The organism is Vreelandella maris (genome assembly GCF_013371085.1).
Taxonomy (GTDB): Bacteria; Pseudomonadota; Gammaproteobacteria; order Pseudomonadales; family Halomonadaceae; genus Vreelandella; species Vreelandella maris.
The window spans coordinates 1-54,473 of sequence record NZ_JABWCV010000013.1; the positions used below are offsets into that span (position 1 = coordinate 1).

Sequence of the window (54,473 nt, forward strand, 5' to 3'; positions counted from 1 at the left end):
ATTCCTTATTCGCGCTAATGATGGATACGCCGTTGAATTGGCGCTGCAGGCGCTTAGCGTAGAGATGTCCATCCAGCCGCAGTATATAGATACCCTCGCCCTCAATCGCCGTCCTGGTGTGATCAATCAGCACCGTATCACCGCTGTGCAGTACCGGCTCCATGCTATCGCCATCAATGCGGATCGCTGAAAGGTGATCCGGCGTTAGCCCCTGCTTGCGCAGTGAGTAGCGCGTAAAGCTGATGTGCGTGAGCACGCGGCAGTTCTCGTTCCAAGCTCCATCACCCGCGCTGCACTGGGCGTCATAAAGCGGCACGAAGGCGTAATCGTCCATGCCCTTTACATCTAATGAATCAGTCTTCTCATCACCAAATGCAAGCCATTGCATGTCCTTACCAAGCGCATTGGCAATTAGTGCGAGGCGATCCAGAGTTGGATAAGTGTCTCCGCTCATATAACTGCGTATAGCACCTTCAGACAATCCGCATCGGCGCGAAAATACGCGTGCACTTTCACTTCCTAAAGAGTTTTTAAGCCTTAGAGGGAAGCGTCCGATTCCCTCAGCAGGAATCGGATGCTCGATATCATTGAGTTGGTCAGCATCCCTTTCTTCGTAACCCACTGTTTTACAACCTCATGCACAAAAAAAAGAGCGAATGGCGCAATAAAAAGAAACGGATGCTCATTTATCCGCTTGATATGCGTATTTATCCGCGCTATGTTTATGGGGAAAGACAGGTTAGACACCCCAAAAAACGCCACCGAGGTGACGCCATGAACCAACAAATTCCCGCCAACCCAATCCATCGCTGGGAGTGGCTGAAATACCAACTCCGTAGCCAGGGTTCTAGCTTGCGCAAGCTTAGCGATGAGCTTGGCGTCACTGACAACGCTGTACAGCTAGCGAAATACACGCCTTACCCCCGCATGGAACGCGCTATCGCCAAAAAGCTTGGTTTTACCCCACAAGCTATTTGGCCAGAGCGCTGGAACCATGACGGCACCCCATGTCGTGAGCGACCAAACCGTGCCGAAAAGCAAAATGACACTATTTGTGAACAGGATAGCGGTTCTAACGCTATCACGCACCGTCAAATGGTGCGGGAGGCTTAACCATGAAGCGCGTCAAAGATACCCAAACATTAGACATCTTTGAGGTGCCAGCGCCGGTCGTTCCCGCCCCAGGTAGCGGTAACTATGCCGCCCAGGTCAGCGAGCTGGTGGGCATCGTGCTAAAGGATTGCCCCGTTGACCGTTACGAAGTGGCCGCACAGATGAGTCGCTTCTCTGGTGATGATGTTTCCAAACATATGCTCGACGCCTGGAGTTCACCGGCACGCTGCGACCACAACATCCCTTTCTATCGCATTCCGTTGTTAGAAGAAGTCTGCCAGAGCCATGCCTTTACCGACTGGATCGTACACCTACGTGGTGGGCGCGTGGCCTATGGGCGTGAGGCACTTGCCGCTGAGTACGGCAAACGCCAGCAGATGATGGAAAAGCTCAAAAGCGACATGAAAGAGCTAAAGCGTTTGATGGGAGATGACCAATGAACTGGTACACCGCCAAAGAGTTGGCCGGGTTACCAGGGCTCCCCGGCACAGAACGCAATGTGCGTGAACATGCCAAACGTCACCGCTGGGAAGGCCAGCAGCGCCTAGGCAGCAAAGCGGTTGAATACGCCTTCGCCGTTCTACCCACTGAAACCCAAAACGCACTGTTATTGGCACAGGCAGATAACGCGGCGCCAACGCCAGTCAGCACCATAGCGCCGCAGCCAGAAGAACAGCGCCCAGGCCAGCAACAGCTAACCGATGCCCAGCGCCAAGTGATGACCGCCCGCGTGGCGTTCGTTCGAGAGATCGAACGCATGAGCAAGATGGTCAGCCAGCAGCGCGCTATCGAAACGTTAGTTGCTCATGCAAAAGAAGACGATCTAACGCCTTACCTAAAGCAGCGCGTCGTAATGGCCAACGACCGCAAGACAGAAACCCGCAACCTAAGCGAACGCACCTTAAAGCGCTGGATCGCTGACTTCCGCAAGCACGGCGAACGCGGCCTAGCGCCTAAGCGCCGCCAAGCGGATATGAGCATGCCCGCCTGGGCCGGTGATTTTCTCAAGCGCTACCAGAAGCCGCAGAAGCCGTCGGTAGAAGCCGCCTATCAGCTGCTGGTCGAGCAGACCCAACCGCCGCACCCCTCTATACACCAGGTGCGCCGCTGGCTTGCCAAGCTGTCACCGGAAGCGCGTGAGCGTGGCCGCATGGGCGCTCATGAGCTGAAGGCGCTCCAGCCCTTTAAGCGCCGCACCAGTGCGGAGCTATGGCCCAACGATGTGTGGGTCGCGGATGGCCACACCTTTGATGCCGAAGTGATCAACCCGCTGACCGGGCAAGCGTTCCGGCCAGAGGTCACGCTGATTATCGACTGGGCAACGCGCCGGATCGTTGGCTTTGCTTTGAACCTTGCCGAGTCGACCGTGGCCACGCTGGATGCCCTACGCGATGCCGTTAGCCGCGTAGGCATGTTCAACCTGTTTTATGTCGATAACGGTAGCGGTTTTGACAACGCCACTGTTTATGAAGTGGTCGACCGCCTGGGCGGCACCATTACCCACTCGCTGCCTTACAACTCACAGGCACGCGGCGTGATCGAGCGCGCCCACCAAAGCACCTTAGTAAAGCTGGCGAAAACCATGGACAGCTATATCGGTGCGGATATGGATAAAGAAGCGTCTACCAAGGCGCACAAATTAAGCCGCCGCGATATTAAAAAGGGCTTAAAGCCCGCGCTAATACCCACGTTTCAAGAGTTCTTTGATTCTTTAAACGAAGCGCTAAACGTCTACAACCATCGGCCCCATAAAGGCCTTTCCAAAGTACGCGATTTAGACACCGGCAGGCTGCGCAACCAAAGCCCCATGGAAGCCTGGAAAAGCGCTGAGGCCGAAGGCTTTGAAGCATTAACCGCACCTTCCGATGTCGTCGCCTCGCTAATGCGCCCGCAGGAAGTACGCAAAACCAACCGTGGCGAAGTGCGCATCAACGGCGGCCTCTACTTCCTGGATGCCCTGCGCGACCTACACGGCGAAGAGATCCGCGTCGCCTGGGACTACCGCGATACCGGCAGCGTCGGCGTTTACACCCTGGAAGGCGAACACCTAGGCGATGCCATCCTTGACGGCAACGCCACCCCCGCCATGCCTGCAACCATGATCCAGCGCGCCGCCGAGAAGCGCGAAAAAGGCCAGCTCAACCGCTTGGCACAAAAAGCCAAAACCATCACCGGCGGCGATGTCGAGATCCGCGCCATTACCCCCGCCGCCAGCTATTCAGACGAAAAGCAGGCAGCCGCAGGCCGCGCCTACGCCAAGCAACTGGCCGATCAAGGCACACGTTTTCAGATACCCCAAAACAAGGTCGAGCGTTATCGGCTTTGGCAAAAGCTGGATGCCCAGCTTCAGCAGAACGAAGACATGCCCGAACAGGCACGCCAGTGGCACGACAGCTACCAGCACCACAACGACTTCCGCGCCATCCAGCGCGTAATGGAAGCGGACGGGCTGTCACCCGCCCGCAACCGACGGGCCGTCTAGACCACGGCCCACGACACCCCAACCTTGGATAAGGAAACATTATGAGCGTCAACACCATTGTACCACTCACGAACGTCGGGCTTTTAGCCGCTGCCGTTGAAAGCGCCGCTAACCGCCCGCCGGAACTGCCTGGCTTGGTGGTCATGTACGGCCCCAGCGGCTACGGCAAAAGCTTGGCTGCCGCCTATGCCGCCAACCTACACCGCGCCTACTACGTCGAGTGCCGCGAAAGCTGGACAAAGAAAGCATTCGTGGTCGCCGTGCTGCGCGAGATGGGCATCATCCCCATGAAGACGCTGAGCGAGATGGTTGACCAGATCGCCGAGCAGCTCTCCCGCTCGGGGCGCCCGCTGATCATTGATGACGTCCAGTACGTGATCGACAAGGCAGCGGCCAACGTCCTCACCGATATCTATAACGCCAGCCAGGGCACGCTAATCCTGATCGGTGAAGAGCGCGTGCCCGCGTCAATGGCAAGGCTTGAGCGCCTGCATAACCGCGTACTGGAATGGGTACCTGCCCAAGCCGCCAGCCTGGATGATGTGCGCACTCTTGCTGACAAGAGCTACCCCGATATCGAAATTGACGACGACCTGCTGCAAGCCGTTAACGACCGCGTCAAAGGCTGCCTACGCCGCGTCGCCGTCAACCTCTACCAGATTCACAGCGAAGCCACTGCCAACGGCTGGACGATGGTCGGCATGCAGGAATGGGGCGAGCGTGAGATCCATACCGGCCAACCACCGGCGCGGAGGGGCTAAGGCATGGCAAAACGTCAACCTCAACTCAACGCCCAAGGGCCAAAAGCCGACCGCCAGGCCATGTGGGAAACTCTGCGCGCACTGCATACCGATGGCGAGCCCATCACGGTAGATGGAGTATGGGCTGGCATGACGGTCACCACGCCCAAAAGTCGAGTACGGGATTACCTTACTGGCTTGGAAAAAGCGGGCTACTTATTACGTGACCCTGGCCCTTTCAAAACGGCGCAAACCATCACCCTTACACTTACTCGCGATGTCGGTGTAGAAGCCCCGCGTGTCCGCAAGGATGGAACGACGCCGACAGGTGGCCTGGGCCGTGAACAGATCTGGCGCACCCTAAAGATCATTGGTGACTGCACCGCCCGCGAGCTGGCCGATGCCGCCAGTACGCCGCAAGTAGACATTGCCGAAGCGACCGCCAACGAATATCTGCGCTTTCTCGCGGCTGCCGATTATGTCTCCATCATTCGCCCAGGCTCGCCAGGCGTGTTGACTCGCTACCGGCTGGTATCAACACGTTGGACGGGGCCTCGTGCGCCCATGATCCAGCGCACAAAGCAGCTTTACGACCCCAACACTGGCGAAGTCGTCTACACGCGCGTGACAAAAACCGAAGGGGGTGAGCCATGAAAACGCCCTTGAAAAACAGCATTCGTCGTACCCGCACCGTCGACATCACCAACTGGGGCGAAGAGCCGCCCCGTTGGATATCGCTGCTTGCCGATGAAGTGCGTGCCACCAATCGCAAGATGGCGGGAGAGCGCATCGGTGTCTCGCGTAGCGCGGTCTCTTTGGCACTGGCGAACCGCTACCCGAGCCCCTCCACCGACAGCATCGAAAAGAAAGTGCTGCTGGCCCTGGATGGCCTCCAGTGCCCCGCCCAGCAACTCACAATCAGCGTTGAGCAGTGCCGCGACTACCGCGCACGCCCAGCGCCTACCCATAACCCCATGGCCATGCGCATGTGGCGCCACTGCCAAACATGCCCGCACAACCCCGACCGCCAGGGAGAAGATCAATGACGCTTAAAGCCACCTGCCCCGAGTGCGGCATGAGCGGCGACATGGCCGCGTTCGTAACCCAGGGCGAACACAACCAAGCGCTGGCCGCTGCGCTGGAAATGCCCGCCCTGTTGAGCAGCCGCATCGTGCGCTATCTCGGCATGTTCCGGCCTGCCAGCCGTGCTCTGGCCAGCGCCAAGAGCGCCCGCTTGCTGGGTGAGCTTAAAGAGACCATCACCAGCGGCGTGATCGAGCGCAAAGGCATCACACGGGAAGCGCCTTTAAGAGTGTGGGTCATGGCGTTGGATCAACTGCTGGAGCGACCACCCAGCAACCTACCGCTAAGCGGTCACGGCTATCTCTATGAAGTGGTGGCCAACTGTGCCGATCGGCACGCCGGTGACGTGGAAAAGCAGCGCGAAGAGGCAAAACGAAGCGGAGCCAAAGCGCCTGCAAATCGCCCGCCCTCCGCGGCTTTTCAAGAGCGCTCTACCGATGACGTACTAGCTGAGCATCGGCGTATGGCCGAGCGTCAAGCCAACGCGCCACGCACCCAAAAAGTCCCGAGCCAAACCGCCAAAGCGAATGAGCAAGCCAATGCCCCCAAGCGCCTATCGGATCTGCTGAAAGGTGCCGCCAACCAGGGAGACCAGCAATGAGAACCTACAGCGACGCCCACCTTGAGCACTACGCCGACCGCTTCATCGCCCTGCGTATGGCACGCCATGGCGTGAACCTAGCCCAGTACCTGATCAACCCGCATCAGTTCGAGCGCCTAGCGCTGGAACCTGAGCCACTGCTACCCGCGCAAGAAGCCGCCGTGCTGCGCATTTGGCAACGCTGGGATACCGGCCTGAATGAACAGACGGCTGCACCCACAGAGGCCGCGCCAGACCAAGAGCCTGCCGAGCTGCCGCCTGAATACGCCGTGTGGGAAGAATTGCTGCTGGGCTTGGGTAACAACAAAGCGATTCGCCAGCGCAACGGCGCATTTATCGAACCGCTGCACTACCACCGCCACAGCCGTGGCATGAATCGCGGCACCGCCGACTTTGAACGCAAGCAAGCCCGTAAAGGAGCCTAACCATGAACCCCCCAGCCACCACATCACAAGCTATTCCTGAAGGCTATCGGGTAGACGCTAAAGGCCGTCTGATTCCTGAGGAAAGCATCAAACCCATCGACCAAGCCCGCGATGAGCTAGCCATTGAACTGGTCACCAAGGCCAAAGAGTTGAACCGCCAACTGGCGCAGTTCAAAGCGGAAGCCTTTGGCGATATCGAAAGCTTTGTGCAGCTCTCCGCCGAAGAGTACGGCGTTCATGTCGGCGGCAAGAAAGGCAACGTGAGCCTTCTCAGCTTCGATGGACGCTACAAAATTCAGCGCCAGATCGCCGACAACATCACCTTTGACGAGCGGTTGGAAGCGGCGAAGGCACTGATTGATGACTGCCTAAAAGATTGGACAGACGGCGCCCGTTCAGAGGTGAAGGTAATCGTGCAAGACGCCTTCCGCACCGATAAGCAGGGCAACCTGCGCACCGGCGCGGTACTCGCCCTTCGCCGCCACCAGTTCGACGACCCTCGTTGGCTGAAAGCGATGGATGCAATCGCTGATGCCGTGCAAGTAACAGGCTCAAAAAGCTACGTGCGCATCTATGAGCGCATCGGTGAAACAGAGCGTTACCAGCCCATCAGCCTAAACATCGCGGAAGTTTGAAAAGCGAAACGCCCCCACATGGGGCGTCTGCTGGGCGTGGTGGCCCAGCACTGATGAGCAGCCAATGAGGTGAGCAATGGATAAGTGGAAAGAGATCAAAGAGCGCTTACAGCACTTGGGCGGTACTGTTGAGCTGCTGGCCGATGGCCACACGCTGTCGCTGGTCAAGGCGCATAACGGAAAGAAGATCTTCGTCCGCGTCTTCGTGGACGGCGTTGCGAAGGGTGAGTGGACAAAAACCGAGGACGGAAAGCCGGTGCATTCCGAGGGCCGATTCTGGCGGCCAATGAAGCGCGCGGCATACCCCAAAAAGGTGTATGCGAAAGCGAAGCGAGCATTTGGCAAGAAGGAAGCCGATCGCATGGTGACGCCTCGGGTGATCGGCGTTGTGCCGGATTTTGGTACCGAGGGCGCTGTGGTGGCTCACTTGAAAAAACACTTCCCCCACCTGGAGCTAAAAGCGGAAAGCGATGAGGTGGCGTCATGATCAGCAAAGGCAAGCTGGCCCAGATCCATATCGCTAAGGCCCAATTGGGCCTTAGCGATGAAGACTACCGAGCCATCCTCGCACGCACGGCAGGCGTGAGCAGTGCCAAAGAACTCACAAATCGTACCGTTGGCGGTGTAATGCATGAGTTCCGGCGGCTGGGGTTTGAGTCGAAGCCCACCAAGAAAGCGGGCCGTAAGACACCGCGCCCACCGCGTTCGCGACAGAACGTTATGGCAAAGATCGAAGCGATGCTGACCCATGCGCAACGCCCCTGGGCGTACGCCGACAGCATGGCAAAACGCATGTTCAGCGTTGAACGGGTGGACTGGCTGGACGATGACCAGCTACACCGCCTGATGACAGGTCTGATCATCGACGCCAAACGGCAAGGACGGTACCCCGATGAGCTCGCATAAGGCAGACAACCTAGATCTAGGCTTCGGCATCCCCGCCGATGCTCTGGACTACCTCGACCCTGAGATCCTTAAGAAGTGGCCACAAGGGTTAAGCGACATGCTCACCGTGGTCGAGAACGCACACGTCCGCGCCGGTGATGAGCCCAAGGTAGCCCGTAGCCGTGCTTTTGCTGCTGTGCGTGCGATCAGCTCGTTTGCGGGTGGCCGTAGCCTCTATGTACCCCAGGGCCGCCAGCTAGATCGCGCCCTGCGAGACCGTGAAATATGGGAGCGCCACACCGGCGACAACATCCCCCAACTGGTCGAAGACTACGACCTGACCGAAGCGCAGATTTATAGCATTCTCAGCGAGCAGCGCAAACTTGCACGAGCCCGGATGCAATCTGATCTATTCGACAACAGCGCAAACCGCTAAGCTGGCTTCAAATAATCAATCAGGCAATGACACTATGATTGAAGCACTCGCAAGTTTTGCATCCACCGTCCTCGTTGGCCTACTTAGCGCTTGGGTAGGCGTATTGTTTTCTTTAAAACGCTACCGGAGTGAGAAGTGGTGGGAGAAAAAAGTGGAGGCATATGAACGAATTATTAATGCCCTGCATGCCACAAAGAACTTCAATGATAAGCATTTTGATGCTGGCGTTGAAGGTGAAAAAATTAGCGATGTAGACGATCAGAAGCTGATGTCTGAAGCAGAAAAAGGTCACAACGAAATATTACGGACTATCGATATAGGATCTTTCTTACTTCCAGAATCAAGCGTTAATCGTCTTAAGCAGTTTGCTGCTGACGTAAACAAGATAAATTCCGAAGCAGAAAGCTGGGATGAATACCTTGATAGAGACTGGAAAGTTACAAAAGAATGCTTGGAAGACCTCAAAATACTAGCCAAACGCGACCTTAAAATCGATTGAGACATACTCAAAACTCCTAAACCGCTTGATTCCCGCCGCCTAGCTAATCCCCTCTAGCCTGAACCTCACTGCAACGTGCTTTCGCCACCCATGCAATGAGGCTTACTCCCATGCCCCACAACGATCTTTCCAACCACTTTCAGCGCCACGAGTTCGCGTGCAAATGCGGTTGCGGCTTCGATACCGTCGACCTTGAAACCCTAGTGCTGCTAGAAGACATCCGAACCCATTTTGACGTACCCGTCACCATCAACAGCGGCTGCCGATGTGAAGCCTACAACCGCCAGGTAGGCGGTGCCACTGCCAGCCAGCATGTCTTTGGCCGGGCGGCGGACATCCGCGTGCAGGGCATTGACCCTGGCGTGGTGGCCACTTATGTGGAAACCCAGCACCCAGACGCCAGCGTTGGGCGCTACAACACCTTCACCCATGTGGATACACGCACAAGCGGCCCTGCCCGCTGGGGTGGGTGAGCAATGAGCCTGAAAGGTCTACTCGGCAGTATCGACACCGAAGCGCTAAGAGGTGCTGTCTCCAAAGGTGCGCCGTTGCTTGGTTCGTTGATCGGCACCCCGGCCACCGGAGCCGCCATCGGCATGATTGCTAAAGCGCTAGGCACCGATGCCAACCCCGATGCGATTACCCAGATGCTGGAGCGCGATCCCGAAGCCACTGCCAAGCTTCAGCTGCTGGAAAACGAACACCAGCAAACGCTCTCCCGCATGGTGCTAGAAGCGGAAAGCGTGCGCCTAGCCGAAGTGAACAAAACCATGCGCGCCGAAGCCGCCAGCAACGATGCCTATGTACGCCGCTGGCGGCCTACGTATGGCTACCTGACCGCTGCCGCCTGGTTTATCCAAATGACTGGTTTCACCGTCATTCTGGGTGTGGTGGCGTTCCGCAACCCCAGCGAGTTGGCCGCCGTAGTGGGCGCGCTGGGTGTCGTACTGTCAGCGCTGCTCGGGTTATGGAGCATAGCCCTGGCCGTATTGGGCATTAACGTGCACAAGCGCAGCCAGGATAAACAAGTGGCGGCAGGCCAAGCGCCCAAAGCGGGTTTTATGGACGCTGTCGTCAAGCGCGTTGGCGGGTAACCAACTAAAGGGAACACGATGGAAATCATCAACTGGTCAGCCGCCAAGGTGTTGTTTGACGTGATGCAAGCACTGCTGACAGCCCTGATGGCGATATATGTCTACTGGCTCAACAAACACAGGGCGAGCCAAACCGCCATTAAAGGCACCCATGAGCGTATCGATGGCGTCGAGAAAAAGGTAGTGAACCTGGAGCACAAAATGGAGCGCCTACCCAATCACGAAGACCTAGCAAAGCTGCAAGAGCAGATGTCCAAAACCAATGTGCTATTGGCCGAGATCAGTGCCAGTCAAAAAGCCACGTCGGTGCAGGTCAACCGAATGAATGACTACCTGATGAATCAGCCGCGCGGGGGTCACTAATGAGCCAGAGCTTCCAAGACTTTGAAACAGAGGGCCGTCGCTTGGTCATCCTGCGTATTCTCTCACGCCGAAACCAGTTCACGACTAACGAATACAGCCTGAACGATGAGCTGAAAGGTTCGTATGCCCACCACATCAGCCGCGACAAGCTGCACGGCGATCTCGCATGGCTTGAAGAGCAAGGCCTAGTGATTACCCAGCAGCCGCGTGTGGGTTGGGTGGCCACCTTGACCTCCCGTGGTGCTGACTGTGCCGAAGGCCTCGCTAACGTACCAGGCGTCGCTAAACCGCGCCCAGGGCTTTAACCATGCCGCCTCGGAATAAAGTTTTCGACTTACCCCAAGAGGTACGCGAGCAACTAAACGAGCGGCTCGTTAGCAGCGGCTTTCAGGGCTACGAAGCGTTAGCGGGCTGGCTAAGCGAGCGCGGTTATAACGTTTCCAAAAGCTCAGTGCATCGCTATGGCCAGGACTTGCAAGAAGAGTTCGAGGAAGCCATGGGCGATGTGCGTAAAACCACCGAACTAGCCCGCGCCATGGCCAGTGAAGGCGAAGACGAAAGCGGCCACTTGATCGACGCCACCGCCCGGATCGTACAAGACCAACTGCTGCGTATCTCCATCGCCATGCGTAAAGCCGAGCACGAACCCGATGTGGCGGCAAAGCACCTCAGCAGCGTGACCAAAGCCCTGGCCGATATTGGCCGTGTCTCACTTAGCCAGAAAAAGTGGGCTAAAGAGTTGCGGGTAGAAGTCGCCAAAGAGGCAGCGGAGAAAGCCGAAACCAGCATGGCCACCCAAGGCATGAGCCGCGCAGCGATCGACGCCATCAAGCGCGATATTCTGGGGATTGCCTAATGACCGCCGCACTTTCTACAGCGCCCGCTACCGTGCTACCTGAATCCGTTCTGCTGCCGTATCAAAAGGCGTGGATCGAAGACACCTCAGATCTCAAGATCGCAGAGAAAAGCCGCCGTACCGGCCTGACCTGGGGCGAAGCCGCCGATGCCGTGCTAACGGCCAGCAGCGCCAAAGCTGCCGGTGGTACCAACCACTTCTATGTCGGCTCCAACAAGGACATGGCCATCGAGTTTATCGATGCCTGCGCCATGTGGGCCAAAGCGTTCAACCGTGCCGCATCGCATATCCAGGAAGAACTTTATCAAGATGAGGATAAAGATATCCTCACCTTCAATATCCACTTTGCCAGCGGCTTCAAGATCCAAGCGCTTAGCTCGCGCCCCAGCAACATGCGTGGCCGCCAGGGTAACGTCACGATTGACGAAGCCGCATTTCACGACCAGCTCGCCGAAGTACTGAAGGCGGCTTTGGCCCTTACCATGTGGGGCGCAAAGGTGCGCCTGATAAGCACCCACAACGGCGTGGAGAACGTTTTCAATGAGCTGATCCAAGACAGCCGAGCGAAAAAGAAACGCTACAGCGTTCACCGCATCACGCTGGATGACGCCTGCGAACAAGGGCTCTACCAGCGCATTTGCCAAGTGCGCGGTAAGATCTGGACGCCAGAGGCAGAGGAAGAATGGAAGGCCAACCTGCTCAAGGACACGGCCATGCGGGAAGACGCCCTAGAGGAATATTACTGCGTACCTAAAGCAGGCGGTGGTGCCTACCTCTCACGCGCCATGATCGAAGCGCGCATGGTCGATGCGCCAGTGATTCGTTTTGAAGGCAGCGCAGAGTTCAACGCAGTACCCGAGCACTACCGGGCACTGGAAATAAACGCCTGGTGTATTGAACACCTGCTGCCCTTGCTCGAAAAACTCGACAGTAAGCTGGCCCACTGCTTTGGCGAAGACTTTGGCCGCAGTGGGGATTTAACCGTCATCGCCCCCATGGCCATCACCCAGCAGCTCGTGCGCCAAGTGCCGTTTCTGGTCGAGCTGCGCAACGTGCCGTTCAAGCAGCAAGAGCAAGTGCTGTTCTTTATTGCTGATCGCCTGCCACGCCTGCAAGGCGGTGCCCTGGATGGTCGCGGCAACGGCCAGTACTTAGCCGAGCAAGCGGCAGAACGCTACGGCAGCATCGTCGAAGTGGTCATGCTTTCCCAAAGCTGGTACCTGAACAATATGCCGCCGTTCAAGGCCGCCTTTGAAGATGAGCTGATCAGCCTTCCCCGCGATAGCAACGTGGTCGATGACTTGCGCGCCCTGCAGGTGATCAAGGGCGTGCCCAAACTGCCCGATGCGAAAACCGGCGAAAGTAAAGACCGCCACGGCGACGCGGCTATCGCGCTGGCCATGGCGTACTACGCCAGCCTGATGGACGTGATCCCGATTGAATTCACCCCCGCGCCCCTGCCTGGTGTTTCCAACCAGGACATCGACGACATTGAACACGCCGGATTCGGCATAGGAGGCGGCGCATGGTAAGCCCCAAAGCACTTATCAAAAAACTGTTTGGCAATGAAAGCAGCCAGGCGCTGGAAGAAGAACAAACCCAAGACGCCCGCATTGGCCAGCTCAAGCGCGAGTTCGCCGAACACCCCACCAAGGGGCTAACGCCTGCAAAGCTTTACCAGATCCTTGAAGCCGCCGAGCAAGGCGACCTGAAGGCGCAGTCTGAACTCTTTGACGACATGGAGGAGAAGGATTCTCAGATCGGCGCGGATCTCGGCAAGCGCCGCCAGCTTGCCGCAGAGCTGGAGTGGCAGATCGTACCGCCCGACGGTGCAGATGCCCGTGAGAAGAAAGCCACCGAACAGGCCATTGAGGTATTTGGAGCCCTCGAAGTCGAAGACCTAATCTTGGATCTCGGCACCGGCATCGGCCACGGCTGGGCCAATCTTGAACTGCCGTGGCAGCGCGATGCCGCGATGCGCTACATAGAACAGCCCACTCTGCGCCCTCATAGCTGGTTCCGGCTCCACCCGGATGATCAGAACTGCATCACGCTGCGCGACATGAGCGCCACCGGTGCCGAGCTGTGGCCATTGGGATGGGTGCAACACCGCCACCGCGCTAAGTCCGGATATGTCGCCCGCATGGGCTTACACCGCATGTTGGCTTGGCCGTACCTGTTCCAGAACTACGCCCTGGGCGACCTAGCGCAGTTGCTGGAAATCTACGGCATGCCTGCCCGCATCGGTAAATATCCTAAAAACGCCACCGAAAAAGAGAAAGCCACGCTGCTGCGTGCTGTTGTGACCTTGGGCCAGAATGCCGCTGGCATCATTCCCGATGGCATGGCGATAGAGTTCATGGAAGCTGCTGGCAAAGGGTCATCATCGGACGTTTACAAAGTGATGATGGATTGGTGCGAACGCGCCAAAGCCAAGGCCATCCTGGGCGGCACGCTCACCAGTGGCACCGGCGAAGGCACCAACACAAACGCGCTGGGCAATGTTCACGAGCGCGGACAAACCAGCCTGATTCGCTCCGACGTACGCCAGTACGCAGGCAGCGTTCGTAAAAGCATCCTATGGCCTATGGCGGCGCTGAACTTCGGCATTGATAAGCCAAACCGTGCACCGCGCTTCTATCTGGACACCGGTGAAACCGAAGACCTCGAACGCCTATCGAAGTCATTGCCCACTTTCGTGGATATGGGCGCGAAGATCCCGCTGTGGTGGCTGCATGAGAAAAGCGGCATCCCCAAAGCCGCCGAAGGCGAAGATGTGCTGATGCCAAAAGCGGCGCCAAATGCCTTTGGTGCGCTACGTTTGGCACAGACTGCACCCCACAAACGCATTGCGGCCTTGCGGTTGGGCGACAGCGACGAACCCGACGCTGCCGATCTTCAGCTTGAGCGCCTGCAGCGTGAGGGCGATGCCGCCCTTGAGCCCTGGGTGGAGCGTATCCGCGCGTTAGTCGATGAGGTCAACAGCCTGGAAGAACTGCGCGACCGCCTGGTCGAGCTAGCCCCCGACCTGCCGGTTAAAGACTTCGCCGAGGTAATGACCGAAGCGCTTGCCGCTGCCCATGTTGTTGGTCGTTACGACATTATCGAGGGGGTCTAATGCCTGCCGCCGAGTTTGGCTCGCTGCCGTTTGCTGAACAGATTGAGGCCATGCGTGAAAAGGTGGCAATCCCCACCAACACCTGGTCGGATGTTTACGGCGCCGAAAACGACCAAGCGTTTATGGTCGCCGGTGCCAGCCGCCAGGCCATCGTTGAGGACTTCCAGCGCTCCATCCAAACGATGATCGAAGAAGGCAAGACGCTGGCCGACTTCCGTAAGGACTTCGACCAGATCGTCGAGCGCCATGGCTGGGCCTACAAGGGCAGTCGCAGTTGGCGCACCCGCGTCATCTACGACACAAACCTACGTCAGAGCTACGCCGCCGGTCGTGAACGCCAGATGGAAGATCCAGCGCTGCGCCGCTTGCGGCCCTTTGGGCTGTACCGCCATGGCGGCAGCGAGAACCCACGTTCTGCACACCTGGCCAACGATGGCCGCGTAGTGCCGCTGGATGATCCCTGGTGGGATGTCTGGACACCTCAAAATGGCTACGGCTGCAGCTGCAAAAAGTACATGGTCAGCCGCCGCCAGGCTGAGCGCGAAGGTTACACCGTTTCTGAGCGGGGCCCCGAGATCGAGTACGTCGAGCGCACCATCGGCGAGAATGGCCCCAACCCGCGCACAGTGCGCGTACCTAAAGGAATTGATCCCGGCTTTGACCACCGCCCTGGCAGTGGCCGTGCAAGAGGCATTACACCCAGGCCCACCAGCCAACCCGCTGCGAGTTCCGGCACAGTGACACCCGCACGGCGTGCCCAGGACACGATGCCCGATTACCGCGAGGCCACCGCAGAACTTCTGGAAGCCGGTCAGCCGACCGAGCGTTACGTGGATGCCTTCCTGCAAACCTTCGGCACACGGCGCGGTGGTGAAACGCGCCGCTTTACCGATGCCGTGGGCGAGTCGCTGCCGATCAGCGAGGATCTGTTCCGCGACGGTCGTGGCGGCTGGTCTCTGCCAAGTGATGGGCAAAACCTGAACGCACTGGCCCGCACCCTGCGCGAGCCGGATGAAATATGGACGGCCCTGGAAATCAGCGAAGGCGAACGCCCGCGCCTACGCAGACGTTACCTTGCACGCTTTGCACTGGAAGGCGGTGAGGAAGGCCTGTTCATGGTCGACTGGGGTCGCAACGGCTGGACAGGCCAACGCCTGGACAATGCCGCCGCGATGGAAGCCTGGCGGCAAGGCGTTCGCCTGTACCGTCGTCGTGATGAGGAGACAGACTAATGGCAGGCATTACACTCGACTTCCGCATTGATGATGAAAAGGTCATGCGCGCCCTGGGCGAACTCAACCAGCGCGGCCTCGACGCCCAGCCCGCGATGGCGGCGATTGGTGAAGACCTGGACCGGTCTACCCGAAACCGCTTTGATGAGCAGGTCTCACCCAGCGGTGACCCGTGGGAGCCTCTCTCCGACGCATACCGTAAGCGCAAGCCCCAGCGGCAGGATGAGATCCTGGTGCTTAACACCTACCTGCGCGATACCAACCGTTACGACGCTGGGCCGGACTACCTCGAATACGGCACCGACCGCATTTACGGTGCCAGCATGCACTTCGGCGATGAAGAGCGCGGCATACCCGAACGCAACTGGCTAGGCTTCTCAAGCGACGACGAAGCCAACGCGATAGAGACCCTACTGGACTATCTGGGCGAGCCATTAGGCGAATAACCAACGCAGCCCTGTAAGCCCTGCTAATGCGCTACTCGCAACGCTGGCCCGACTTTTGCTCCATAGGCGCGTTAGACCCGCGTTAGATTTTAATTAGGCACCACTTATTACTCAGGCGTTGGCCCACAAGTGGTATCAGGGCGTTGGTGTTGACGTTGCGTTCAGCCCCCTGTACTCTTATTCAACCTTAGGTTGAACTGCGCTACTTATAGTGAAATTTGTGTTCCCAAGGTAACTACAACGTCGGAGAGGAGAACGGTCATGAAAATTACAGAACTAGGAAGGTTTCTGAGAATACTCAGGCTGAACAATGCTGAAATCATGAAAACGATGGCCGAAAAAGTAAATATCAGCGTCGCATATTTGTCTTCTGTGGAGCTCGGAAAGAAAGCTCCCTCTAGCAAAATGCTGAAGAATATAGAGATGTCTTATGGGTTAAAAGGTGATGAGCTTGAACAGTTCCGCGTGGCTGCAGCCAAGTCACTGGACTCTTTGAGCATTGACTTAAAAGACTCATCTGAGGAAGACAAAAAGCTTGCAATGGTTTTTGCTAGAAAAATACAGGACTTAAATGGAAGCGAAAAAGAAAAACTGACGCGTATGCTTGAAAAAGGAGGACAGCATGAATCGATCACATGCGACTAAAGCAACCCCTAAAACCAAAGCTGATATCAGAGCCATTGCCCAAGGCATTCGTGATGTGATTACTGGTTTGATGGTCAGCCATGATGGGGAGGCAGTTCATTGCCTTCCCATGATGAGAATTTTTGAGATGCTTTACATCCAAGAAGAGCTAGCGATGGAGATTGTGCCTGACGATGAGCTTAAGGATGCAGTTGCAGAGACAGAACCTGATGAGCAACTCATCAAAATACGTGAGTCTGACTATAACTCAGCAGCGGCTGGGGACAGGGATGCGTTATTTACGCTGGCTCATGAACTAGGCCATCTTTTTATGCATGCTGACCAACCCAAAACGTTTGCACGCTCAAGTATAAAGTACTCACTTGAAAGCGATTGTGAATGGCAAGCAAATACATTTGCTAGCGAGTTTTTGGTTGATAGAAGGCTAGTGGATACGAAATGGAGCATTCATAAGGTACAAGAGACATTCGGGGTCACTTGGGAGATTGCTCGAGATGCACTTGAGGAGAAAAAAAGGGAAGAAAAGCTCGCACACCAACTGCAGCGGCTTAACCTTCCCTCTCTATCCTGAGGTGTGATTGGAACAAAGGAGAAACCGCCCTCCTTTGTGCATAGAATCCAACCTACACCACTTTCATGTCCTGGCAGACTGGATGGAGTGTAGTGACAGATTCTGTGCTCGTCAACGGCGGATTGTTGAGGGTACGAAACCATGAAGAATCGTAATGATGATTACGTAGAAGTGTTTACTCGCTTTATTACTGTGAAGGGGAAGCGTCGTTATCACCCGAACGGGGGGGTATATTGCTTGAAAATTCCTCGACACAAATACAGGGGGTAAGATAGCGGAACAGAGCCGGGCCATGTGCCCGGTTTTTTTGTGTCAGAAACTCCTGAAGCGCTTTAAATCCACGCCCGCCCTAATCCCTCGATCATAGGGGGTATGAAAACAAAAAGCCTTTAAATAGAGCCTTGCGTCTTCGTTTGCCCCCCGCGTGCAGAGCGCCGACGAAAAAATACGAATGATTCCCGCTAACACCTTTCACACACAATATGTTTCTGCGGAACTGGCACATGGCACGAAGCTGCTACCGCGATCATCCACCTAGCCGCCGTGCGTACTGCCATTGCCAAAAGCCCGGATGACATACAGAAAGGCAACTGGCTAGGCTTCTCAAGCGACAATGAAGCCAACGCGATAGAGACCCTGCTGGACTACCTGGGCGAGCCATTAGGCGAATAACCAACGCGGCTCTGTAAGCGCCGCTAAGGCGTTACCCGCTACGCTGGCCCAACTTTTGCGCCCATGGCGCGTTAGACGTGCGTTAGTTTTCGATATCGAGTATATTCTGAGTAGGGTGTACTGTATTCGTACACTCAATATGACTGAATTAGCCCGACAAGAGGCTAACAGCTAGGAAACAGGCGGGAGGGCAACTTATGCTAGATGATATGAAGCGTCGTTTTTGGAAAAGTTACAGCCGCGCTAAGCAAGAAAGCATGGATAAGCCGAGGTATTACGTGGTCGGCAACGGTGTCATGACGATGAAAGCATCGGAAGTGGTGCATGCTAAATCATTTCGAGATCAACTGGACGCCTCCGAAAGACTAGAGCGGCACCTAAAATCGCCACAAATATAGGCATAAGATGCTTCAAGCGCTTATAGCCTTTGTTACGATTCTTTCAGGCTACCTCTTCATCACAAAGTGGCACGAGTCACGATTTATAATTAGACGCCAAGATTCCCAAGGCGTCTATTTTTATGCCGCAGCGGCTGGCATTGTTCTTCTATTATTCGCCGTTGCCTTGATTAGCCAGTTTGATAGCCACCTGATCGGAATTAAAAAATCCTTAGCTGTTTGGGCAAAATCTCAACTACCTCTTGGTGAGAACGAAAAGAGCCTTTCTGCTGCTTACTGGATCATAGTTCTCAGCACTACGCTCTCTATGGGTTTAATAGCAAGTTATTTGCTCAATTGCTTACAAGCCGTTATCACCATGCGAAAGAAAGATTGGGTGCTGCTACTCGGTGATGGCATAAAAGAAAAGCGCTGGAACCCTGCATACTATATTGAAGGCATTTATCGGTATTCCTCTATCAAACCTCTAAGGCGAGCTATTAATCATCTGAACGCCGATTTTGAGCTAATCCTGTTCAGGGGATTTGATCAGGCTAAACCCATTGGCTTCACACTTCACAGTGGAAAAGTATATGTAGGGCAAGTCATGGGCGCAGTCGATCCCGTTGATAGTCGAGATATGATACGAATACTTCCAATGATGAGCGGCTACCGCGACGAAATAACACATAAAGTCACCTTCACTACCTTTTATAAAAAGCTATATGAGCGGCTTGATAAAACGGAGGAATTGCAGCATTTGCATGATGAAAGCTTTGAAATTGTGTTTAGTTTCGCAGATGTACAGACCGCTAACCTCTTCGATACAACCGCTTATGATGAGTTTCAAAAAGACAAGCCCCGCAATGATAATCAATTAGATATTGATTTCAGTAACACCGCTCCCCCAAAAACTCCTAAAGCGCTTTAAATCCACGCCCCGCCCTAAGCCCCCGATCATGGGGGCATGAAAACACAACGCCTTCAAACAAAGCCCCGCGTCGCCGTTTGTGCTCTCCGAGTGCAAGCCACCGACGACAAGACGCGCCTGATGCCTGCTGGCACCTTTCACGCACCGCGTGGGGCTGCTGAAGGTTCTGGCCCGTGGCACCTCTCTGCCGAAGCCGCGCAAGCGATTATTCGCTTGGCCGCTGCGCGCAGTACCGACATCGCCATCGACTACGAACACCAAACCCTTTACGCCGAAAAGAACGGCCAGCCCGCGCCCGCTGCTGGCTGGGTCGACCCGCGCTCGCTTGAGTTTCGGGAAGATGGCCTTTATGGCGCGATTGCCTGGACAGCCAAAGCCCGCGCAGCCATCACGACTGGGCCTGACGGCGAGCCTGCTGAATACCTCTACCTCTCCCCCGTTTTCCCGTACGACGCCAACGGTGTGCCGTTAGACCTATTGCACCTGGCGTTAACCAATACCCCCGCCATCGACGAAGGTGCAGCGCAGCTTGCTGCTGCGCGTATGTCGGTAACGAACGACACCCCCGAGGAGACTGACACCGTGAACCGTGAACAACTCATTGCTGCACTCGGCTTGGCGAAGGACGCCACCGACGAACAGATCGACAGCGCCATTGCCGTGCTGAAAAGCGCCGCCGACGATGCCGCCGCATTCCGCACAGCACTAGGTGCCAAAGACGATGCGAAGCCGGATGAAGCCGTGGCCGCGCTCAAAGCCTCCAGTGCTGGCGCTCCCGTAGACATGAGCCAGTACGTACCCAAGGCCGCGCATGAAGAAGCCCTAGCGGTGCTGCGTACCGGCGTTGTAGCCAATGAAAAAGCGGAAATGGAGCGCCTGATTAAAGAAGGTTTAGACGACGGAAAGATTTTCGGCCCTGCGTATGCCGATCATTTGCGGGCTCAAGGCCTCGCCGCGCTCAAAGCCCACCTGGATGGCGCGCCAAGCATCGCTGCGCTGAAAACCACCCAGACCCAGGGCAAAGCGCCAGAAGGCAGCGAAGTAAAAGGCGACGGCAAGTTAAACGAGACCGAGCTAGCGGTGTGCAAGTCGATGGGCTTAACGCAGGAGCAGTACCGCGCTGCCAATCCCGTTCCTGCTGAATAAGCACGCTCAGCACTAACCCAACAGGCAAGAGGATCACCCCGTGACCGCTGCAACCAAAAACCGAAACACACCGCACCGCTTGGGGCTGTCGCGTGGCCATCTGGTCGCTGCGGCTACCGAGTGCTTCGCTGGCACTATCGCCGTAATCAATGCAACCGGCTTTACCGAGCCCGGCACTACCGCCACCGGTCTGACCGCTTCCGGTGTGTTTGAGCACTACCAGGACAACAAGGAAGGCGCTGACGGCGACCAGGTCGTGGAAGTGAAGCGCGGCAATTTCTACCTGGCCAACTCCGCCAGTACAGATGCGATCACCGCCGCTGACATCGGCAAGGTCTGCTTCATCGTGGATGACCAGACCGTTGCCAAAACCGATGGCAGCGCTACCCGCTCCCACGCTGGCATTGTCGACGACGTCGATGACAACGGCGTGTGGGTCAACATCGACCCGACTAACGGCGTTGCCGCTAGCGCCTGATAAAGGACTGCCTACATGAATCTTACTTCCGCCAATTTGAAGGTGCTGTTCCAGGCCTACAACACCAGCTTCCAGCAGGGCTTTAGCTCGATGGGTGAGCAGGCCGCGCTCTATGAGCTGTTCTGCACCACTGTGCCATCGACTACAGCGGTTGAGGTGTACCCGTTCCTTAAGTCGCTACCGCGTATGCGCGAATGGCTGGGCGATCGGGTCATTCACTCGCTGGAAGGTGCCGGGTTCAGTATCAAGAACCGCAAGTTCGAGCTAACCGAAGGCGTCTCACGTGATGCCATTGAAGACGACACCTACGGCCTCTGGTCGCCGGTCTTCCAGGAATTTGGCCGCTCCAGCCGTGAGCACCCCAACGAACTCGCTGTTGAGGTGTTGGAAGGAAACCCTGAGTGCTACGACGGCCAGCCGCTGTTTGATACCGACCACTCGGTGCTGGATAAATCAGGTAAAGAAATCTCCGTCAGTAACGACATGGGCGGCACGGGCGATGCCTGGTACGTCATGGATAACACTCGCGTGATCAAGCCGGTCATGTTCCAAAAGCGGCGCGATTACAACTTCCGTTCGATTACCGATCTGAACGATACGGCTGTGTTCATGACCGACAAGTTCCTGTTCGGTGTGGATGCCCGCGTGAATGCCGGTGCAGGGCTGTGGCAGCTCGCCGTTCGCTCTCGCCAGCCGTTTACTGCCGAGAACTACGAAGCAGCGCGCCAGGCATTGACGACGCTGAAAGGTGACTACGAACGCCCGCTGGCGCTGCGTCACTCGCACACCATGGTGCCCAACTCGATGGAAGGCGCTGCCCGTGCCGTGCTGCAAAGCCAGCTCGCCGCTGGTGGTGAAACCAACAAGTGGGCGAACACCTCGACACTGGTGCTTAACCCCTGGTTAACCAGCGCTTAACGGCACGTTAAACCGCAATTCGCAGTGCCTGCTTAGGCGGGCACTGCGCAACGGAGAGCAACACCATGGCAACACGTAAACAGACCACCGCTGCCAAGGCCAAGCAGGAAGCCCAGGCACAAGCAGAGGCGACAGCCGCAGCGGAAACAACGGAAGCCAAAGACGCGTCGGTACCGGAAGCAGCGACACCGGTTGAGGCTGTAGCGCCCAACGCTGAACCAGAAGCCACGCCACAGCCTACCGAGATTCCAGGGGATGTGATCGCTGGCGACGGCACCGGCAACACGCTGCCGCCGATAGAAGAAACCCCAGGCGTTTTCGTGCGTACCAAGCGACGCATCAAAAGCCGCCGCCGAGCTGGCCACCGCTTCAATCGCGAGGGTACCGGCATTGCGCTGGAGCTGCTGAGTGAAGAGCAGCTGAAACAACTGCGCGAAGATCCGGCGTTGGAGGTCGAGTTCTGCACCTTTCCGGTTGACCAAGCCACCACCACACCGGAGGCCTAACCCATGCCCTACTGCACCCAGGCCGACATGGTCGAGCGCTTCGGCGAGAACGAACTGCTCGACCTGGCCGCCGATGACACCGGCCTAGCGGTTGATGCAAGCAAGGTCGATGGCGCTATCGCCGATGCCAGCGGCGAGATCGACGGCTATGTGAGTGCAGCGGGCTACACCGTGCCGCTTTCCAATGTGCCGCGCATCATCACCGCCTACGCCTGTGACATCGCCCGTTATCGGCTCTCCGATGACCGCGCCACGGAGCAAGTCACCAAGCGCTACAACGACGCCGTGAAGTTCTTACGTAGCGTTGCCAAGGGCGAAGTGCGGCTGGGCATCGCCTCATCGGAAAGCGCAGCGGTAAGCGCTGGCAGCGCAGTGATGGACACAGGCCGCCGGGTGTTTGGTGGGGGTGGCTTCTGATGCTGGCCAAGATCGAAGACGCCATTATCGAGCGCTGCCAACGCGTGCTGGGCGACCACGTCAAGACGGTGGAAGACCTGCCGGGGAAGTGGAATCAAAAGACCCTGCGCGCGGCGCTGCGCAAAGTGCCCGGCGTGTTTGTCGCCTGGGGCGGTGCGCGGGGCGACGGCGACCTTGCCCAGCCCGCTACCCAAAACCGCTACGTGGTGTATGTAGTCACCGGCCACGCCAGCGGCGAGCGGGAGCGCCGCCGGGGCAACGTCCGCCAGGTGGGTGCTTATGAGCTTCTCGAACGCGTGGTGCCCGCTGTGCATGCCCTCACCGTGCCCGATGTCGGCAGCCTGACGCTTGAGAGCATCGACAACCTCTACGCCGATCACTTCGACAAGGAGGGCGTGGTGGTTTACGCCGCTGCCTTCCGGCTGAAAGTGCTATGGCCAGCGGCACTGAGCGTTAACGACCTCGCCCCGTTCGAGCTTTACATCGGCACTCACCGCATCGGCGACGATGACGACCCCGATGCCGAAAGCCGCGTCGAGCTACCCCAACCCCAGGAGGACTAACCGTGCCATCCATTTACGTTAAACCGCGCCTGCGCGATGCCAAAAAGCCCGACCAGGGCGTACTGCTGGTGCGCCGCGAAAGCAACGGCAAGCCGATCCCCGCCGAGGGCGCGGACGTTGAGCATACCCCCTACATTCGCCGCCGCTTGCGCGATGGTGACCTAGTGCGCGCCACGGCTCCGGCGAAAACCGTCCGTGCCAAAGCTGCTGTAAAACCGGATACCACGCATAAGGAGACCAGCCAATGATTACCTCTGGTGTCTTCAACGACATTCCCTCAGCGCTTCGCACGCCAGGCGTATTTATCGAGTTCGATGGTCGCCTGGCCAACAGCGGCGTATGGCAGACCCGCCTGTTGGTCATCGGCCAGCGGCTGGAAAGCGGCGAAAAAAGCGCCCTGAGCGCTGACCGCGTGACCAGCGGCGAGCAGGCCGACCGCTACTACGGGCGCGGCTCCATGCTCGCCGAAATGCTGCGCGCGGCGCTGGCGATCGACCCGTACATGGAGACGATCGGCCTGGCGCTGGATGATCTGGTAGCGGGTACCGTAGCTAGCGGCTCTATCGGCGTGGCGGGTACCGCCCTGCGCGGCGGCACCGTGGCGCTGTACATCGGCGGCTACCGCGTGCGCGCCGGGGTTGAGGCAAGCGACAGCGCCGAGACAATTGCCCAGGCCCTGGTCGAGGCGATCAACGACGAAGGGCGTATACCCGTTACCGCCACCGTCGATGGCACCGATGCCACCAAGATCAACTTGGTTTGCAAGTGGGCAGGCGAAACCGGCAACGATATTCACCTGGTGTTTAACGCCAAGGGCGAGCGTGGGCTGGATGGCGTCACGTTTACCCTGACCCAGCTCAGCGGTGGCGACGGAAACCCAGACATTGGCGATGCGATCGCGGCCATGGGCGATGAGTGGTACCACTACATCGCTTGCCCCTTCACAGACACCGCCAACCTGAGTGAACTGAAAACCGAGCTGACCCGCCGTTTCGGGCCAATGGTGCAGATGGGTAGCCGTGCCTTCGGCGCGTTCCGCGGCACGCTTAGCGAGACCAGCACCTTCGGGAGCGCTCTCAATGGCGAGCACCTGACAGTGATGGGTACCGGTAAATCGGTTAGCCCCACCTACCTGTGGGCAGCTACCTACGCGATGGTCGCCGCTGGTGCGCTAACGATTGACCCGGCCCGTCCTCTGCAATACCTGGCATTGCCCGGTCTGATCGGCCCGCTCAAGGAAGACCAGTGGACCAAGGCCGAGCGCAACCTGCTGCTGTTTGATGGCATCGCCACGTTCACGGTTGCCGACGACGGCACGGTGCAGGTCAACCGCGAGATCACCACCTACCAGGTCAACGAAGCGGGTATCGAGTCGGACGCCTACCTGGACATCCAGACGCCCGAAACATTGGAGCGCATCCGTTACGAGCAGATCAGCCGCATCCTGAGCAAGTACCCGCGCCACAAATTGGCCACCGACGCTGACGCGGCGCTCTACGGTGCTGGCCAGCCGATCATGACCCCCAACGTCTGCAAGTCCGAGTTGCTCGATCTCTACCGCGATTTTATCGAGAACGGCTGGGCACAGGACTACGAGGGCTATGCCGCAAGCCTCACCGCCAACATCGACCCCGACAACAAGGCGCGGCTTAACGTCATCGACTCGCCGAAGCTGGTCGGCCAGTACCGCATCCACGCGATGCAAACCCAATTCCGCCGCTAAGCGGCCATTAACCGCCGTTTGAGGAGTGCGTAAATCATGACGCAACTAACAGGCAAGGCCACGGTGAAAGTCGACGGATCGGAGATGCTCACCGACGTCGACTCAACCCTCAACGTGGGGGGCGTAAGCCGTGAATTCATGACCGGGCCAAACGGTGTCCAGGGTTACCGGGAGACGTACGAGGCCCCCTCGCTGTCGTCCACCGTGCGCCATACCGCCGATACCGATTTGATCGCCCTAGGCCGCATCAAAGGTGCCACGGTGCTCTTTACCACCGATACCAATGACACCTACGTGCTTCGCCGGGCGGCGGTCACTGAAACCGTCGAGTTATCTGGGGGCAACATCCGCCTCAACTGGGGCGGCATGGGCGTGGAGAGACTTTAATGGCAGGCACCGAAATTAACGTACCGCTGATCCACGGCCTCAAAATTGGCGAAGCCGTTTGTAAAGACGCGAAGCTGCGTGAAGCCACCGCGGGCGATGTGCTCGACGCCCAGGAAGCCGCCGAGCGGCTGATGATGGTACCGACGCAAAACGGCATTGAACCCATGCTGGTGGTCAGCCCTTCCCGCGTGGGTGTTGAAGTACTGCGCCGCCAGATCGTCAGTATCGGTGACGTCTCAGGCCCGCTGGATCTCAAGCTGATGCACAGGCTCCACCCCGAAGACCTCAACCTGCTGCTGGCCAAGAGCGAGCAGCTCGACGGCGCTGCCGTTGCTCAGACCCAGGAGGGAACCACACAGCGGGGGCGAGGCGATAGCGATCGCCCAGCATCTGACGGGGCTGATGTGGGCGATCGCAACACGCACGGGGTGGAGTGAAGCCGAACAACGCGGCATGACGCTGCGTCGGCTGCTCGGCTATTTAAACAAGGCCAGGAGATAACATGAGCGAATTGCGCGCCAGTGTGGTGATGGATCTGCGCGGCAACCTCGAACGGCAGTCACGCCGTTATGAGGGGGCCATGCGTACCATGGCCAACAACGGCCAACGCCACATGACCCGCTTGCAGCGCGTCACCAGCGGTGTTGGGCGTACGCTCGACCGCGTCGGCAACCGCTGGATGGCGCTGGCCACCGGTGCGGCGGGCTTCGGCACGGTGCGCAACCTGGTCAACCTGGAGGAACGCTTCACCCGCCTGGGCATTCAATCCCAAAAAAGCGCAGAAGAAATGGAAGAACTGCGCCGCCAAATCTTCGATACCGCCCGCGAGCCGGATATTCGCGTTGACCCTTCACAAATCACCGGGGCTATCGAAGCCATCGTCGAGAAAACCGGCGACCTGGAATTTGCCCGAGAGAACATCCGCAATATCGCCATGGCCATCTCCGCGACCGGGGCTGAAGGCGGCAACATCGGCGAGATCCTAGCCGAGTTCCAGAAGATGGACATACGCGGCATGGATGCGGTGCTGCAATCTATCGACACCCTAAACGAGCAGGGCAAGGCCGGTGCCTTCACCTTGCAGAACCTGGCATCGCTGGGCCCTCGCGTGGTCACCGCCTACACCGCCCTGGGCCGCCAAGGGCCAGAAGCTATACGCGAGATGGGTGCCGCGCTTCAGGTTATCCGCCAAGGTACCGGCAGCTCTGAGCAAGCGGCCACCGCGTTCGAGGCGTTGCTACGCACCTTTCAGGACGCTGAAAAGGCCAAAGAGCTGGCCCGTAAAAGCGGTGTGCAGATCTTCGATCCTGAGGAACTGGCGCGTGGCCGCGAGATTTTGCGCCCCATCAATGAGCTGATAGTCGAGATCGTCGAAGCGGCTGAGGGTCGCACCTCACGCCTTTCCGAAATATTCGATGCCGAAGCCATGCGCTCCTTCAATGCTGCGCTGGGTGAGTACAACCGCACCGGCACAGTCGAAAGCATGGATCGCTTCTTTCAAGTGCAGGGCGATGGCACTACCACTATGGGCGACTCCGCCCGTGCCGCCGAAACGGCGGCGGGGTCTGTTCGCAACCTTTCAAGTGCCTGGCAAGACTTCGCCGACACCAACCTGAGCGAGTACATCCAGGACGCTGCCGATGCGCTGAACAGCCTGGATCAAGCAACCGTCGACCGTTGGCTAAAGATTGCCGGTATCACCGCAGGCGGCGTGGCAGGCCTTTATGCGCTGCGCTCGCTGGGCCGTTTAGGTGCAGACCTAGGCCGTGGCGCTGGTGTGCTGAGAAACCGTTCAACGTCCGGCGGCATTAGTGGTGGGCTTGGTGCCGCAAGCAGCATGACGCCCGTGCCGGTGTTCGTGACCAATCTGGGCGGTCTGGGTGGCGGTGGATCGTCCGGTCGTAACGGTGGCATGCGCAAGGGTGGCGGCTTTACGCCGCCCACCTCCCGTACGGGCGGCAGCCCTTCAGCGCCGCCGAGCGCATCACGGCCTACGCTTTCCAGTCGTGCGCTGAGCGCCGCGTCAAGAGTGAGTAACGGTTCCGCCGTAGCGGTTGGCCGTTCGCTTCCCGCCGTCAGTACGGTGCTGGCAGCTCAGGGAATCGGCGGGCTGATTGAAGACGCTGTGGAGCGTACAGAAACAGGCGGCAGAGTCGGCAACTACGTGGAGCTAGCCAGGGAAACCGCCAAGCAAGCGGTCATGGAGTATGGGCGTAGCTCCGTGAACACCTTCCGCGAAGCTGGTGAAAGCGTGCTCAGAATCTTCGTTGACCAGGACGGCAGGGTTAAAGACGCCCGCGCTGAGCGGGGTCAGGGCGGGCCGGAGATTGATGTGGATCTAGGTAACTGGGGGACCTGGCCGTGAGATTAGCTTTCGTGCAAATCAGGATGCCTACCCTCTGCAAGCTTCAGCAAGTTGACGCTGGAAGTGCCGCTATCTGCATCGCTACTCACTTGGATCAGCAGCGTTACATCATAGTTGGAGTAGTAGACAGACTCCCAATAAGTGCCGTTAGCACCGTAGTCGCACATGCCGTGATCTTGCATTCCATTGGAGCAATCAAGGAATTCATATTCTCCAGCACTGCCAAGCTCGCTTTGCCCCTTGGCATCGACCCATTCGCTGTAACCGTACTCGTGGTCGTACTCCAAACCCAGGTCACTGGCCAGTTGCCGATAGTCTGCCAGGTTCTCCTGGTTGACCTGAATAGCGGCACCGCTATTGCCTTCAGCGTTAACAACACCCGCCATGAGGCTCAGTGCCAAACCGCCTGCAATAGCGGTGATATGAAGCATGTGTTTGACCATTTTTCTTCTCCCTTGCGTCAACGGAGTGTAGCCCAATGAGCTGGCGTGATCGAATCGGCGATGGTGTTGCTGTGTTTCGCGGCGTCATCCTGTACCTGGAACGCGGCTCCATAAGCCCTGGCCGCCGTGTACAGGTACATGAGTACCCGCTGCGCGATGAGCCCTACGTTGAAGACCTGGGGCGCAAGGCCCGCCCGTGGCAGATTACCGGCTACCTGCTGGGCGAAGATTACGACGTCGAGCGCAACCAGTTGGCGGATGCCCTAGAGCTGCCCGGCGCGTTTGAAATACGCCACAGCTACTACGGCACCCATCGCGTTGTGCTGATCGACGATCCTCGCATCACCGAAACCACCCGCGAAGGCGGCATGGCCCGTGTGAGCTTCACGGTGCTGCGCGCCGACGATGCCCCACGCTACCCACTGGCCGTGGCGGATACCCAGCAAGTGGTCGGTGCCGCCGCTGAGTCGTCACGCCTGGCGATTCTGGATGAATTCATCGCAGCGTACGAGATCGTCGAGCTGGCCGTTGACCGGGTCGAGGCCATTGAGGCCACGATCCTGGGCGCGATCAGCGAAATCGAAGGAATTATCGGTGGTGTCACCGGCACCATCAGCCGCTTGATTCGTACTCCCGCCGAGCTGGGCGCGGCGATTCTTTCCAGCATTGGCCAGATCAAGAACATGTTCGGCGAGCCGGGGCGTGCGCTGGGTGTTTATCGCGCGATGTTTGGCACTGATAACGGCCAGGTAGCCAGCGTGCCGCCGAGCGCACCGGCACCGCAAGCCACCCAGATACGCGCCCAGAATGCCGCCGTTGCCTTGGTGCGCCGCGCGTCAGCGATTGAACTGGCCGCTGCCAGTGCCGAGTGGCGCTACCCCACGCGGGAAGCCGCCAGCGAAACATTGGAAGCGGTGCATCTGGGCATTACCGAGCAGATCAGCGGCAGCGTGCCACCACTACCACAAACCACCCAACGCCTGGTGAGCTTGCGCGCCGCTGCCGTGCAGGATCTCCGCCGTCGCGGTACCGCGCTGCCTTCTCTCAAGTACTACACCCCCGGCGCGCGCCTGCCTGCCTTGGTGCTGGCCCACCGCCTCTACGGCGACGCCCGCCGCGACGGTGACATCATTAGCCGCAACCGCGTGCGCCACCCTGGTGATGTTCCCGCCGATCGGTTGGAGGTGCTGAGTGAGTGAACTTGCGCTAATCGTTGACGGCACCCGCCACCTGGGCTGGAAAGAGATCCAGATACGCCGCAGCTTGGATGCCATGGCAGATTCGTTCGAGCTGGTGCTCTCTGAAAAGTGGGCCGAGCGCGAGGGCTCTACCACCGCACCGCGCCGCCTGCGCACCGGGGCACCGGTGGTAGTGGAGATTGACGGCGAACCAGTAATCACTGGCCATATTGACGACGTACTACCCAGCTACGACGCCCGCTCGCACAGCCTGGTCGTCTCGGGTCGCTCCAAAACCGCCGACCTGGTCGATTCATCCAGCACCGCTCAGCCCTGGGCGACCGGCCAAACCGTGCTGCAAGTTGCCCGCCGTGTGGCCGAGCCGTTCGGCATTGAAGTCATAGCAGAGGTCGACGTCGGCGCGCCGCTTAGGGCGCTTGAAGTCGAGCCGGGACAAACCTACGGCGAGGCATTGATACAGATCGCGAGCTATCGCGCCCTGCTATTGGTCGCCGATGAGCAAGGTCGCCTGGTGATCACCCGCCCTCCGCGCGCCACGCTGAAAACCGAGCTTGCCCTGGGCGAAAACATTCGCGTGGCCCGTGGCCGGTTTTCCGACCGCGACCGTTTCGGTGAAGTGATAGTCCAGGGCCAAGGGGCGGCTGATGACACTTGGTTTGGTGCCCCAGCCAGCGGCGCCTCTGGCCGTGCCAAAGATGACGGCATCAAACGCCACCGGCCCACGCTGGTGCTCTGCGATACCAGCACCGACTCATCATCGTGCAGCCAGCGTGCCGAGTGGGAAGTGCGCCGCCGCTGGGGGCAATCGCGCGGCATTACCTACACCGTGGCTGGCTGGCGGCATCAAGAAGGCCTATGGCGGCCCGGTGACCTGGTGCCGATTCGTGATCAGTGGATGTTCGACGAACCCGTTGAATGGCTGATTACCGAAGTGCAGCTGCTGCTCGATGAGCGCGGCGAACGCGCGGAGATCCGCGTGGCCCCGCAAAGCAGCTACGACATTGAAGCCGCATCAGAACCGGAACGGGAGAGCGACGTATGGTAGGCCGCGAGACAACCAAGCTGCTCAGCCCGCTGTGGCGTCGACTGCGCCTGTTGATTAGCCGCGCGGTGGTCACCCGCACCGACAGTGCCAAAGGGCTGCAAATTCTCCAACTCGACCTGTTGCGCGACGAAACCCGCGAAGTGGAACACATCGAGTCCTATGGCTTCACCGCTCGCCCGCTACAAGGGGCCGAAGCCATCGCCGCTGCGGTGGGTGGTGCCCGTGGCCACCTAGTGGCGTTGCTGACCACCGACCGCCGCTACCGCAAGAAAGGGCTAGCTGAAGGTGAAGTCGCGCTCTACACGGATGAAGGCGACGAACTGGTGTTTAACCGGGGCCGCATCGTGCGTTTAAACGCCGGTTCAGCAGTCGAGGTCACCGCTCCCAAGGTGACGATCACTGCCAGCACTTCAATCACTCTGGCTACCCCGGATGTGTTCGCCACCGGCAACATCAAGGCCCAGGGGGATATCAGCGACGGCACCGGCAGCATGCAGGGCATGCGCGATACCTACAACGGCCACAATCACCCAGGCGACAGCGGTGGTACCACCAACAAACCCAACCAGGAGATGAGCTAATGGATATCACCCTGGATTGGCTTGACCAGGCGTTGGACGTCGCGTTGATCGATGGCGACCTGGCCACCGACGAAGGCCTGCGCACTGCCGTAGCGCTCTCGCTGCTGTGCGATCGGCTCGCCGAACCAGACGACATCATCCCCGACGGCACCGATAACCGGCGAGGCTGGTGGGCCGATGCCATCGCCGATGAAGATGGCGACCGCTGGGGCAGCCGCCTGTGGTTGTTAAACCGTGAAAAGACGCTGCCAGAAGTGCGCCGCCGCGCCGAGGCCTACGCCTACGAGGCGCTCGCCTGGTTACTCGAAGATGGCGTAGCAACCGAGATTGACGTTACCGCCGAGACCCTTGATCGCGACGTGTTGTGGCTGCGCCCCATCATTAAACGCGGCGATGGCAGCCGCCTCGCCGACCGTTACCAGTACGTGTGGAGTTAATATGCCCTGGCAATCCCCAACGCTAACCGAGCTTGCCGATCAGATCCGCGCCGATATGCGCGGACGGCTCCCCGACGCCAACCCAGCACTACGCCGCGCCATGCTCCGCGTGATTGCCGATGTGGATGCCGGGGCCGTGCATGGTCTTTACGGCTATCTCGCCTGGCTGGCCAAGCAGCTGATTATCGACACCGCCGAGGCCGAATGGCTCGAACGCTGGGCCAGCATCTGGCGCATCTACCGCCAGGGCGAAGTCGCAGCCACCGGCCCGGTGTTCATCATCGGCAACCCCAGCGCGCAGCTGCTGGCGGGCGAGGAGTTCGAGAAAGACGGCATACGCTACACGCTTGATAGCACCGTTACCCTGGATGAAAGCGGCCAAGCGATCGGCGATGTGACCGCCGTTGATGCCGGTGATGAAGCCAACCTGGACGCCGGTGAAACACTGCGCCTGGTTCGTGCCGTCAGCGGCATCGACGGCGAAGCAACCGTGGGTGACGACGGCCTCACCGGAGGCGCGGAGCGTGAACGCGACGAACGCCTGCGCGAACGCCTGCTGGAGCGCATACAGCGCCAGCCCCACGGCGGCAACGCCGACGACTACATCATGTGGGTACGCGAAGCCCACCCGGACATCACCCGCGTATGGGTATACCGCCACAAGCCCGACATCGGCGAAGTTACAGTACGCTTTGTGTGCGGCGCCCTGGACGACATCATCCCCACCCCCGCCGTGGTGGATGCAGTTTTTGAGCATGTCGACGACGTTCGCCCGGTAACGGCACGCGGTTTTTATCCCGTTGCCCCAGAGAAAGCGCCTTTAAATCTGGCTATTCGTCTCACTCCGGACACCGCAGAAGCCCGCAGCCGTGTGCAGACTGCGCTGGATGACTTCCTCGGCCAAACCGCCGAACCGGGCGGCACGCTCTACCGCGAGCAGCTCTCGGGCGTGATCTACGTCGCCGCTGGCGACAGCCGCCATAAGCTGGATAGCCCCTCAGCCGACGTCACCCACGGCGTTAACGACATCCCCGTGCGCGGAGTAATTTCATGGCTTTAACCCGCGACGATTATGCCGATCAGCTCAACGCGCTAACGCCGCCAGGCCGCGCGCTACCACGCGAGACAGACAGCCAATGGCAGCGGCTCACTCATGCCAGAGCGGGGGCGTTTTCCCGTATTGACGGCCGTGCGGCAACGCTGCATGAGGAAGCCGACCCACGCACCACCTCGGAGCTGCTACCCGACTGGGAGCGTGTCACGGCCATGCCCGGCCCTTGCGTTATTGGCGAGCAAACCGTTAGCGAGCGGCAAGACGCGGTGGTACGCGTGCTCACCGGCACCGGCGGCGCATCACGACCCTACTTTATTGGCCTCGCAGCCGACCTCGGCTACGACATCGAGGTCGAGGACTACACCGCCCACACCGTCGGCAGTGACGTCAGCGAGCCGATGCGCAGCATCGATTGGCGCTGGGCCTGGACCATCCGCGCCGCTGAAGAAACCGTGCGAGCGCTGACCGTAAACAGCGGCGTCAACGAAGCCCTGGCCACCTGGGGCAATGAACGCCTCGAATGCGTATTTGAACGACTCGCCCCAGCCCATTCCATCCTCATCTTCGCCTATGGAGAGCAAACCTCATGGTAGATCGCGTCTATCAACGCAACACCTCGGACTCGGCGCCCCAGCCACCAACTAACCCAAGCATCGGCTACCCCACCGGTGGTAACCCCGCCCAGGGTGTACCCGCAACGATCCCAGGCCCGTACTGGTACCACATGATTACCGAGAGCCTGCGGCGCGTCGTCGTGGAAGCAGGCCTGACCCCGGATCATGAGGATCTGGATCAGCTGCTTGGCGCTATTAAATCAAGTGGTCAGTTCGCCGACTATAGCGAGGGACGCACATACGCAACCGGGGAAACCTGCCGAGGCAGCGACGGCCACTTCTACGAATTCTACGACCGCGACCAGGAAGGCATTGTCCAAGGCGCCGCCCCCACCGACCCGCTGAATAGACCGCATATCTGGATGCGCTGGGACGGCGTGCGCCCCGCCACGGTCATCGAGTGGCGAAGCGAAACGCTCCCTGAGGGTTATGTAACCCTCATCGGCGACGATATTAGCCGCAATGATTACAGACGCATTTGGGATGCTTGGGGCACTACCCACGGCGCGGGCGATGGCGTCGCGACATTTGGCACGCCAGACGACAATGACAATTTCAAACGCGGATGGGATTTTGGCACGTCTGGGCGTGGGTTAGCTGAGCATCAAACAGATGCGCTGCAGAACATTACTGGAGCGTTTGCCAGAGTGGCGTCACATCCAATTAACGGTATGAGCGTTTCTGGAGCGTTCCAAGCGGATCAGCAGGGGGCGGGGGTAGACACATCAACAGGCAACAATGACACATGGAACGTGAGTTTTAATGCTAGTCGTGTGGCACGCACAGCTAACGAAACACGCGGCATGAACAACGCCGTCATCTATCTAGCCAAAATTTAAACGAGGCCCGCTATGCGCATTTACGACATCAACCCAACCGACGGCACCGCCATCAACCCCGCTGGCCGCGAAGCTCCTGCCGACCCGATGCGCGGCACGCCCCGCATACCAGCAGGAGCGACCGACATTGCCCCGCCCGCCCCAGGCGTGCACGAAGCCGCACGCTGGGCTGGGGACGCCTGGGAGCTAGTACCCGACTACCGTGGCCACGTCTACTACACTGCCGACGGCGAAAGCCATGAGATCAAAGAATTCGGCACCGAACCACCTGCCGACGCCCTCGACGAAGCCCCGCCCGCGCCGCTTGCCGACGTCGCACGCCGCAAGCGCCGCGAGATCGATTCGGGTGCGGCGCGCTCGGTCGCAAGCATACGAAGCCTGTACCCTGATTTCGAGCGGGAAACATGGGGTGATCAAGAAGATGAGGCCCGTGCCTGGACAGCTGACAAAATGGCGCCCACACCGACGCTAACCGGTATCGCCGAGGCACGCGAGGTGACGGTCGAGTATCTGGCGCCGAAGGTGATCCAGAAAGCCGATCAGTATCGGGCGCTGGCAGCTAGTGTCGCTGGCAAACGGCAGCGTCTGGAGGACGACATTGCCACAGCGCTGGCCGCCGAGGATCGGGCAGGCTTGGAGGCCATCGAATGGAGCAATGCTGAATAAAGCGTAGAAGGGAGTGACCATCGACGGTGCGGTAACACCAACGGTGGCCACCAACAAGCAGAACACAGCTGCAAGTCGGCCAAGACTCCCCCGCCTCGCGAGGCGTTAGAGAGTCTAAGCTAAACGTTAGATTCGTTATAGGCTTGACAGAGTGTTAACTGAAATCCGTTGTAAAAAGTGCAGCCGCAAGCTGGCCACCGCCAGCAATTATCAGTTCATCGAAATAAAGTGCCCGCGTTGCAAGCACTTAAACCAGCAGAGAGCCACGAGCTCCAAACCACTAAAGGAGATGCCTCGTGGCTAACCCAATTATCCCCTGGATGGGCGGCAAGCGCCGCCTTGCTGACCGTATTTTCCCGCTAATGCCACCGCATCAGTGCTATGTAGAGCCCTTCGCAGGAGGGGCTGCGCTTTTCTTCTTGCGTCCATCGCCAGCCGAGGTGGAAGTGCTCAATGACGTTAACGGCGACCTAGTGAATCTTTACCGTGTTGTGCAAAACCATCTGGAAGAGTTCGTTAGGCAGTTCAAATGGGCGCTTTCCAGCCGTCAGGTGTTTGAGTGGCTCAAGATGACACGGCCAGAGACCCTCACCGACATACAGCGTGCAGCCCGCTTCTATTACCTCCAGCAAAACGCCTTCGGTGCTCGCATCGAAGGCCAGAGCTTTGGCACGGCCACCACCACACCACCAGGCTTGAACCTGCTGCGCTTAGAAGAGACTTTATCAGCGGCGCACTTACGTTTATCAAGCACCTTTATAGAGCACCTAAGCTGGCAGGATTGCATCGAACGCTATGACCGCCCACACACCCTCTTTTATATGGACCCACCCTACTGGCAGACGGAGGGATATGGGGTACCCTTTGGCATAGAGCAGTACGAGGAAATGGCGAGCATGCTAGCCAAGCTCAAGGGCAAGGCCATCATCAGCCTCAACGACCACCCAGACATCCGCCGGATCTTCGCGGGCTACCACATCGAAACCACCGACATACGCTACACCGTCGGCGGCGGCAAAGGCTCAGACGCCAAAGAGGTGCTGATCTTCAGCTGGGATGTAGATGCCGAGCCAGCGGGGTTGTTTTAAGGATATTAATGTGCAGGAAAATAGCTTTGAAAATGCTCGTCAAATGCTTGAGTTTCTTAATCCCTTAGATACAGAAAGGTGGCCCCCTGGTCAAACCATCTTTCGTGGGCAACCAGAGTGTAGCCAGCAACTACTACCCTCTATTCATAGGCTCGGTGGCCCTGTTACGGCTCCTAGGTTTTATGGAGATATAGATATCTCCCGAAATCAGCAGGTAAACTTTGAGAAACTCGTACTAAACGCCTTTTTGGAAGCCTGCGATCATTCGGGGCTAAGTGTACCGGGAGACTCACTCGCTGTACGTGCAAGAGCGATCAATTTGGATTCACTTGTGGATGGGAATGCCTCATGGCCTACCAATGACTTACATGAAATATTAGCCTTTGCTCAGCACCACGGCGTGCCAACGTGTCTGCTGGATTGGACTCGAAACCCTTATATATCTGCATACTTTGCCGCGTCTTCAGCTCTAGGTGCATTGAAAGATACCGATAAGAAACTTGATGGTTATCTCGCCGTGTGGGCTCTAAGCACTCGAGCTACAGGCTTCGACATCATTCAACCTCCAGGGGGCACAAGCCCTTATTTAGCGGCCCAGTCAGGTCTATTTACGGTGTCCCGAATATATGGCCCTGGCGATAGCATCTTCCTGCCGCTTCCTTTAAACCAAGATAAAAGTATTGAGCCTGGCCCTGACGATTCATCCCACTTGCAACTTTTAACCTTGCCTCGTTCTGAGGCTGCGGATTTACTGGAAGGGTGCGCCAGGATGGGAGTGACTGGATCGAAGCTATTCCCTGGGTATGAAGGAATAGCAAAAAGCGTTAGAGATTGGGCAAATATCCATCATCGTGGAAGTAGCTTAGTAGAGGACTCTATTCGCTACTTGCTTTCTTAACAGGCGGTGCCAAAGGAAATGCAATGAGCGTATGGTTTTGCGGATTTATCTAGTGCCAATTAACGCGCGAATATGTGCCAAATCCGTCGCGAGCTTACACAAATGTTGACGAGCTTGGCACACTGATGACACAGATTTGACACACGCAAAACAAAAGGGCCTACGCGTTAACGTAAGCCCTTGAAATTATGGCGCGCCCGGCAGGATTTGAACCTGCGACCCTCGGCTTCGGAGGCCGATACTCTATCCAACTGAGCTACGGGCGCTTGTGGGTGCGTATCGTAACCGTGCGGGGCGGCTGTGTCCAGCCGCGAAGCGGTTTTGCGGGCTTGTTCAATTGACCCTTTTCCCTTCTCTAGTGCATGCTTTGGAAGCACTTTTGCACCTTAGAAAAATCGGGAACACAATAATATGAAAACTTTTGCACGTAGCACGCTGGCACTGGGCATCTCACTGGCGCTGGTAAGCGCCGCGAACGCCGCTGATTTTGCGGATATGGACCCCGTTTCCCTGCGCCTGGCCCACGTGGTCAATGAACAGGATGGTTTCCACATCGCCGCCACCAAGTTTGAAGAGCTGGTGGAAGAGCGCACCGACGGCAAGGTCGAGATCGAGATTTTCCCCAACGCCACCCTGGGTGACGAACGCACGCTGCTGGAAGGCATGCAGATCGGCACCGTGGATATGGGCGTGATTACCAACGGGCCGGTGGCCAACTTTGTCGAAGAGATGGCGGTCTTTGAACTGCCGTTCCTGTTCCCCTCTCCGGAAGCCGCTTATGAAGTGCTCGATGGCCCGATTGGCCAGGAGCTGCTCGACAAGCTTTCTGAGGTAAACCTGAAAGGCATGGCTTACGCCGAGCGTGGTTTCCGTAACCTGACCAACAGCGAGCGGGCGATTAATACGCCGGAAGACCTGGATGGCCTGCGCATCCGCGTGATGGAAAACCCGGTTTACACCGACACCTTCCGCGAGCTGGGTGCCAATGCGATTCCCATGGCGTGGACCGAAGCGCTCACCGCCATGCAGCAAGGCACCATCGACGGTCAGGAAAACCCGGTGAACGTGATCCACTCGTTCAACCTGGATGAAACCCAGAACTACATGACCCTTTCGCGCCACACCTACGCCCCGGCGATTTTTGTCATGGGCATGCCTGTCTGGAATCAGCTGCCAGAACAGGCCCAAGAGGTACTGCTAACGGCCGCCCAGGAAGCCGCAGAGCATGAGCGTCAGGTGAATGCAGAGATGGAGAGCGAACAGCTGCAAGCGCTGCGCGATGCAGGCATGGAGATCAACGATAATCCGGATATGGAGGCCTTCCAATCCGCCGTGGCGCCGGTGTATGAGAAGTACGGCGAACAGTTCGGCGATTACCTGCCACGCATCCAGGAGGCGCTCAAGTAAGTGACCACCACGACTCAACCGCTGTTAAAGTTGCTGCGTCGAATCGAGCGCGGGCTGGATGCCATCATCCAGCCCGTGGTTTTTGCGGGCATGGCGGCGCTGATTGGGGTGATTACCCTGCAGATCGTCTCCCGGGTGCTGTTCACCGCCGTCGGCTGGACGGAAGAGGTCGCCCGCTTTCTGTTGGTGTGGATCACCTTCCTGGCCGGCACCCTGGCATTCCAGCGCGGGCGACACATTGCCGTGACCTTTGTAGTGGACGCCCTGCCCGGCCGCCTTCGCCAAATCGCGCGCATTGCTGCCCTGCTGATTGTGTTGGCGTTTATGATCACGCTGATAGTGATCGGCTACCGCTACATGCAGGTGCAGAGTTTTCAAAAATCCGCCTCGCTGCGTCTCTCAATGACCTACGTCTACGCGGTGATGCCAATTTGCGCGGCGATCATGGCGTGGTACGCGCTGGTGGATATTATTGAACTGCTGCTGGGCGACGAGACGACACACGCTCAGGAGGAGCCGCTATGACGCTGCTGCTCTTCGGGCTGTTCTTCCTGTTTATGCTGCTAGGGGTGCCGATTGCCTTTGCGATTGGCGCCAGCACGCTGTATGCCCTGCATCAATCCGGCGTGCCGCTGATGGTGGTCACCCAGCAGATGTTCCAGGGCATCAACTCCTTTGCCCTGGTCGCAATCCCGATGTTTATACTCGCCGGGGACTTGATGGCCCAGGGTAAGGTGAGCGAAAAACTGGTCAGCTTTGCCGATTCGTTAGTCGGCTTTATGCGCGGCGGGCTTTCCGTGGTCTCGGTGATGGCGGGTATGTTCTTTGCGGCGATTTCCGGCTCTGGTGCCGCGACCACGGCAGCGGTCGGTTCTAGTCTGGTGCCGGAGCTAAAGCGCAAAGGCTATGACCCGGCCTCAGCGGCCAGCTTGATCGCCGCCAGCGGCACCATTGGGGTGGTGATCCCGCCCTCGGTGCCGATGATCATCTACGCGGTCATAGCCCAGCAGTCGGTCTCCAAGCTGTTTTTAAACGGCTTTTTACCGGGGCTGGCGATGGGGCTGGGGCTGGGGTTGATGTCCATTGCGATTGCCCAGGCCTACAAGCGCCAATACCCCAAGGGCACGCCGCTGTCGTTGGCCACCATTTGGCATACCTTTAAAGATGCCAGTTGGGGGTTAATGACGCCGGTTATTATTCTCGGCGGTATCTTCTCGGGAATATTCACGCCTTCAGAAGCGGCGGTCGTGGCAGTGAACTACGCCATGCTGGTGTCGCTGTTTGTCTATCGTGACCTTAACCTGCCCCAGATTTACAAGCTGCTGATTCGTTCGGCGATGACCACTGCAGTGATCATGCTGGTGATTGCGATGTCGGCGGTGCTGAGCTGGACGCTCTCCAGCTGGCAGGTGCCGGGGGCGATTGCCCAGGCGGTGCTGTCACTCTCGACTAACCCTTACGTGATCATGCTGCTGATCGTTGGGATTATTCTGCTCACCGGGGTGTTTATCGAAACCGCCAGTGCGCTGATTATCCTCACGCCGGTGCTGTTGCCGCTGGTGCTGCAGTTGGGCATCGATCCGATCCACTTTGGTTTGATTATCGTGGTGGGGCTTTCGATCGGCATGATCACCCCGCCGGTGGCGATTAATCTGTACGTGGCGTCTTCGATTACCCAGCTGCCGCTGGAGCGCATTACCCGCGCCATCATTCCTTACCTGCTGGGGTTGATCGGGGTGTTGCTGCTGGTCGTCTACGTGCCGATTTTATTAGGCTGGTCAGGTGGTTAGCCACGCGCTTTCTGAGGGCGGTAAACGCAACGGGGCTTGCCACTTGGCAAGCCCCATTTTTTTACTGATGGCTAAGCAACCGTTAGAACGCTTCCCACTCATCCTCTGCCTGATGGCTAGATGACAGCTGTGACGAAGGTTTTGCAGCAAGCGCTGGGCGTTTCAGACCGCTGGCATTGCCGCGCTGGGAGGCAGATGGCGAGGCCAGCGCCTGATGCCGCTGTGTGGGCTCATCTTCACCTAACACAAAGGAGTTGATCAGCTGGTTTAGGTGCTCCGCATGGCGGCGCATGTTGGTGGCAGCGGTAGTGGATTCCTGCACCATGGCGGCGTTCTGCTGGGTCATGGTATCCATTTCAGCCACGGCGGTGTTGATCTGGCCAATACCGCTGCTCTGCTCCTTGGCACCGGCGCTGATCTCGCCGATCACATCGGTGACTTTCGCCACGCTGGAGACAATTTCGCGCATGGTGTTGCCCGCGTTGCGCACCAGCTCCGCCCCGGAGTGGGTGTGCTTCACAGAGGCATCGATCAGCGTGCGGATCTCTTTAGAGGCATCGCTGGAGCGGCTGGCCAGAATACGTACTTCCTGGGCGACGACCGCAAAGCCGCGGCCATGCTCCCCCGCCCGCGCGGCTTCCACCGAGGCGTTAAGCGCCAGGATATTGGTCTGGAAGGCGATGGCATCAATCATGCTGATGATGTCGCTGATGCGCGAAGCGGAGTCATTGATATCGCGCATGGTGCTTTCCACCTGCCCCATCGCGGTTTCACCCTCGCGGGCTACATCAGCGGTAGACTGCACTAGCGTGTTGGCCTGCTGGGCATTGTCGGCGCTGTGATTAACCGTCGAGGTGATCTCTTCCATGGAAGCTGAGGTTTGTTGCAGGTTCGCGGCCGCCTGCTCGGTACGGGTGGCGAGTTCTTCAGAGCTCTGCGAGATTTCCCCCGCCGCTTGATGCACGCTAAGCGTACTGCGGCGTACATCACGCAGCGTATCCTGCATACGCGCTACAAAGGCGTTGAACTGAACGCCAAGGTCGCCGATTTCATCGCCGCTTTCTACTGCCAAGCGACGGGTTAAATCACCGCGCCCCTGGGCGATATCGTGCATCGCCGAGGCGGTACGCTTGATCGGTCCCAATGTACGGCGCACAAAACCATACGCCACCAAGGCAATCACGCCGAACAGTACCAGCGCCAACAAGGATGAAATCATAATCGATTGGCGCAAATCGGCAGCCGCATCGGCTTCCAGCTCAGCCATGGATTGGTCAACGTCGGTAACATAAACGCCCGCGCCTACAATCCAACCCCATTTTTCCAGGCGATCAATATAGGAGTGTTTCTGTTCCGGCTCTCCGCTGCCAGGATATTCCCAGGGATACTCATAAAAGCCACCGCCATCTTGGCCTACCTGGATAAAGTCACGCACGATGTAAGACCCATCAGGCGCTTGTAGTCCGCTTAAGTCCTGGCCTTCCCGCTCTTGGGAGTGCGGAAGTACCACGTTGGTGCCATCGTAGTCGTAAACAAAAATGTAGTTTTCACCCTCAAAGCGCATTGAACGCAGCATCTCAGCAGCGCGTTCCTTGGCTTCGCGGTCGTTGGCATCGGCGTCGTTGTAGATGGGCGCGATAGCGGTAGTCGCCATCTGCACAATGTCGCGCACCGAGGCTCGTCGCTCTTCAATCAATTGTTCGCGCTGTTCCACCAGCGCCTCACGGGTATCTTGGGTACTGCTAAAGGCGTCAAACCCGACCAAGGCGACCGTGACCAACAAAAGCGGAAACAAAACCAGTATCAACACCTTGGTTTGCAAGCCAAGGCCTGACTTAGGGGGAGACGTATTAGAATGGATAGGCAGAGTGGGCATTGTGTGTCTTCCAGGTTCGATCTTGAGAAGGGTTTTAGCGTATAGACTAAGTATATATCGACTGAAAGTGTGTCAACTTTAACCACTTTTTTAGCTTTTTTGCTTTATAGGCAACTATTTAGCTAAAAAACCTTCGCTCCATAACCTAGGTTAAGGTAAAAGCACACTGATCCATTCATGGTGGGGAAGTGGTGGCCAAGGATGGCCCGTTTTAGCAAGACGCTAACACATGTTCTTCGGTTGCCTTGATCTTTTCTACCGCCTGATCAAGGCGACCTTTTTATTGCTACTGTCTTTCTTCCCTTCTCTTAATAACCTCGTTATCTACTCTCGATCTAACATTTCCTGTCGTCCTTGTTATTTGCGCTTGTTACTTGCTATCGCCAGCAGCGTATCATGGCGCTAGTACACAAGGAGTATGGCAAGCCATGATTCGTAATTTTTCTCTGTTTAACGCGGCCTTGCTCCTGCTTCCTCAGTTGGCTCATTTTTCCTGGCGCGTACTTCGTAATTTTCTGAAAAACCACGGCGTCCTGCTGGCGGGCGGGGTGGGCTACAATATTTTGCTCTCCATCGTGCCGTTATTTGCTGTACTGGTGGTGCTGTTAACTCAAGTCGTTGATCAGCAGCATCTTCTCAATGTGCTCGCTATCCAGGCCCGGCATATGGCTCCCGCCCACGCCGAGGTATTGCTTGAGGCCGTGCGTAGCCTGCTCGATTCGCGCGATGTCATCGGCATTCTGAGCTTTCCCGTTCTATTACTGTTCAGTTCGTTTGCCTTTCGCATGCTGGAAGACGCCTTGGCGATCATTTTTCATACACCGGAGAGCCCGCACATCAAGCGCCGTGTCTGGGTGTCAGTGATGCTGCCTTATGCCTTTATGGTGGTGCTGGGGGCGGGCTTGATGGCGCTAACGATAGTGGTCACCCTAGCCAGTTCACTCAATACGTTGGTCTTTTTACTATTCGAGCGCGAGCTGCCGTTGGCGAGCTTTTCAGAACCTGTGCTCAACCTAGCCAGTTTCATTGGGGTTTTCCTACTCTTTAGCGCTATTTATAAAGTGCTGCCGGTGGTGCGTATCGCCTTACGCCGTGCGGTAGTGGGTGGTTTTGTGGCAGCGCTACTCTGGGAAGGCGTACGGCTGTTACTGGTCTACTACTTTGCCAATCTATCGTTCGTAAACGCCGTTTACGGCTCGCTGGCAACACTGGTGATCGTGCTGATTAGTTTGGAAGTAGGGGCCATTATTTTACTGCTGGGCGCCCAGGTGATTGCCGAACTGGAACGCAACTCGCGCCTCGGCCTACCCTGGCATCTCGACCCTAGCCGCCAGCCTATTACACGGGTTAAATGAGCAACCTGGGGCGGCTGACGCTCCCTGCGCGTGCTTGGCGTGATGGTAAAAAGACAGCCAAACGACGTGGCAAAAAGCCCTCAAATCAAAAGGGCTTAATATTAATATCAAGATAAGAAGGGGCAAGGTCCCGCTCAAGCGGCACGAACATCTCTTCCATAAAATCCATCAGCAAATGCGTCGCTTTTAATGCATTAGGAGTGTCACGCTCAATGATCGCATCGAGCATATCGATGTGCATCTGGATATTTTCCTGCACGGTGCGCTCGCTCCCCAGGTGGCTCTGATAAAGATACCCCAACCGCCGAAACGTCGTGTGAAGTGGCCGCAATGTCCGTTCCACAAACGGTTCGTCGGCAGCCTCCAACAGTAATTGATCCATCCGCTTATCGAGCTCATTGAAGGGGCGAATATCACTGCCTGACTTTAATTCTCGAAGCATGCGGGCTAGTTGGTTCAGCTGACTTCTTACCAGACCACTGGCGTTATCAATGGCCAGCTCAACGACAAAACTCTCAATGTCGCGCCGAATTCTTAACAACCGGCGCTCGCGATGCAAGTCAATGGGCGTAATCTTTACCCCGCGCCCAGCGCGTACTTCCAAAAGGGTGTCGTCCGAAAGCTTGCGAATCGCTTCAAGCACGGGGGTGCGGCCCAGCGACACCCGCTCCTGTAAGTCGGCCATTGTCATGGTCTCACCGGGCTTGAGCTCCATGTGAGCAATTAATGACTCAATTCTCTCGTAAGCCTGTTCTCCTTGGGACATCCCGTAAGACGATGTTTTATTGACCATTATTTTTTAATCCCGATAAATTAGTGCCTTATTAGACATAAGTATCATGGTATATCAAGGTATATACCAATATATTTCTAATCAGAACACATGTGATGGATACGTCAATAACGCTTAAGTAGCGCATCACTTGATTGTTTATTTAATGTTTCCTTAAAAAATAAGTTTTCAATAAAGGTGGAAGCAGAGTCTTGTGACTAACATATCTTTAACGCTGCTTACTTGTAGCTTTCGCCGCAACGTTAATAGCCTTCAAAAAAACGCTTAATTCACTCTAGAAAGTAGCTAAACCCTAAAATTCTTTTCACACAACAATGATACAAGAGGTGAGAAAGATGACCTTGTTCGATCTAACGGGCCGCACGGCACTTATTACCGGTTCATCGGGTGGGCTGGGGCTCGCAATGGCCCGCGGATTGGCTCAGTCGGGCGCTCAAATCATTATTCATGGTCGTAATCGCGACAAACTCGAAGCAGCGCGTGATGCCCTTTCCGAGGAAGGGCATAGCGTATTGACCACATCGTTCGATATTACCGACGAAGCTGCCATTGAGCAGGCGCTGGCAGCGCTTGATGCCGATGGCGTGACTATCGACATCCTGGTCAATAACGCTGGCATGCAGCTTCGCCGCCCGTTGGTCGAGCTCGAACGCGACCAGTGGGACACCGTGATCAACACGAACCTGAGCAGCACCTTCCTGCTGGGTCGCAACGTTGCCCGTCAAATGATTGCGCGCGGAAAGGGCGGCAAAATCATCAATATCGGCTCACTGATGAGCTCAGTCGCACGCCCAACCGTGGGCGCTTATACGGCGTCCAAGGGCGGCGTGCGTTTGTTGACCCAATCCATGGCTGCGGAGTGGGCTGAACATAACATTCAGACCAATGCCATCGGCCCAGGCTACATGATCACGGAGATGACCCAGCCACTGGTCGATGATCCGAAATTCAATGACTGGATCGTTGGCCGCACCCCTTCCAAGCGCTGGGGTGTTCCCGAGGATCTCGTCGGCACGGTGGTCTATCTGGCATCCCCGGCGTCGAGCTACGTAAATGGCCAGATCATTTACGTCGACGGCGGCATGCTGGCCGTTCTTTAACGGCAATTTAAAACCCGAGAAAGACAACCACACCGGTATGACCGGATGAACGACCTATATAACAACATACAAGGATTAGGCTCATGCAAATTAAACACGCTTTAACCACAACACCCGCTGTGCTGACGGCATTGGCGCTCGCCATCAGCAGCACGTCCGTTCTAGCAGCAGATTACAATGCCAAGCTCTCGCTCGATGTGCCGGAAGGCAATACTAAATATGTAGCGGCGCAGCAGTTTGCCGACCTAGTGCGTGAACGCACAGATAATAATGTTGATATCCAGCTGTTCGCTAACAGCGTGCTGGGCGGAGAAAGCGAATCTGCCGAAGGCATCCGGCTGGGCTCGGTACAGATGGGCATCATCACCAGCTCTGTACTGACCTCTTGGATTCCCGAGGTTCAAGTGCTCGATCTGCCTTATTTGATCGATGGCGAAGAACAGGCAACTGCGCTCAGCGAACCATTGACCGAAGAACTCTCGGCCAACTTTGAAGAGCAGGGGTTCCACCTGCTTGGCTTCTCCGTCAATGGTATCCGTCAGTTGATGAGCAGTTTCCCGATTGATTCGATTGACGACATCCAGGGCAAGAAGATGCGCGTCATCCAGAGCCCGTTGCACGTCGACGCCTGGAAAGCAGCTGGCGCCAACCCAACGCCAGTTCCCGCACCTGAAATCTATAACTCCATGCAGACGGGGGTTATCGACTTCTTTGATAACACTGCGACTAACTATCTGACCAACCGCTTCTATGAAGTGGCTCCGTACTATGTGAAAACCGATCACATCTTCGCCATGGGTACCTGGGTAGTGTCACAGAACTGGTGGGAGCGTCTGCCTGACGACTACCAGGAGGTGATCACTGAGGCGGCACTGGAGGTTCAGGCAGAGCTACCCGCCATGCGTAAGAGTGACGACCAGGCGGCACTGGATGAAACCGTTGCAGACGGTGCAACGATCATCGAAATCGAAGACAAAGGGCCATGGCAAGAAGCTATGAAGCCGATCCGCGATGAGTACGTTGAAAAAATCCCGAATGGCGAAGCACTTGTTTCGCTGATCGAAAACGCGGAATAACAACCCTGTCGGCCCCACCGCTACGGTGGGGCCGAGTGTTTGTTGCGTCTTCACTGGCGCCGCCCTTCTGGAGCGTATCGGATGTCTGCCTACCGTTTTTCCCTTGCAACCTCATCACTGGGCATCGGCCGCGCCGCCACCGGGCTGGAAAGCCTGGTGCGTTTCCTCGTCTTTGGCATTTTGCTGGCCATGACCCTGGCGGTGCTCGCCGGTGTCGTTTCTCGCTATGTTTTTAACGACTCCTTTTCGTGGACCGAAGAGTTCGCGATATGGTGTTTTACTTGGTTAATCTTTCTCGGCGCGGCGTTAGGGGTACGCCAACAGCGCCATGTTGCGGGTGACTTTCTACCTAAAGATCTGCCCGCCTGGCTCGCCGGTGTACTGGGTTTCACCCAGATTCTTATCCTTTCGCTGACACTGATCATGATGTTTTTCGGTGGCTACCAACTAGCCGACATGGTGGGTGGCACCAGCGCCAGCTTACAATGGCCTACGGCTATCAAGTACGCCGTCATTCCCATTTCCGGTGTCATCGCGCTGGTTTTTCTGCTCGCTCGCGACGCTGACAATACAGGTATTCTGATCCGCAACTTGGCGGCGATAGTCATCGCTGGCTTGATCTATGCAGGGCTGGATCAAGGCCTATTGGGGCCCTTACAGGGCGTCTCACCGAGCCTGATCATGCTGGTGGTTTTCTTTCTGGCACTCGGGGTTGGTGTACCGGTATCGTTTTCGTTGATGTTCGGGGTGTTTCTGGCCAGTTCGGCCTCGTTTATTCTGCCGGCGCCAGCGGTGGTTCAGAACATGGTCACCGGCTCGACTAAGTTCATCCTGCTAGCGATTCCCTTCTTTCTATCTACCGGTTACCTACTTAACCTTGGTGGGCTTTCGACTCGCTTAATTGATTTCGCCACAAGCTTGGTCGGCCACCTGCGCGGCGGCCTGGCCCACGTCAACATCCTCAACAGCCTGATGGTTGGCGGTATCTCAGGCTCTTCGAGTGCCGATGCGGCCAGCAGCACCAAAATCCTAGTGCCTGAGATGGTCAAACGCGGCTACTCGCCAGCGTTCTCCTGCGCGGTCACCGCCTCATCAGCTATTCTGCCCAACGTGGTACCTCCAGCCATCGCCATGTTGGTCTATGCCTCGGTCGCCAACGTTTCTATCGCCCGCCTGTTCATGGCCGGTATCGTGCCTGCACTGATGGCCGCCGGTGCGTTGATGCTGGTCGCTTATTGGATCTCCGTGCGACGTCAGTACCAGACAGCTACCGCACGCGCGCCAATGGCGACGATCTGGCATACCTTCGTGCGGGCGCTGCCGGTGCTGGTGATCACCGTCGGTGTACTTGGCGGGATCCGCTTTGGGGTTATTACCGCCACCGAGGCGGGTGTTGTGGCGTTGCTCTGGACGTTCGTGCTTGGCAAACTGGTATTCAAAGCGTACGACTGGAAGCAGTTTTACCGCTCCTTCGTTGAGTGCGGGACGGACGCCGCGCTGGTCGGTTTTTTGATCGCAGCCTCGGTACCGTTCGCATGGATATTGATTGCTGAGCAGGTACCCCAGGAAATAGTCGGCTGGGCAGGCACGGCGGCCGACAGTCAGTTCGGGTTGTTCATCATCCTTTTAGTGGTCCTTGCCGTGGCCGGCATGTTTCTCGACCTGACACCAGCGATGCTGATCATCGCTCCCCTGTTTTTACCGATGATGACCAATGCTGGCGTCGACCCGGTGCAATTGGGGATCGTGATGATTATTACCTTACAGCTAGGGGGGATATCGCCACCCGTGGGGCTGTTGGTATTTATCACATCGCAGATCGCCAAGGTATCGCCTTCCGCCGTGTTCCGTGCGGCGGTACCTTTCATCGCTGCGACCATGGTGATCGTCCTGCTACTGTGCATGTTCCCCGCACTCACCATTGGCCTGTGGAATCTGTTGGAATAATAAGCCGCTAAACAACAAAGGCCGCCAAACATTTGGCGGCCTTTGTGCATCGCGGACTTACTAAATTGCCCCTGTACTCACGGCAGCCGCTTTATCAGCCTGCGGGCGCCGTTCATCCAGCATTCCTTTATCGAGAATAAAGCGGATGATCTCTTCAAGCCCGACCCCGTCATATAGGTTGGTAAATACGAAGGGGCGTTCGCCACGCATTTTCTTCGAGTCGCGTTCCATCACGTCTAGTGACGCGTGCACATACTCGGCGATATCGATCTTGTTGATAATCAGCAGGTCTGACTTGGTGATGCCCGGCCCGCCTTTACGGGGGATTTTATCGCCTGCGGATACGTCGATCACGTAGAGCGTCAGGTCGGAAAGCTCGGGGCTGAAGGTGGCCGAGAGATTGTCGCCGCCCGACTCCACCATGACCAGTTCCAGCTTCGGGTGGCGCGCCTGCAGCTCATCAATGGCGGCCAGGTTCATCGAGGCATCTTCACGAATGGCCGTATGCGGGCAGCCGCCGGTTTCCACGCCCAGAATACGATCCGCTGGGAGGGCATCGTGCTTGAGCAGAAAATCGGCGTCTTCTCGGGTATAGATATCGTTGGTGACCACGGCGATATCGTAGTAGTCACGCAGCGCTAAACAGAGTTGCTTGAGCAGCGCGGTTTTACCGGAGCCTACCGGGCCACCCACACCAACGCGTAAACAGTGAGTCATCGTTCTCTCCTCGTTAACTTCTAAGCTTTTCAATTTATGAGCTTTTTAACTTCTAAACAGGCGCGAATATTGCGTTTCATGCAAGGCGCTGGCCAGTGCCAGGCCGGGCAGCACTGGGCCTAGCTCGTCATCTTCCAGCGTTAACGCCTGATTGACGGCATCCACTAGCGCTGGGCGCAGTTGCTCAATCACGCGCTGAGCAGCGGTATGGCCCAGCGGAAGCGCTTTACAGGCCACTGCCAACTGGTTCTCTAACCACGCCCAGGCAAAGCCCAGCAGGGTTTGGCGCACGGACACGCCACGCAAGTGAGCCGTGTAGGCAAACAGCGTCACATAGCCTGCTTGATGCGGGAGCAAAGGCGTTAGTGAGTCTTCACTTGGCAGTTGCTGATCGCTTGGTAATAAATCCAAGCTGCTCAACAAGCGTTTAAGCGAGGCGCCTAGGCGGCTGTCTTCAGCGGCCAGCTCGGCGGTTTCCCGGGTGGCGGCCAGCCACTCATCCCATGTGGCGACGGTTGCGCTGGCCGTTTCGCTGTCGGCTTGGCCAAACGCCTGATGCAATCGCGCCAGCACGGGAAGCTCGCAGCGGGTTAAACCATCTTCCAGCACGCCGCTTAACCACTCGGCAAGGCTCGCTTCATCGCGTACCCAGTCCAGCTCGAAGGCGCTTTCCAGGCCTTGGGAGAAGGCGAAGGCGCCAATCGGCAGCGCGGGGCTCACCAACTGCATCAGCCCCAGCAGCGCTAGTTCGTCGCTTTGGCTTTCTAATGCGTTAAGCTCAGTGTGCATGGTGATGCTCATGCGGGTGGTCATGATCGTGATCGTGATCGTGTGAATGGTCGTGCGAATGGCCATGACCGTGGGAATGCGAATGCCCGCCGCCCACTTGGTTATAAGCGCCTGGCTCTGGGTCGAAGGTGGCGTTGTGATGCTCTAGTTCGGCACCCAGCAGCTCGGCGAGCTCTTCCAGCACGTGATCCGGCGGGAAGCGCACCCAGCCGCCCTTTTCATCTTCCCCCAGCGCCAGCTGAACGTGGCGATTGCCCAAGTGGTAGGCGAGCCGCGCCAGCGGTAAGCCAGTACTCACTCGCGCGGTAACCACCGGTTCAACGGCGGCACAGACACGCACCACTTCGCCGCTTTCGGCTTTCAGGCCTTCACCGCTGCGCAGCACCGGGCCGCGATCAAGAAACAGGCCCAGCTCGCGGCCGCTATCGCTTTGCGCTTTTAAGCGCCCACGAATGCGCAGCTCAAAGGGCAGCGTCAGCGTGTCGCTAGCGGCGCTCTCCTCTACTGGCCCTAAACGTTCTATTAGTTTTAGCATGAATAGTATCCTTTCTCGCTGGGTGCGGCTGTGCCGGGGGTAGGCCGTAGAGAGGGTCTTTTGCCAGGGATGGCAAAAGTAGCGTACACGGATGTATTCACAGCGCCCTCTCGTAGGCCTACCCCCGGCGCCCCGGATAATGGCTCATTCAAAACAAATGATACCGCTGAGCCAGCGGGAGTTCGGTGGCGGGCTCGCAGGTTAAAATTTCACCGTCGCAGCGCACTTCGTAGGTTTGCGGGTCGACGGTTAGTTCTGGGCAGGCGTCGTTGAGCTTCATATCCTGTTTGCGTACTTGCCGCACGTTTTTACACGCCGCCAGTTCGCTGTTTAGCCCCAAGGTCTCTTTTATGCCTGCATCCAGCGCGGCCTGGCTGACAAAGCTGAGCCGGGTTTGGCTCGCTGCGCGGCCAAAGGCGCCGAACATGTAGCGGTAATGCACCGGCTGCGGCGTGGGAATCGAAGCATTGGGGTCGCCCATGGGCGCTGCCGCAATCATGCCGCCTTTGATCATCATCGCTGGTTTCACACCAAAGAAGGCCGGTTTCCACAGTACCAGATCCGCCAGTTTACCGACTTCGATGGAGCCCACTTCGTGAGCGATGCCGTGAGTGATCGCCGGATTGATGGTGTACTTGGCGATATAGCGCTTGGCGCGCAGATTGTCAGCGCCCATCGCTTCATCTTCCGGCAGCAGGCCGCGCTGCACCTTCATTTTATGCGCCGTTTGCCAGGTGCGGCAGACCACTTCACCGACCCGCCCCATGGCCTGGGAATCCGAGGCGATCATCGAAATCACGCCTAAGTCGTGCAGGATATCCTCGGCGGCGATGGTTTCGCGGCGAATGCGTGAGTCGGCGAAGGCCACATCTTCGGGGATATTGGGGTCGAGGTGGTGACACACCATCAGCATGTCGAGGTGCTCGTCGATGGTGTTAACCGTGTAGGGCCGTGTCGGATTGGTGGACGACGGCAGCACGTAGGCTTTCGAGCAGGCGGTGAGAATATCCGGTGCGTGACCGCCGCCCGCGCCTTCGGTGTGGTAGGTGTGGATGCAGCGCTCTTTGAACGCGGCCAGAGTGTCTTCCACAAAGCCCGACTCATTCAGGGTGTCGGTGTGAATCGCCACCTGCACATCGTAGGCATCGGCCACGTTGAGACAGTTATTGATCGAGGCTGGCGTGGTGCCCCAGTCTTCGTGCAGCTTGAGTCCCATGGCGCCTGCTTTGAGCTGAAGCTCCAGGGATTCGGGCAGGCTGGCGTTGCCCTTGCCCAGAAAGCCGATATTCATCGGCATGTCGTCCACCGCCTGGAGCATTTTGCCGATATGCCAGGAACCTGGCGTGCAGGTGGTGGCGTTGGAGCCAGTCGCTGGGCCGGTGCCGCCGCCGAGCATGGTGGTCACGCCGCTCATCAGCGCTTCTTCGATCTGCTGGGGGCAGATAAAGTGGATGTGGGAATCGATGCCGCCTGCAGTCAGTATCTTCCCTTCGCCGGAAATGATTTCGGTGCCGGGGCCAATCACGATCTCCACATCGGGCTGTACGTCTGGGTTGCCCGCCTTGCCAATCGCGGCAATACGGCCGTTCTGGATACCGACATCGGCTTTGACGATGCCCCACCAATCCAGAATCAGCGCGTTGGTGATGACGGTATCCATGACCGTGTCGTCAGCGCGCTGGCTTTGGCCCATGCCGTCGCGGATGACTTTACCACCGCCGAACTTCACTTCATCACCGTAGTGGGTGGCGTCTTTCTCGACTTCGATCCACAGCTCGGTATCGCCCAGGCGCACGCGGTCGCCCACCGTGGGGCCGTACATATCGGCGTAGGCTTGCCGACTGATCTTGTTAACCGATTTCATGTTCTGACTCTCCTCAAAGATGGAGCCCGACGCCGGGGAGACCATCACTCATGGGACACGCTGTTAATACATCCCTGTACGCTTGACTGCGGCATCCATGCCGCAGACAGTCCCTTGAGCGATGCCCTTGTCGGCGCCCGATAGCCTTTCGTTAGACACTTTAAACGCTTGTCATTAACTATCCAGCGCGCCCATCACATCGCCACGGAAGCCGTAAATTTCGCGCTTACCGACGAATGGAATCAGCGTGACTTCACGGGTTTGGCCAGGCTCAAAGCGAATAGCGGTGCCAGCGGCTACGTCCAGGCGAAAACCACGGGTTTTAGCGCGATCAAACACCAGCGCGGGATTGGCTTCGGCAAAGTGGTAGTGGGAGCCAATCTGAATGGGTCGGTCACCGGTATTGGCCACTTCGACGCTAATCCGCTCGCGCCCCGCGCACAGCTCAATCTCACCTTCTTTTAACTTGTACTCACCGGGAATCATCAACTTGCTCCTTCGTTCTTGTGAGGAGTGAGGCGTTAGGTGTGAGGAGTAACACCGCTCTTCACCACTTACTATTCACCCCTAACCATTCACTTCTCACCCCTCACACAATAGGCGTATGGACAGTGACCAGCTTGGTGCCGTCGGGGAAAGTGGCTTCCACCTGCACCTCGTCGACCATTTCGGCAACGCCGTCCATCACGTCCTCGCGGCTGAGTATCTCGCGGCCATAACTCATTAAATCGGCCACGCTGCGGCCATCCCGGGCACCTTCCATAATTTCAAAGCTGATCAGCGCTACCGCTTCGGGGTAATTAAGCTTTAAACCACGTGCTTTGCGGCGCTCCGCCAGTTGGGCGGCTGAGAACAGCAGCAGCTTGTCTTTATCTCTCGGGGTTAATTCCATAGGGCGTTTCTCCAGCAATCTATTCGATTAGGTTAACCAAATACGCGGTGTGTGGGCGTCTCGCTCAATCCACAGGGGGCGCAAAAGTTGCCAAGCCTGCTCGCATAATGCCCAGGCTTCATTACGCGAGTTACCCAAGTAGCGTAATAGCAGCACGCCATGACGAATGGTCACCGCCCAACGTGCGTTATCCGGTAGCGCTTCACGCAACGCTTCAATCGCCGCAGGTGCATCTTCAATGCCTACCGCCCAGAGCGTGGCCTGCACTGTGGCGCCACCCTGCCCCCAGCGCCCAGCAAAGCGTGGGTGTAGTGGGTCTAACGGTTGGCGCTCTAACCACAGCGGCTTGCCGTCCAGGGTTAAACGGAAGTGTTGTTCAATGCGGCCTGAAACGTAAGGTAAATCGCTAGCGGGGCGGCCTAGCGCCATCACTTCCCAGCCCAGGCAGCGGGCGCTGCCATGCAGCTCGATATGGGTACGCTGCTCGCCTTTCGAGCCATCGAAGGCGATGGTCTCCTGGGGCAGCCACTCCAGAGTGGCGCCATCTTCAACGCTTAACCGGGTGTGCTGAGTCCACGCCACGCCCTGGCTGTCAGCTTTGTAGAGTTTATTGGCAGCAGGCGTTGTGAGTAGCGCATGGGCACCGCCCGCGACATGAGCGCTAATGGTGAGCGCGTCGCCGCTCACCAGCCCGCCCGGTGGGTGAAGCACGTACACATGGCACGCCTCACTCCGGCCTTCTGGGTAGAAGGGCCGTTGCACCCGCAACGGGCCTTGGTGGCGCGCCTGTACCATGCGGGTAACGCCGTCGCGCTGGGCAAACCGCAGATCTAACGATGCCGCCCAGTGGCGGCCTTGGTCAAAGCGGTGGCCAGAGGCAAGGGGAGATTTTGCGATATCGCATAGCATCATAATTAGCTATCGCTTCCTTTCAGTAAGCCATTAGCTAACTAGTGCAATTAATGCGCCAAAATGGTGAAAGGCGCTGAGCAGCGCCTTTCATCGAACAAAAGCCGCGTTTTGTTAGCGGCACAAACTGAAAAACGCACCAAAAAAGTGCGCATCTGCACTAAAAGGCACCATGCAAGGGCGCCACTATTCGTGCTCTTGACGAATGTGTCATCAACCTGTATATCATTTGATAGATAAAAAGACATCAAATGGAAAACACTATGGATATCCATTTCACTCAATATCAGCCACCCAAAGCTTTGGCGTCCGGATTCTGGCAGCAGGTTGGTCTTCCTGCTCGCGGCCGTAAGCTGCATGAATTACTACATGCAGGCGTCGAATATCGTGTTTACCCCCAGCTTGCCAAGGTGTCAGGTATTGAGCAGAAAGCGTTGGCACGCTATGTGGATATCCCTTCTGCCACGCTGAGCCGCCGTGCCAAGTCAGGCCGCTTCAAGATGGCGGAAAGCGACCGGTTATATCGCTTTGCCGAGTTGTTCAAGGCGGCGCTGGACCTGTTCGAGGGTGACACGGAGGGTGCCCGTGCATGGCTGCTCAAACCCAATGCCGGGCTAGGAGGACGTCGCCCCGTCGAAATGAGTGCCACCTCGGCGGAGTATCAAACGGTACTGAACCTGATCGGGCGGTTGGAGCACGGGGTGTCGGTATGAGCGAGGTCACCGCTTACCGGCTAGTGAAGCGCAAGTTTCAGGAGAGCGCGTTTGATGGCGAGGGTGCACGGCTTTACGGAGGGCGTTGGAACAGCCCAGGCAATGCCTGTGTGTATGTGGCAAGCTCCGAGTCGTTGGC

General features: G+C 57.6%; 69 protein-coding genes, 1 tRNA gene and 1 other RNA gene (1 of these 71 running past the window's edge). 59 read left to right on the top strand and 12 right to left on the bottom strand.

Translation table 11 applies throughout. The features are described 5' to 3' along the window. Positions 1–388 (bottom strand): S24 family peptidase (locus HUO07_RS12445; protein WP_246286634.1); only part of this gene is annotated, 388 nt, incomplete at its 3' end. A 386-nt stretch (positions 389–774) separates the two neighbouring features. Here HUO07_RS12445 and HUO07_RS12450 point away from each other — a divergent pair. The 39 genes from HUO07_RS12450 to HUO07_RS12635 all read left to right on the top strand — a co-directional run bounded on the left by HUO07_RS12450 (position 775) and on the right by HUO07_RS12635 (position 27,707). Continuing rightward, positions 775–1,113 (top strand): helix-turn-helix domain-containing protein, encoded by a 339-nt coding sequence (locus HUO07_RS12450; RefSeq protein ID WP_176303831.1) that lies wholly within the window; start codon positions 775–777, stop codon positions 1,111–1,113. Positions 1,114–1,115: 2 nt separating this feature from the next. Further along, complete coding sequence (locus tag HUO07_RS12455; RefSeq protein WP_176303832.1) at positions 1,116–1,553, top strand: hypothetical protein; 438 nt, start codon at positions 1,116–1,118, stop codon at positions 1,551–1,553. Continuing rightward, positions 1,550–3,595 carry a DNA-binding protein gene (locus HUO07_RS12460; protein WP_176303833.1) on the top strand — a complete coding sequence of 682 codons (2,046 nt, stop codon included), beginning with the start codon at positions 1,550–1,552 and terminating at the stop codon, positions 3,593–3,595. Before HUO07_RS12455 ends, HUO07_RS12460 begins: the two co-directional genes overlap by 4 nt. Positions 3,596–3,636: 41 nt before the next feature. Next, entirely contained in the window at positions 3,637–4,356 is a 720-nt protein-coding gene (locus tag HUO07_RS12465) for an AAA family ATPase (protein WP_176303834.1), read from the top strand. A 3-nt stretch (positions 4,357–4,359) separates the two neighbouring features. Beyond that, a complete protein-coding gene (locus HUO07_RS12470) occupies positions 4,360–4,989 on the top strand; it encodes a hypothetical protein (protein WP_176303835.1) in 630 nt (209 codons plus the stop codon). Then, a complete protein-coding gene (locus tag HUO07_RS12475; protein ID WP_176303836.1) occupies positions 4,986–5,381 on the top strand; it encodes a hypothetical protein in 396 nt (131 codons plus the stop codon). The genes HUO07_RS12470 and HUO07_RS12475 overlap by 4 nt, the downstream gene beginning before the upstream one ends. Continuing rightward, positions 5,378–6,019 carry a hypothetical protein gene (locus HUO07_RS12480; protein WP_176303837.1) on the top strand — a complete coding sequence of 214 codons (642 nt, stop codon included), beginning with the start codon at positions 5,378–5,380 and terminating at the stop codon, positions 6,017–6,019. The genes HUO07_RS12475 and HUO07_RS12480 overlap by 4 nt, the downstream gene beginning before the upstream one ends. Then, positions 6,016–6,444 carry a hypothetical protein gene (locus tag HUO07_RS12485; protein ID WP_176303838.1) on the top strand — a complete coding sequence of 143 codons (429 nt, stop codon included), beginning with the start codon at positions 6,016–6,018 and terminating at the stop codon, positions 6,442–6,444. Before HUO07_RS12480 ends, HUO07_RS12485 begins: the two co-directional genes overlap by 4 nt. Before the next feature lie 2 nt (positions 6,445–6,446). Beyond that, positions 6,447–7,079: a DUF3164 family protein gene (locus HUO07_RS12490; RefSeq protein WP_176303839.1), complete on the top strand. Its 633-nt coding sequence runs from the start codon at positions 6,447–6,449 to the stop codon at positions 7,077–7,079. Between the two features lies 1 nt (position 7,080). Continuing rightward, an RNA gene (locus HUO07_RS12495) (hammerhead ribozyme type II) lies at positions 7,081–7,146 on the top strand. Between the two features lie 9 nt (positions 7,147–7,155). Beyond that, entirely contained in the window at positions 7,156–7,566 is a 411-nt protein-coding gene (locus HUO07_RS12500; protein ID WP_176303840.1) for a hypothetical protein, read from the top strand. Continuing rightward, a complete protein-coding gene (locus tag HUO07_RS12505) occupies positions 7,563–7,985 on the top strand; it encodes a gp16 family protein (protein ID WP_176303841.1) in 423 nt (140 codons plus the stop codon). The genes HUO07_RS12500 and HUO07_RS12505 overlap by 4 nt, the downstream gene beginning before the upstream one ends. Beyond that, positions 7,972–8,400: a Mor transcription activator family protein gene (locus HUO07_RS12510; protein WP_176303842.1), complete on the top strand. Its 429-nt coding sequence runs from the start codon at positions 7,972–7,974 to the stop codon at positions 8,398–8,400. Before HUO07_RS12505 ends, HUO07_RS12510 begins: the two co-directional genes overlap by 14 nt. 34 nt (positions 8,401–8,434) lie before the next feature. Beyond that, entirely contained in the window at positions 8,435–8,899 is a 465-nt protein-coding gene (locus tag HUO07_RS12515; protein WP_176303843.1) for a hypothetical protein, read from the top strand. 110 nt (positions 8,900–9,009) lie between these two features. Then, entirely contained in the window at positions 9,010–9,372 is a 363-nt protein-coding gene (locus HUO07_RS12520) for a D-Ala-D-Ala carboxypeptidase family metallohydrolase (protein WP_176303844.1), read from the top strand. A 3-nt stretch (positions 9,373–9,375) separates the two neighbouring features. Further along, positions 9,376–9,993 (top strand): 3TM-type holin, encoded by a 618-nt coding sequence (locus HUO07_RS12525; RefSeq protein ID WP_176303845.1) that lies wholly within the window; start codon positions 9,376–9,378, stop codon positions 9,991–9,993. Positions 9,994–10,011: 18 nt separating this feature from the next. Beyond that, the gene (locus HUO07_RS12530; protein ID WP_176303846.1) at positions 10,012–10,356 is read left to right on the top strand and encodes a DUF2730 family protein; all 345 of its coding nucleotides are present in this window, start codon (positions 10,012–10,014) and stop codon (positions 10,354–10,356) included. Beyond that, the gene (locus HUO07_RS12535; protein ID WP_176303847.1) at positions 10,356–10,661 is read left to right on the top strand and encodes a VpaChn25_0724 family phage protein; all 306 of its coding nucleotides are present in this window, start codon (positions 10,356–10,358) and stop codon (positions 10,659–10,661) included. Before HUO07_RS12530 ends, HUO07_RS12535 begins: the two co-directional genes overlap by 1 nt. A 2-nt stretch (positions 10,662–10,663) precedes the next feature. Beyond that, positions 10,664–11,212 carry a DUF3486 family protein gene (locus HUO07_RS12540; RefSeq protein WP_176303848.1) on the top strand — a complete coding sequence of 183 codons (549 nt, stop codon included), beginning with the start codon at positions 10,664–10,666 and terminating at the stop codon, positions 11,210–11,212. Beyond that, positions 11,212–12,744: a hypothetical protein gene (locus HUO07_RS12545; protein WP_176303849.1), complete on the top strand. Its 1,533-nt coding sequence runs from the start codon at positions 11,212–11,214 to the stop codon at positions 12,742–12,744. The genes HUO07_RS12540 and HUO07_RS12545 overlap by 1 nt, the downstream gene beginning before the upstream one ends. Further along, a complete protein-coding gene (locus tag HUO07_RS12550; protein WP_176303850.1) occupies positions 12,738–14,330 on the top strand; it encodes a DUF935 domain-containing protein in 1,593 nt (530 codons plus the stop codon). Before HUO07_RS12545 ends, HUO07_RS12550 begins: the two co-directional genes overlap by 7 nt. Continuing rightward, positions 14,330–15,562 carry a PBECR2 nuclease fold domain-containing protein gene (locus HUO07_RS12555; RefSeq protein ID WP_176303851.1) on the top strand — a complete coding sequence of 411 codons (1,233 nt, stop codon included), beginning with the start codon at positions 14,330–14,332 and terminating at the stop codon, positions 15,560–15,562. Before HUO07_RS12550 ends, HUO07_RS12555 begins: the two co-directional genes overlap by 1 nt. Beyond that, on the top strand, positions 15,562–16,008 hold the full coding sequence (locus tag HUO07_RS12560; protein WP_176303852.1) for a phage virion morphogenesis protein: 447 nt from the start codon (positions 15,562–15,564) through the stop codon (positions 16,006–16,008). Before HUO07_RS12555 ends, HUO07_RS12560 begins: the two co-directional genes overlap by 1 nt. A gap of 261 nt (positions 16,009–16,269) precedes the next feature. Next, complete coding sequence (locus tag HUO07_RS12565) at positions 16,270–16,653, top strand: helix-turn-helix domain-containing protein (protein WP_176303853.1); 384 nt, start codon at positions 16,270–16,272, stop codon at positions 16,651–16,653. Next, a complete protein-coding gene (locus HUO07_RS12570) occupies positions 16,631–17,224 on the top strand; it encodes an ImmA/IrrE family metallo-endopeptidase (protein WP_176303854.1) in 594 nt (197 codons plus the stop codon). The genes HUO07_RS12565 and HUO07_RS12570 overlap by 23 nt, the downstream gene beginning before the upstream one ends. Before the next feature lie 543 nt (positions 17,225–17,767). Beyond that, positions 17,768–17,896: a hypothetical protein gene (locus HUO07_RS22035; protein WP_281362655.1), complete on the top strand. Its 129-nt coding sequence runs from the start codon at positions 17,768–17,770 to the stop codon at positions 17,894–17,896. Between the two features lie 197 nt (positions 17,897–18,093). Next, a complete protein-coding gene (locus HUO07_RS12575; protein ID WP_176303855.1) occupies positions 18,094–18,294 on the top strand; it encodes a hypothetical protein in 201 nt (66 codons plus the stop codon). A gap of 7 nt (positions 18,295–18,301) precedes the next feature. Further along, positions 18,302–19,204, top strand: a complete 903-nt coding sequence (locus HUO07_RS12580; protein ID WP_176303856.1) for a hypothetical protein — start codon at positions 18,302–18,304, stop codon at positions 19,202–19,204. 36 nt (positions 19,205–19,240) lie between these two features. Then, complete coding sequence (locus HUO07_RS12585) at positions 19,241–20,350, top strand: phage protease (RefSeq protein WP_176303857.1); 1,110 nt, start codon at positions 19,241–19,243, stop codon at positions 20,348–20,350. 40 nt (positions 20,351–20,390) lie between these two features. Then, entirely contained in the window at positions 20,391–20,828 is a 438-nt protein-coding gene (locus tag HUO07_RS12590) for a hypothetical protein (protein ID WP_176303858.1), read from the top strand. Positions 20,829–20,843: 15 nt separating this feature from the next. Next, on the top strand, positions 20,844–21,746 hold the full coding sequence (locus tag HUO07_RS12595; RefSeq protein WP_176303859.1) for a Mu-like prophage major head subunit gpT family protein: 903 nt from the start codon (positions 20,844–20,846) through the stop codon (positions 21,744–21,746). A gap of 65 nt (positions 21,747–21,811) precedes the next feature. After that, complete coding sequence (locus HUO07_RS12600) at positions 21,812–22,252, top strand: hypothetical protein (protein WP_176303860.1); 441 nt, start codon at positions 21,812–21,814, stop codon at positions 22,250–22,252. 3 nt (positions 22,253–22,255) lie between these two features. Continuing rightward, positions 22,256–22,669 carry a gp436 family protein gene (locus HUO07_RS12605; RefSeq protein WP_176303861.1) on the top strand — a complete coding sequence of 138 codons (414 nt, stop codon included), beginning with the start codon at positions 22,256–22,258 and terminating at the stop codon, positions 22,667–22,669. Continuing rightward, positions 22,669–23,232: a phage protein Gp37 gene (locus HUO07_RS12610; RefSeq protein WP_176303862.1), complete on the top strand. Its 564-nt coding sequence runs from the start codon at positions 22,669–22,671 to the stop codon at positions 23,230–23,232. Before HUO07_RS12605 ends, HUO07_RS12610 begins: the two co-directional genes overlap by 1 nt. A 2-nt stretch (positions 23,233–23,234) precedes the next feature. Further along, positions 23,235–23,480, top strand: coding sequence for a DUF2635 domain-containing protein (locus HUO07_RS12615; protein ID WP_176303863.1), 246 nt, complete (start codon positions 23,235–23,237; stop codon positions 23,478–23,480). Further along, positions 23,477–24,955 (top strand): phage tail sheath subtilisin-like domain-containing protein, encoded by a 1,479-nt coding sequence (locus HUO07_RS12620; RefSeq protein ID WP_176303864.1) that lies wholly within the window; start codon positions 23,477–23,479, stop codon positions 24,953–24,955. The genes HUO07_RS12615 and HUO07_RS12620 overlap by 4 nt, the downstream gene beginning before the upstream one ends. 36 nt (positions 24,956–24,991) lie before the next feature. Continuing rightward, complete coding sequence (locus tag HUO07_RS12625; protein WP_176303865.1) at positions 24,992–25,342, top strand: phage tail tube protein; 351 nt, start codon at positions 24,992–24,994, stop codon at positions 25,340–25,342. Beyond that, positions 25,342–25,779 (top strand): phage tail assembly protein, encoded by a 438-nt coding sequence (locus HUO07_RS12630; RefSeq protein ID WP_176303866.1) that lies wholly within the window; start codon positions 25,342–25,344, stop codon positions 25,777–25,779. The genes HUO07_RS12625 and HUO07_RS12630 overlap by 1 nt, the downstream gene beginning before the upstream one ends. Before the next feature lie 65 nt (positions 25,780–25,844). Beyond that, positions 25,845–27,707: a phage tail tape measure protein gene (locus HUO07_RS12635; RefSeq protein WP_176303867.1), complete on the top strand. Its 1,863-nt coding sequence runs from the start codon at positions 25,845–25,847 to the stop codon at positions 27,705–27,707. 2 nt (positions 27,708–27,709) lie between these two features. Here HUO07_RS12635 and HUO07_RS12640 read toward each other — a convergent pair whose 3' ends face one another. Continuing rightward, entirely contained in the window at positions 27,710–28,150 is a 441-nt protein-coding gene (locus HUO07_RS12640; protein WP_176303868.1) for a hypothetical protein, read from the bottom strand. Positions 28,151–28,185: 35 nt separating this feature from the next. Between HUO07_RS12640 and HUO07_RS12645 the strand changes: the two genes are divergently transcribed. From HUO07_RS12645 to HUO07_RS12695, 11 genes are all read left to right on the top strand, one after another. Then, positions 28,186–29,349 carry a DNA circularization protein gene (locus HUO07_RS12645; protein WP_176303869.1) on the top strand — a complete coding sequence of 388 codons (1,164 nt, stop codon included), beginning with the start codon at positions 28,186–28,188 and terminating at the stop codon, positions 29,347–29,349. Then, positions 29,342–30,394 carry a phage baseplate assembly protein gene (locus HUO07_RS12650; protein ID WP_176303870.1) on the top strand — a complete coding sequence of 351 codons (1,053 nt, stop codon included), beginning with the start codon at positions 29,342–29,344 and terminating at the stop codon, positions 30,392–30,394. Before HUO07_RS12645 ends, HUO07_RS12650 begins: the two co-directional genes overlap by 8 nt. After that, complete coding sequence (locus HUO07_RS12655; protein WP_176303871.1) at positions 30,388–30,975, top strand: phage baseplate assembly protein V; 588 nt, start codon at positions 30,388–30,390, stop codon at positions 30,973–30,975. The genes HUO07_RS12650 and HUO07_RS12655 overlap by 7 nt, the downstream gene beginning before the upstream one ends. After that, entirely contained in the window at positions 30,975–31,412 is a 438-nt protein-coding gene (locus tag HUO07_RS12660) for a phage GP46 family protein (RefSeq protein WP_176303872.1), read from the top strand. Before HUO07_RS12655 ends, HUO07_RS12660 begins: the two co-directional genes overlap by 1 nt. Position 31,413: 1 nt before the next feature. Next, complete coding sequence (locus tag HUO07_RS12665) at positions 31,414–32,472, top strand: baseplate J/gp47 family protein (RefSeq protein WP_176303873.1); 1,059 nt, start codon at positions 31,414–31,416, stop codon at positions 32,470–32,472. Continuing rightward, on the top strand, positions 32,463–33,059 hold the full coding sequence (locus HUO07_RS12670) for a YmfQ family protein (RefSeq protein WP_176303874.1): 597 nt from the start codon (positions 32,463–32,465) through the stop codon (positions 33,057–33,059). Before HUO07_RS12665 ends, HUO07_RS12670 begins: the two co-directional genes overlap by 10 nt. Next, entirely contained in the window at positions 33,053–33,919 is an 867-nt protein-coding gene (locus tag HUO07_RS12675) for a tail fiber protein (protein ID WP_176303875.1), read from the top strand. The genes HUO07_RS12670 and HUO07_RS12675 overlap by 7 nt, the downstream gene beginning before the upstream one ends. A gap of 12 nt (positions 33,920–33,931) precedes the next feature. Continuing rightward, positions 33,932–34,585, top strand: coding sequence for a hypothetical protein (locus HUO07_RS12680; RefSeq protein WP_176303876.1), 654 nt, complete (start codon positions 33,932–33,934; stop codon positions 34,583–34,585). Between the two features lie 151 nt (positions 34,586–34,736). Beyond that, positions 34,737–34,889, top strand: a complete 153-nt coding sequence (locus HUO07_RS22230; RefSeq protein ID WP_176303877.1) for a Com family DNA-binding transcriptional regulator — start codon at positions 34,737–34,739, stop codon at positions 34,887–34,889. Then, complete coding sequence (locus HUO07_RS12690; RefSeq protein ID WP_176303878.1) at positions 34,882–35,673, top strand: DNA adenine methylase; 792 nt, start codon at positions 34,882–34,884, stop codon at positions 35,671–35,673. The genes HUO07_RS22230 and HUO07_RS12690 overlap by 8 nt, the downstream gene beginning before the upstream one ends. 10 nt (positions 35,674–35,683) lie before the next feature. Further along, on the top strand, positions 35,684–36,571 hold the full coding sequence (locus HUO07_RS12695; RefSeq protein ID WP_176303879.1) for an FRG domain-containing protein: 888 nt from the start codon (positions 35,684–35,686) through the stop codon (positions 36,569–36,571). 189 nt (positions 36,572–36,760) lie between these two features. Here HUO07_RS12695 and HUO07_RS12700 read toward each other — a convergent pair. Beyond that, positions 36,761–36,837 (bottom strand) — tRNA-Arg (locus HUO07_RS12700). A 145-nt stretch (positions 36,838–36,982) separates the two neighbouring features. On the opposite strand from HUO07_RS12700, the gene HUO07_RS12705 reads away from it, so the two are divergent. Genes HUO07_RS12705 through HUO07_RS12715 form a run of 3 tightly spaced genes read left to right on the top strand, consistent with a single transcriptional unit; the run spans position 36,983 to position 39,768 of the window. Further along, positions 36,983–37,978, top strand: a complete 996-nt coding sequence (locus HUO07_RS12705) for a TRAP transporter substrate-binding protein (protein ID WP_176303880.1) — start codon at positions 36,983–36,985, stop codon at positions 37,976–37,978. After that, positions 37,979–38,503: a TRAP transporter small permease gene (locus tag HUO07_RS12710; RefSeq protein WP_176303881.1), complete on the top strand. Its 525-nt coding sequence runs from the start codon at positions 37,979–37,981 to the stop codon at positions 38,501–38,503. After that, on the top strand, positions 38,500–39,768 hold the full coding sequence (locus HUO07_RS12715) for a TRAP transporter large permease (protein WP_176303882.1): 1,269 nt from the start codon (positions 38,500–38,502) through the stop codon (positions 39,766–39,768). The genes HUO07_RS12710 and HUO07_RS12715 overlap by 4 nt, the downstream gene beginning before the upstream one ends. Positions 39,769–39,850: 82 nt before the next feature. On the opposite strand, the gene HUO07_RS12720 is transcribed toward HUO07_RS12715, so the two are convergent. Further along, positions 39,851–41,644, bottom strand: coding sequence for a methyl-accepting chemotaxis protein (locus HUO07_RS12720; protein ID WP_176303883.1), 1,794 nt, complete (start codon positions 41,642–41,644; stop codon positions 39,851–39,853). Positions 41,645–42,072: 428 nt separating this feature from the next. On the opposite strand from HUO07_RS12720, the gene HUO07_RS12725 reads away from it, so the two are divergent. Further along, complete coding sequence (locus HUO07_RS12725) at positions 42,073–42,999, top strand: YihY/virulence factor BrkB family protein (protein WP_176303884.1); 927 nt, start codon at positions 42,073–42,075, stop codon at positions 42,997–42,999. Positions 43,000–43,084: 85 nt separating this feature from the next. Here the strand turns inward: HUO07_RS12725 and HUO07_RS12730 are convergent, their stop codons facing one another. After that, positions 43,085–43,792, bottom strand: a complete 708-nt coding sequence (locus HUO07_RS12730; protein WP_176303885.1) for a GntR family transcriptional regulator — start codon at positions 43,790–43,792, stop codon at positions 43,085–43,087. A 335-nt stretch (positions 43,793–44,127) separates the two neighbouring features. Between HUO07_RS12730 and HUO07_RS12735 the strand changes: the two genes are divergently transcribed. The 3 genes from HUO07_RS12735 (at position 44,128) to HUO07_RS12745 (ending at position 47,915) form a co-directional block, all read left to right on the top strand. Next, positions 44,128–44,892 (top strand): SDR family oxidoreductase, encoded by a 765-nt coding sequence (locus HUO07_RS12735; protein ID WP_176303886.1) that lies wholly within the window; start codon positions 44,128–44,130, stop codon positions 44,890–44,892. Positions 44,893–44,975: 83 nt separating this feature from the next. Continuing rightward, a complete protein-coding gene (locus tag HUO07_RS12740) occupies positions 44,976–45,968 on the top strand; it encodes a TRAP transporter substrate-binding protein (RefSeq protein WP_176303887.1) in 993 nt (330 codons plus the stop codon). Positions 45,969–46,049: 81 nt separating this feature from the next. Next, positions 46,050–47,915 (top strand): TRAP transporter large permease, encoded by a 1,866-nt coding sequence (locus tag HUO07_RS12745; protein WP_176303888.1) that lies wholly within the window; start codon positions 46,050–46,052, stop codon positions 47,913–47,915. A 60-nt stretch (positions 47,916–47,975) separates the two neighbouring features. On the opposite strand, the gene ureG is transcribed toward HUO07_RS12745, so the two are convergent. From ureG to HUO07_RS12780, 7 genes are all read right to left on the bottom strand, one after another. Next, positions 47,976–48,632, bottom strand: a complete 657-nt coding sequence (gene ureG / locus HUO07_RS12750) for an urease accessory protein UreG (RefSeq protein WP_176303889.1) — start codon at positions 48,630–48,632, stop codon at positions 47,976–47,978. A 45-nt stretch (positions 48,633–48,677) separates the two neighbouring features. Then, on the bottom strand, positions 48,678–49,445 hold the full coding sequence (locus tag HUO07_RS12755; protein ID WP_422822695.1) for an urease accessory protein UreF: 768 nt from the start codon (positions 49,443–49,445) through the stop codon (positions 48,678–48,680). After that, a complete protein-coding gene (gene ureE, locus HUO07_RS12760; RefSeq protein ID WP_176303890.1) occupies positions 49,411–49,956 on the bottom strand; it encodes an urease accessory protein UreE in 546 nt (181 codons plus the stop codon). Before ureE ends, HUO07_RS12755 begins: the two co-directional genes overlap by 35 nt. 148 nt (positions 49,957–50,104) lie before the next feature. Continuing rightward, the gene (ureC, locus tag HUO07_RS12765; RefSeq protein ID WP_176303891.1) at positions 50,105–51,820 is read right to left on the bottom strand and encodes an urease subunit alpha; all 1,716 of its coding nucleotides are present in this window, start codon (positions 51,818–51,820) and stop codon (positions 50,105–50,107) included. A 174-nt stretch (positions 51,821–51,994) separates the two neighbouring features. Beyond that, a complete protein-coding gene (locus HUO07_RS12770; RefSeq protein ID WP_176303892.1) occupies positions 51,995–52,306 on the bottom strand; it encodes an urease subunit beta in 312 nt (103 codons plus the stop codon). A gap of 103 nt (positions 52,307–52,409) precedes the next feature. After that, complete coding sequence (locus HUO07_RS12775) at positions 52,410–52,712, bottom strand: urease subunit gamma (RefSeq protein WP_022521353.1); 303 nt, start codon at positions 52,710–52,712, stop codon at positions 52,410–52,412. Positions 52,713–52,739: 27 nt separating this feature from the next. After that, a complete protein-coding gene (locus HUO07_RS12780) occupies positions 52,740–53,624 on the bottom strand; it encodes an urease accessory protein UreD (RefSeq protein WP_176303893.1) in 885 nt (294 codons plus the stop codon). A gap of 260 nt (positions 53,625–53,884) precedes the next feature. On the opposite strand from HUO07_RS12780, the gene parS reads away from it, so the two are divergent. Further along, complete coding sequence (gene parS, locus HUO07_RS12785; protein ID WP_176303894.1) at positions 53,885–54,334, top strand: type II RES/Xre toxin-antitoxin system antitoxin; 450 nt, start codon at positions 53,885–53,887, stop codon at positions 54,332–54,334. Continuing rightward, positions 54,331–54,473, top strand: the 5' end (the start) of a protein-coding gene (locus HUO07_RS12790; protein WP_176303895.1) for an RES family NAD+ phosphorylase. It continues 322 nt past the right edge of the window; only the first 143 of its 465 coding nucleotides appear in the window; it begins with the start codon at positions 54,331–54,333; its stop codon lies beyond the right edge, outside the window. Before parS ends, HUO07_RS12790 begins: the two co-directional genes overlap by 4 nt.

Bases quoted from the DNA above. Each gene is read 5' to 3' on its own strand.
- HUO07_RS12450 (WP_176303831.1), top strand. From the start codon at position 775: ATGAACCAACAAATTCCCGCCAACCCAATCCATCGCTGGGAGTGGCTG.
- HUO07_RS12455 (WP_176303832.1), top strand. From the start codon at position 1,116: ATGAAGCGCGTCAAAGATACCCAAACATTAGACATCTTTGAGGTGCCA.
- HUO07_RS12460 (WP_176303833.1), top strand. From the start codon at position 1,550: ATGAACTGGTACACCGCCAAAGAGTTGGCCGGGTTACCAGGGCTCCCC.
- HUO07_RS12465 (WP_176303834.1), top strand. From the start codon at position 3,637: ATGAGCGTCAACACCATTGTACCACTCACGAACGTCGGGCTTTTAGCC.
- HUO07_RS12470 (WP_176303835.1), top strand. From the start codon at position 4,360: ATGGCAAAACGTCAACCTCAACTCAACGCCCAAGGGCCAAAAGCCGAC.
- HUO07_RS12475 (WP_176303836.1), top strand. From the start codon at position 4,986: ATGAAAACGCCCTTGAAAAACAGCATTCGTCGTACCCGCACCGTCGAC.
- HUO07_RS12480 (WP_176303837.1), top strand. From the start codon at position 5,378: ATGACGCTTAAAGCCACCTGCCCCGAGTGCGGCATGAGCGGCGACATG.
- HUO07_RS12485 (WP_176303838.1), top strand. From the start codon at position 6,016: ATGAGAACCTACAGCGACGCCCACCTTGAGCACTACGCCGACCGCTTC.
- HUO07_RS12490 (WP_176303839.1), top strand. From the start codon at position 6,447: ATGAACCCCCCAGCCACCACATCACAAGCTATTCCTGAAGGCTATCGG.
- HUO07_RS12500 (WP_176303840.1), top strand. From the start codon at position 7,156: ATGGATAAGTGGAAAGAGATCAAAGAGCGCTTACAGCACTTGGGCGGT.
- HUO07_RS12505 (WP_176303841.1), top strand. From the start codon at position 7,563: ATGATCAGCAAAGGCAAGCTGGCCCAGATCCATATCGCTAAGGCCCAA.
- HUO07_RS12510 (WP_176303842.1), top strand. From the start codon at position 7,972: ATGAGCTCGCATAAGGCAGACAACCTAGATCTAGGCTTCGGCATCCCC.
- HUO07_RS12515 (WP_176303843.1), top strand. From the start codon at position 8,435: ATGATTGAAGCACTCGCAAGTTTTGCATCCACCGTCCTCGTTGGCCTA.
- HUO07_RS12520 (WP_176303844.1), top strand. From the start codon at position 9,010: ATGCCCCACAACGATCTTTCCAACCACTTTCAGCGCCACGAGTTCGCG.
- HUO07_RS12525 (WP_176303845.1), top strand. From the start codon at position 9,376: ATGAGCCTGAAAGGTCTACTCGGCAGTATCGACACCGAAGCGCTAAGA.
- HUO07_RS12530 (WP_176303846.1), top strand. From the start codon at position 10,012: ATGGAAATCATCAACTGGTCAGCCGCCAAGGTGTTGTTTGACGTGATG.
- HUO07_RS12535 (WP_176303847.1), top strand. From the start codon at position 10,356: ATGAGCCAGAGCTTCCAAGACTTTGAAACAGAGGGCCGTCGCTTGGTC.
- HUO07_RS12540 (WP_176303848.1), top strand. From the start codon at position 10,664: ATGCCGCCTCGGAATAAAGTTTTCGACTTACCCCAAGAGGTACGCGAG.
- HUO07_RS12545 (WP_176303849.1), top strand. From the start codon at position 11,212: ATGACCGCCGCACTTTCTACAGCGCCCGCTACCGTGCTACCTGAATCC.
- HUO07_RS12550 (WP_176303850.1), top strand. From the start codon at position 12,738: ATGGTAAGCCCCAAAGCACTTATCAAAAAACTGTTTGGCAATGAAAGC.
- HUO07_RS12555 (WP_176303851.1), top strand. From the start codon at position 14,330: ATGCCTGCCGCCGAGTTTGGCTCGCTGCCGTTTGCTGAACAGATTGAG.
- HUO07_RS12560 (WP_176303852.1), top strand. From the start codon at position 15,562: ATGGCAGGCATTACACTCGACTTCCGCATTGATGATGAAAAGGTCATG.
- HUO07_RS12565 (WP_176303853.1), top strand. From the start codon at position 16,270: ATGAAAATTACAGAACTAGGAAGGTTTCTGAGAATACTCAGGCTGAAC.
- HUO07_RS12570 (WP_176303854.1), top strand. From the start codon at position 16,631: ATGAATCGATCACATGCGACTAAAGCAACCCCTAAAACCAAAGCTGAT.
- HUO07_RS12575 (WP_176303855.1), top strand. From the start codon at position 18,094: ATGCTAGATGATATGAAGCGTCGTTTTTGGAAAAGTTACAGCCGCGCT.
- HUO07_RS12580 (WP_176303856.1), top strand. From the start codon at position 18,302: ATGCTTCAAGCGCTTATAGCCTTTGTTACGATTCTTTCAGGCTACCTC.
- HUO07_RS12585 (WP_176303857.1), top strand. From the start codon at position 19,241: ATGAAAACACAACGCCTTCAAACAAAGCCCCGCGTCGCCGTTTGTGCT.
- HUO07_RS12595 (WP_176303859.1), top strand. From the start codon at position 20,844: ATGAATCTTACTTCCGCCAATTTGAAGGTGCTGTTCCAGGCCTACAAC.
- HUO07_RS12600 (WP_176303860.1), top strand. From the start codon at position 21,812: ATGGCAACACGTAAACAGACCACCGCTGCCAAGGCCAAGCAGGAAGCC.
- HUO07_RS12605 (WP_176303861.1), top strand. From the start codon at position 22,256: ATGCCCTACTGCACCCAGGCCGACATGGTCGAGCGCTTCGGCGAGAAC.
- HUO07_RS12610 (WP_176303862.1), top strand. From the start codon at position 22,669: ATGCTGGCCAAGATCGAAGACGCCATTATCGAGCGCTGCCAACGCGTG.
- HUO07_RS12620 (WP_176303864.1), top strand. From the start codon at position 23,477: ATGATTACCTCTGGTGTCTTCAACGACATTCCCTCAGCGCTTCGCACG.
- HUO07_RS12625 (WP_176303865.1), top strand. From the start codon at position 24,992: ATGACGCAACTAACAGGCAAGGCCACGGTGAAAGTCGACGGATCGGAG.
- HUO07_RS12630 (WP_176303866.1), top strand. From the start codon at position 25,342: ATGGCAGGCACCGAAATTAACGTACCGCTGATCCACGGCCTCAAAATT.
- HUO07_RS12635 (WP_176303867.1), top strand. From the start codon at position 25,845: ATGAGCGAATTGCGCGCCAGTGTGGTGATGGATCTGCGCGGCAACCTC.
- HUO07_RS12640 (WP_176303868.1), bottom strand. From the start codon at position 28,150: ATGGTCAAACACATGCTTCATATCACCGCTATTGCAGGCGGTTTGGCA.
- HUO07_RS12645 (WP_176303869.1), top strand. From the start codon at position 28,186: ATGAGCTGGCGTGATCGAATCGGCGATGGTGTTGCTGTGTTTCGCGGC.
- HUO07_RS12655 (WP_176303871.1), top strand. From the start codon at position 30,388: ATGGTAGGCCGCGAGACAACCAAGCTGCTCAGCCCGCTGTGGCGTCGA.
- HUO07_RS12660 (WP_176303872.1), top strand. From the start codon at position 30,975: ATGGATATCACCCTGGATTGGCTTGACCAGGCGTTGGACGTCGCGTTG.
- HUO07_RS12665 (WP_176303873.1), top strand. From the start codon at position 31,414: ATGCCCTGGCAATCCCCAACGCTAACCGAGCTTGCCGATCAGATCCGC.
- HUO07_RS12670 (WP_176303874.1), top strand. From the start codon at position 32,463: ATGGCTTTAACCCGCGACGATTATGCCGATCAGCTCAACGCGCTAACG.
- HUO07_RS12675 (WP_176303875.1), top strand. From the start codon at position 33,053: ATGGTAGATCGCGTCTATCAACGCAACACCTCGGACTCGGCGCCCCAG.
- HUO07_RS12680 (WP_176303876.1), top strand. From the start codon at position 33,932: ATGCGCATTTACGACATCAACCCAACCGACGGCACCGCCATCAACCCC.
- HUO07_RS12705 (WP_176303880.1), top strand. From the start codon at position 36,983: ATGAAAACTTTTGCACGTAGCACGCTGGCACTGGGCATCTCACTGGCG.
- HUO07_RS12715 (WP_176303882.1), top strand. From the start codon at position 38,500: ATGACGCTGCTGCTCTTCGGGCTGTTCTTCCTGTTTATGCTGCTAGGG.
- HUO07_RS12720 (WP_176303883.1), bottom strand. From the start codon at position 41,644: ATGCCCACTCTGCCTATCCATTCTAATACGTCTCCCCCTAAGTCAGGC.
- HUO07_RS12725 (WP_176303884.1), top strand. From the start codon at position 42,073: ATGATTCGTAATTTTTCTCTGTTTAACGCGGCCTTGCTCCTGCTTCCT.
- HUO07_RS12730 (WP_176303885.1), bottom strand. From the start codon at position 43,792: ATGGTCAATAAAACATCGTCTTACGGGATGTCCCAAGGAGAACAGGCT.
- HUO07_RS12735 (WP_176303886.1), top strand. From the start codon at position 44,128: ATGACCTTGTTCGATCTAACGGGCCGCACGGCACTTATTACCGGTTCA.
- HUO07_RS12740 (WP_176303887.1), top strand. From the start codon at position 44,976: ATGCAAATTAAACACGCTTTAACCACAACACCCGCTGTGCTGACGGCA.
- HUO07_RS12745 (WP_176303888.1), top strand. From the start codon at position 46,050: ATGTCTGCCTACCGTTTTTCCCTTGCAACCTCATCACTGGGCATCGGC.
- ureG (WP_176303889.1), bottom strand. From the start codon at position 48,632: ATGACTCACTGTTTACGCGTTGGTGTGGGTGGCCCGGTAGGCTCCGGT.
- HUO07_RS12755 (WP_422822695.1), bottom strand. From the start codon at position 49,445: ATGACCACCCGCATGAGCATCACCATGCACACTGAGCTTAACGCATTA.
- ureE (WP_176303890.1), bottom strand. From the start codon at position 49,956: ATGCTAAAACTAATAGAACGTTTAGGGCCAGTAGAGGAGAGCGCCGCT.
- ureC (WP_176303891.1), bottom strand. From the start codon at position 51,820: ATGAAATCGGTTAACAAGATCAGTCGGCAAGCCTACGCCGATATGTAC.
- HUO07_RS12770 (WP_176303892.1), bottom strand. From the start codon at position 52,306: ATGATTCCCGGTGAGTACAAGTTAAAAGAAGGTGAGATTGAGCTGTGC.
- HUO07_RS12775 (WP_022521353.1), bottom strand. From the start codon at position 52,712: ATGGAATTAACCCCGAGAGATAAAGACAAGCTGCTGCTGTTCTCAGCC.
- HUO07_RS12780 (WP_176303893.1), bottom strand. From the start codon at position 53,624: ATGATGCTATGCGATATCGCAAAATCTCCCCTTGCCTCTGGCCACCGC.
- parS (WP_176303894.1), top strand. From the start codon at position 53,885: ATGGATATCCATTTCACTCAATATCAGCCACCCAAAGCTTTGGCGTCC.